A 55,758-nucleotide genomic window follows, 5' to 3' on the forward strand; every position below is an offset into this window, starting at 1 on the left:
CTTTGCCGCCCTGTGCGGGGGGGGTTTTTTGGTAAAATTTATTGTTAATTGATATGGGGGGCGCCACCCACGGTGCCGCCCCACAACTACGGTGCTTCAGGCGTCACTTGACGTTGACCGCGGCCCACGCCCGGTCGACCGCCTTGTACTCCGCCGAGTCGGCGCCGTACAGGTCGGACGCCGAGGTCGCGGAGCTGCGCAAGGTGCTCGCCATCGGTGAGCTGGTCGCCCTGAACGACGATGTCGCCGGTCTCCACGACCTCATACAGGGTCGGACAGTCCCGTGCTCGGACGTGGTACCGATGAACCTGAGCGTCATGGTGTCCTCCGTCTGCGCCGGTTAGAGGTCCAGCATGCGGCGCCGGCCTGCCGGGCGGGGAGCGATTGCCGGGGATCGGCAGCAGGGTGCCGTCGAGGATGACGAACGCTTTGGTCCGGATCGCCGCCATCGACTCGGCCAGGGACGGCGCGAGCGCGGCCAGCACCTCGATTGCCTCGCGTATGAAGCGGAACACGGTCGCGATCCCGATGCCGAACCCGGCGGCGAGTCGGGCGTAGGTATGGCCACACCCCAGGTGGGCCAGGGCCACCAGGGCCTGGCGGCCGGCAGACAGGCGCCGCCATGGCGTCCCGATCTCCCGCTGTCGGATGGCGAGTTGTCTACTGAGGTGCCTCAGGGTACGGCTGGACAGATCGATCGAGGACGGGCAGACAAGCACACGAAGCTCCTGGCGGACACAGGTGATCTTGGTCGAGAACCCGTCTACCAGGAGCTTCATCGAGTTCCTGGCCAACCGGCAAACTGGTCAGCCAAGTTGGCCGTCGCCATCATCGCTGCGGGCTCTGTATAGGCTGGTGCGCGTGGATGTGACGGGATGTCTTGGGTGTGACCTTCTGACCGGGCGTCGGGAGCTGCCCGGGGGTGTCCTACATGAAACCGCTGCTTGGGTGGTGAACCACGTCGTCGGGCCGATGAATCTCGGGACCTTGATCGTCGGTCCGCGGGAGCATGTCGTGGCCGTCGCCGAGCTCGACGACACGGCAGCGGCGGAACTCGGCCCCTTGCTGCGCGATACCGCTCGTGTCGTGGAGACGTTGTGCCAACCCGAGCAGACCTACGTCTGCATGTGGTCGCACGGCCGCGACGCGCGCAAGCACCTGCACATCGCGGTCCAGCCGGTGACCGCTGAGGTGCGGGCCCGCTACGGCGGGCTGCGCTCTGAGCAGCTCCAGGCCCGGATGCTGGCGGAAGGTGACGAGCCGGACATCACGAATGTCGAGCAGTTCTGCGAGCGGGCTCGCGAGCTGTTCCGAGCGATCACAGACAGCAGCCTCGAAGACCCCAGCTGATCACCGGTGCCGGGCCGACGCCACGGCGCAGCCGGGCGGGTATACGGGAGGAAGCGCCGCAGTCTTCTCCACCGCGCCCCCACAACGTGAGGTTGGAAAAGGCCCATTGCCTGCACCCTTATCTGCTATCGGCGTCTCGCCTGCTGATGTGGATGTGCAGCAGGTTCATCGCCGAATCGTGGCCATAGTGGCGGGCCAGTTCCATGGGGGTGTGACCATCTGGATCTGCGAGATTCGGATCAGCCCCGAAGGCCAACAGCACGGCCGTGGTGTGCACGGTCAACGGTTGCCCGCTCTGCAGGAAGCCGTCGCCCTCGACGTCGATGGCATGCGTCAGTAGCGTCACGTTGCCGAAGACCTCATCGGGATCGGAGCCGGCGGCCAACAATCGAGCCAGGGCCTCTGCGTCTTCCTGGTCGACTGCTTGATGCGCGGGTGTCCAGTAGTCGCTCACCACGGCATTCAACCGCCTGGAGAGCACCTCTGCCAGCGACTACCTGCGGCATCCGCCGCCAATTGAGATGACGTCTTACCCGAACGCAGCCAGGGAGACCGGCTGCCACTGACGCCAGGTGCTCAGACGCTCCTCGTAGAGACCAGCGACATCGGTGAAGGACTTGCCGAGGAAGATCCTCAGCGGGGGCTGGTCCGCATCGACGATCTGAAGAATCGCGTCGCGGGTCGCGCGCGGGTCGCCTACCTCGAAATCCGGTGCAGTAGCCGCGCGGACTTCGGTGTAGTCCGGGTGCAGCTCGCTGTGTCGTGCCCCGCGGGCCAGCCAGTCGGTGGCGTAGGGGCCGGGCTCGACGTTGGTGATGTGGATGCCGAAGGCTGCAACTTCTTGCGCCAGAGCCTCCGACAATCCCTCAAGGGCCCATTTGGAGGCGTGGTACGCACCAATGCCGGGGAATGCACGTACGCCGCCCTCGCTGGTCACTTGCAGGATCCTCCCCGATCGCTGCGACCGCATAAGAGGCAGCACGGCCTGTGTGACCCACACCGCACCGAAGAAATTGGTCTCCATCTGAGCCCGGAGGTCGTCCTCGTTCACCTCCTCGACCATGCCGAAATGCCCGTAGCCGGCGTTGTTGACCGCGATGTCCAGTGAACCGAAATGCGCCTGGGCGCGCTGCACTGCCTCATGCACCGCGGCGCGGTCGGTAACGTCGAGCCGGACCGGCAAAACCGCATCCCCGTGCCGCTCGACCAAAGGGGTCAGCTGGCTGACGTCCCGAGCCGTCGCCGCGACATGATCGCCGCGTTCGAGCGCCGCCTCCGCCCACTCGCGGCCGAACCCCCTCGAACTGCCCGTGATGAACCAGGACTTGGCCACGGCTGGTACTCCCTACAGATGGATGGATTGCTTGCTGTTGCCGTTCCATCGTGCTGTGGATCGAGACATTCCACCAGCGAAGGTCTTGCATAGGAGACATGCGGTTTCGGAATGTGTCAAGATGACGGCGTGGCCGACTTCACCCTCACCGGTCTCCGCGTCGTCCAGGCCGTAGTCGACACCGGCTCGTTCACCGCCGCGGCCGACGCACTCGGATACACCCAGTCAGCGGTGTCCCGTCAGATGGCGGCGATGGAAGCCGCCGCAGGCGTACCGCTGTTCGTCCGGGGCGCCCGCGGGGTAACCCCCTCTCCCGCGGGCATGATGCTCGCCCGCCGGGCCGCAACAGCCCTCAACGAGATCGACGCCGTCAGCAAAGACCTCGCCGGGTTGCAGGACCACGTCACCGGGCGCGTCGCCATCGCGGCGTTCCCCTCGGCTGCCGCCGTGCTCGTCCCCAGGGCGTTGGCCCGCCTGCGAAACGACCACCCGGGTTTGATCGCCGAGTTCGGCGAGGCGTCCTCGCCCACGCAGCTTCGCCAACTCCGCGCTCACCGCATCGACGTCGCAGTGATCGGTGTGGGAGCGGACCTGCCCGCCTACGATTTCGAGGGACTGCGCCGCGACCTGCTCCTCGACGGCCATCTCCTGCTCGCCGTCCCCGCGAACCACCGGCTCGCCGGCCGCGGAACCATTCCGGTGACCGAACTGGGGGACGAACCCTGGATCGTCGGCAAGGGCCTCCGCGACGACCCCCAGTTCGGCGCCTGGCCAACCCTCGACCACCCGCGGATCGCCTATGCCGCCCGCGAATGGCCCACTCGCCTCGGCCTTGTCGCCGCCGGTCTCGGGATCGCCGTACTCCCCGAAGTAGCGGCCGCCGCGGTCCCCACCGGCGTCCGCATCGTCCAAGTCGACGACCCCGCCTGGCTCGGCCGGGCCATCGTCGCCGTCACGGTCCGCGACCGCTGTCCCGAGGTGACGGCCACCGTGGGGGCGCTGCGCCAGGAGGCCGCACAGCTTCGCGCGGCGCCATAACGCCGCGCCCGGCAAGGAAGATCCACGCCGGGATTCCGCTCTGCTCGGCCACGGCCGGAGCTGTCTCTGCGCACCATCCGGCACTACGAGGAGACCGGCCTGGTCATCCCCTCCGCCCGTTCCCAGGGCGGGTTCCGCCTCTGCACCGAGACGGACGTAGCCCGGCTCATGGTGATCCACCGGATGAAGCCTCTCGGATTCACCCTGGAGCAGATGCGCGACCTGCGGGACGCCACCGACCGCTTGGACGGCGACGACGCGTTCGACGCCGGCGAGCGCGAGGGGCTGCTGGAGCGGGTGCGGACCTACCGGCAGGCAGCCGCCGAGCAGGTGGAGAACCTGCGCACCCAGCTGGCCCGCGCCGAGGACTTCGCCGCCACCCTGGGCGCCCGCCGGGAGCAGAACGCTCCGGCCGCCCGCGTCTGAAACCGGGGCGTCACGTCCCGGCTGGTGCGGCCTCGTCCTGCGGGGCGCGCGGGCCGGGCACGGCCGTGGCGGTCAGGTCCAGCTGAAGGCGGCTGTTCATGTCCAGCTCGAACCGGCCATAGGGGTTCACGTGCGGCCAGAACAGCGGTGACAGGGCCCGCCGGTCGGCATCGGTGAGCATGTCGGCCCACTTCTCGTCGGCGAGGACCTGCTGCATCAGCAGCGTGTTGACGTGCACGAGGGCGGACTGGAGCAGGTGCAGGGCAAGCATGGACACCTCCTGGGACTCTTTGTCCGCCCCGGCCAGGTCGCCATCCTTGCCGTAGAAGAGGTCCTTGTTCGCGCTGTTCCAATTCTCCACGACCTGCAATCCCTCGTGGATCTCCTGGCGCAGCTCGGCGTCGGCGAGGTAGTCGCAGACGAACGCCGTGCGCACCGCCCGCCCGAGTTCCTCGATCGCCTGGTAGATGGGCTGTTTCGGGCCGCCGCGGTTGAAGCGGCGCAGGACCTGCTCGGCCTCCGCGGTGCCCAGGCGCAGGGCGGTGGTGTACTTCACGATCTGGTCGTACTGCTGGCGGATCAGGTCCCAGTTGATCGTCTTGGTGGACAGCACCGGCGCGAGGTGGGGCCAGTTGCCGTCCTCGCCAGCCGCCGGACGGTACAGCCGGGCGGAGCCGATGTTCTTCAGCCTCGGCATGAGCTTGAAGTCGAGCATGTGGGCGAAGGCGCAGCACGACGATGGACGCGCCGTGGGTGTCGGTGACCGCGACGCGTTTGATGCCCATGTTGGTGCCCAGGCCGAACAGGACCACCAGCAGCCGACGGCGCAGCAGGTCCTTGGACAGGTTCTCTCTGCGATCAGCCACGTCGCCCCCCGGACCAGGAATTCCGGATCACGTACAAGGTGCGAGGCGATGTCGAAGACCAAGCTGCCCACCCACGCACCGATCGGGACGGTGACCAGAATCGGGTGGAAGGGGTGCCCGTACGGTTTGGCCAGCGCAGCGCTCACCGGCCGCTTGGCCTGCTCATGCACCGGATCCACCATTCCGACCCTCTAGTTTCACCAACAAATCTTGGTCTTATTCGCCGGAGGCCTCAAGCTACCTGGCCCTGCGACAAGCCGGACGAGGAATCGTTAGTTGCACCTATCGGTGTGCGCGTTACTGTGGAGGTGTGGCCTCTGACGTAACGCCGCACACTTCCGCAGGTGACGCGGCGATCGAGTCCGTCAGCGTCCTCGGCGAGGACTCCCGGCGGCAGATGTTCGCGTTCATCCGGCGTCAGCGCCGTCCCGTCACCCGGGACGAGGCCGCCGCCAGCGTGGGCATCTCGCGCAAGCTCGCCGCCTTCCACCTCGACAAGCTCGTGGACGCCGGCCTGCTGCGCGCTCGGTACGAATCACCGGCCGGACTCCGGAAGGTCGGTCGCCAGCCCAAGGTCTACGAACCCACCGACAGCCACATCCACGTCAGCATCCCCGACCGCCGCCACGAACTGTTGGCCGACCTCCTACTGGAGGCCGTCCTCACCGAAGTCGACGGCGAATCCGCAACCCACGTCGCCGTGCGCACAGCCGGCCGGCGCGGCCGGGACCTGGGCGAGCGGGAGCGGGAGCAGACGCGTCCGGGCCGACTCGGCGCAGAACGTGGACTGAGCGTCTGCGAGCGGATGCTCGACCAGCACGGCTTCGAGCCGGTCCGCGAAACCCCCACCCAACTCCGCCTGCAGAACTGCCCGTTCCACCCTCTGTCAGCCAAGGCTCCCGAGCTGGTGTGCAGCATGAACCGCGCCTTCATCGCCGGTTACCTGCAAGGCCTGGAGGTAACCGGCGTAGAGGCGATCCTCGCCCCGTGTCCCGGGCAATGCTGCGTCCAACTAGGCCCCACCAGGGGGTGATGTGCAGCTCTGTTCACCACAGCGACGTCGTCGGGCTGCCGACCGAGGACGTCACCGACGCCACCTGGCGCTACCACTGAGCGCGGCCGGCAGAACCAGGGCCGCGGCGCCGAGATGACGGTGGGCGACGACCACAGGGACCGGCCCGGCGTTCCTAGAACCGGAGCATTCCCATGGTTACCAAACGCATCATGTACCGCCCTCCGGCGACGACGGAATCGGCAGCGCACGGCACCGTCACAGCGAAATCGTCCGCCCAAGACTGGGGACTTCTGCTGATCAGGCTGACATTCGGGCTACTGATGGCTGGGCACGGCGCTCAGAAACTGTTCGGCATCTTCGGGGGCCAGGGCCTGACGGACACCGGGAAGGGGTTCGCTGCCCTCGGCTTCCGTCCCGGAAAACTCTTCGCCCTGATCGGCAGTCTGTCCGAATTCCTCGGCGGCCTCGGCCTGGCTCTCGGACTGCTCACACCGCTCGCGGCCGCCGCCATCATCGGCGTAATGATCAACGCCATGGCAACCGTCACCGGGACCCACGGCCTCTGGGAGACGGGCGGCGGAATCGAGTACAACGTCTGCATCGCCGTGGTTGCCCTGGCTGTCGCCGCGACCGGTCCCGGGCGCCTGGCCGTGGACCGGTTCTTCCGTTGGGGTACGGGCGGCTGGCCCGAGGCTGCCTTCGCCCTCGGCCTGGGCGGAATCGCCGCCGCGATCACCCTGAGCATCTGAACCTTCGCACCCGCACCCGCCGCGACACAGCCGACGCCCTTCGCGAGCGAGCCAGAAACCACCGGTCCACCCATCGGCGGGTGCAGCCGTGCTGCCCCGGGCCGCTCCGGCGAGCTGGACACAAAGGCACGCGGCTCCCCGGCCTCCGGAGGAAACCTTCCAAAGCGAGAAGGGGCTGGCCGGGCTGGATGAGCACCAGGTTGTCGGCGACCGTCTCGGGCGTGGGTTCGGCGCCGGTGAGCAGGGCTGGCGAGGCCGGCCAGGCGAAGATCACCCGAGGCACCCCGACGACATGCGCGAGTTCCTCGGATGGTTCGAATCCCTTGACCCGTCGCCCCAGCACCTCTCCGACCGCTGATCCGCCTCGGTGGACCAGGGAGCAACGCGAAGGGCCACTCCAGGGTCTCCTGCAGTCCCGCTCTCGACCCCGCCCAGGACATCAGCCGTTCTTGGCGGCGGCGCGGAGTTCACGCTTGAGGATCTTCCCGCTGGGGTTACGGGGTAGCTCGTCGACGAAGTGGACCCGGCGGGGCTCCTTGTACGAGGCGACCTCCTCCCGGGTGAAGTCGATCAGTTCCTGCTCGGTGGGCTGCTCGACGCCGGTACGTAGGACGACGACCGCGGTGACCTCCTCGCCCCACGTCTCGTGAGGGACAGGGACGGCGCGGGACGCTGCCGGTGGTGCGGCCGTGCTCGAAATCGATGAGGGTGGGCCGGGACAGGCCGCTGCGGGCGGCGAGTTCATCGAAGGTCCAGTCGCGCTCGCCCCGCAGGCGCGCGAGCGCGACGCGCAGCGCGGTGAGGTCGGGGTCGGGGTCGGGGTCGGGGTCGGGGTCGGGCGGCAAGATCGTCACCCCACCATCCGATGGTGCAGGACCCTGCCCTGCCGATGCAGACCTCTGCACTATCTGGCCTGGCGAAGGGTGACATCCACGGTGCAGAGATCTGCACTACAGTGCGGCCGCTCCGCGCTCTCGCCGATCGGGGCACGCGAGTTCGATCGACAGCGGACGCAACGCGGCCGTCGGCGCCGCGTCCGGGTTCGGCTCGGCGCTGGTCGGCTCGGTCGGTCCGATGGTCGCCCCGCGCTTCCGCGCCGCGGCCTGCTGCGCGGCGCCTACATCGGCACCGAGGCCGCCTCGGCCCTGGTACTGCACCTGACGAAGCTGATCGTCTTTGGCGCCGCCGCTGTTCTGACCAAAAATCGCCAACCGGCTGCCCGCCCACATCTTCGTCGACGCCGAGCGCAAGGACAGGCCGGACTGTTCCCCGTTCTCATGAGCCGCCTGGTCGCCGAGTGCGTCCCAAACCATCGAGAAACGCTGCCCGGTCTCCGCCTGCGCAACCAACGAGCCAAAGTCGATTACTGAACCTGCCGCACCCGCATGCGCGCACGGCCGCATATGCAGGCAAGTAAATTCAGTGAAGGAATAATGGCCAGCCTGTTCGCATTCACCATTCCTCCATGGACGGTAATGCGCGTATTCCACCGGTGAGGCCCATTCTCACAGTGCGACACGGTGCGGAAGTGAGGCAATGAAACGACGCATTAACTGACGCGTATCCACAGGGACTCCTTACGTCGGTCCACTCCTTGGCATTGCACCCCGTTCTTCGGCATTGCCAGCGCGTGCCGTCGTCAGGAGGAGTCATGCCCTTCTTCGCCAGGGCGTCCTGGCCAGGAGACCACCGCGACGAGATCGTCGCCAGCGCGCTCGTCGCGGCGGTGATCGTCGTACTCGGATACGCGTCGGGGATCGGCGCCCCCGCCGACCAGAACGTGAACACTGCCGCTCCTCCGGCCGCCGCAGCCCCCGCGTCGCCGTCCGACCGGAGCAGCTCCGGCCCCACAGGCACCGATCCCGGCGGTTCGGAGGGCGGGACATCGGACGGTTCCTGGACACTGCCCGTCGGTGAGGTGCCCGCGGGCAGCGGCACGAAGGACACCGGCGGCGGTCATGCCGGGCACGGCAGCAGGGACAATCTTCCAGGCCACTCCGGCGGCTCGTCGCCATCTCCCTCGCCCTCGTCGCCTCCTTCCTCATCCCCGTCCCCGACTCCGTCGCCGTCTCCTTCGCAGTCCTGCGCGGACGGCGAAGTGCATCTGGTGCGGCCGCTTCTCGATGGGGTGATCACTCCCGTGACCGGACTTCTGGACGGCCTCAGTGGTCTCACGGGCGGAAGCCCCCCGTCGCCCACCCCGTCCGCGTCCGCTGACTCAGCGGCCATGTCGGCTGATTCGACGGCGATCTGCGCCGGCGTAGCGTCGGACCCGGCCCTGGCTGCGGAGCTGACACGGTGAGAACTCGCGCTGTGGTGACAGCCGTTCTGGCTCTCGTGGCCCTACTGGTCGGCGCGCCCGCCGCGTCCGCCCACACCGAACTGGACTCCTCATCCCCGAAGGACGGTACCCGGCTCTCCCACGCCCCGGGCACGGTGACGCTCACCTTCAGCGAGGCCGTGGACCTGCCCGACCTGCACGTGGCGGCGGGCGGCAAGCCCTTGACCATCACGCGGCCGGCCACCGGGCAGCGGCGCGCGTCATCCGTCGTCGTGACCATCCCCAAGGCCACAGTCGAGGCCGGCCGACTGACTCTGGACTGGCATGTCATTGACGAAGAGGACGGGCATCCGACCTCCGGCAGCATGTCCTTCGTCATCGGCGCAGGTGCCTCCGACTCCGCGCCGACAGCCGGGGGCGACAAGGCCGCGGCAGCGGCCCCCGCGCCTTCCGATGCCGTGCGCAAGGTGTGGGTCGCCGTCCGCTGGGTGGACTATCTGGCGTTGGCCCTTTTCGTCGGCGGCCTCGGGTTTTTGGCGATGCTGTGGCCGCAGGGCTCCCAGGACCGCAGGACGCGCCGGATCCTGGCCGCGTCCTGGGCGGCCGGGCTCGTCGCCACCCTGGCGGGCGCCGGACTGCAGGGCGCGTATGGCGCGATGGGCCCGCTGGGCGACGCGCTGAAGGTGTCCACGTACACGGACCTGCTGCACGGCGAGGTCGGTGTCGTACTCGCGTGCCGGGCTCTGATGTGGGTGCTGGCGGCCGTGGTGCTGGCCGCGCTCATGCAGGGCGGCCAGCGGGCGGCCCGGTCGCCGGGCTGGCGGGTCGGCGCGGCCGTCGTCGGCCTCGGTCTGCTGCGTACTACGGGCATGGCGGGCCACAACTCCGAGGGCAGTCACCCGGGTTGGGGCGCTGTGGCCGATCTCGTCCATCTGCTCGGCGTCTCCCTGTGGCTGGGCGGTCTCGTCTTCCTACTGCTCGGCGTGCTGCCACGGCGTCGGCCGGCGGAACTGTCGACCGCCGTCTCCGGCTACTCCACGATGGCCGGCGTCTGCGTCGCGGCGATCGCGGTGGCCGGAGCGGTACTCGCCTGGCAGGTCGTCGGCTCGTTCAGCGCGCTCTTCGACACCGGCTATGGGCAGCTGCTGCTGATCAAACTCGCTGTGCTGGCCGCCGTGTTGCTGATCGCCCAGGGCAGCCGGAGCTGGGTGCGCACCCGGCTCGACATCGCCGTGCTGCTGCGCGGCGACCGCGCCACCGTCCGGCCCTTCGTCTACTCGGTCGCGGCGGAGACGGGACTCGTCCTCGTCGTCCTTGCCGCGACGAGTCTGCTGGTCACGTCCGCCCCCGGCCGCTGACCGGTGCCCAACCCCGTACCAGCCGTTCCTTTCGAAGGAGAACCTCCCCTATGAGCACTGACAACTCCGCCTCCGCCGATGGCGCTCGGCGAGAGCGAGGGCACGGATCACACGCCCGGCGCGGCAACCGGGTACTGCTGACGGCCGGCCTGGGCGCGGCCCTGGCTTCCGCGGGCTGCTTCGCGCTCCTCCAGACGGCCAGTGGAGCCCCGGCTCCCGCCACCGCGCAGCCGGCCGCGGAGGCTCACTCGATGGCACAGCCGGCGGCGCAGACCAAGGCGGCCGACTACACCATCAAGATCACGAACTACAAGTTCGCCCAGCCGAAGCTGACCGTCAAGGTCGGCCAGACCGTGAAGTGGATCAACGAGGACACCGCTCCGCACACGGTCACCACCACCAGCGGCCCGGCCAAGTTCGACTCCGGCACGCTGAACAAGGGCGACAGCTGGTCGTACACCTTCACCAAGGCCGGCACGTACAAGTACTACTGCGCCGTCCACCCGGACATGACCGCCTCCATCACCGTCGTCGCTGACAGCGGCGGGGGTACGGGCGGCTCGACCGGCGGTTCCGGTGGTTCGACCGGCGGCTCCACAGGTGGTTCGACCGGCGGCTCCACAGGCGGTTCGGCCGGCGGCTCCACAGGCGGTTCGACCGGCGGCACGACCGGGGGCTCCACCGGCGGCAGCACGGGCGGATCGAGCTCCGGCGGCTCGACCGGCGGCAGCAGCGGCTCGGGCGGTACGAGCGGCGGCAGCGGTGACGGCGGCACCGAGCAGTGCGTCAGCATCCAGCAGGTCCTGCTGCCGATCCTCCAGCACATCAACAAGGCCCACCTGGAGGAGTCCCCGGGCCAGCAGGTCAAGGACGCGCTTCAGCTCGACAGCTACATCAAGATGCACACCGTCTGGGTGGAGTCGATCCTCACCCCGGCCGTGAACGGTGCCGGCTCCGTCGGTGACGACACCCTGACCGTGCTCCTGCAGCACATCAACTCCGCGCACCTGGAGGAGTCCCTGGGCCAGCAGGTCGCGGACATCCTCAACCCGGACGCCTACGTGAAGATGCACACCGTCTGGGCCGAGCACATGCTCACCCCCACCGAGGACTACCTCACCAACTCCTGCTGAACCGGGCCCAGAAGAAGGTGGTGGGCCGGCCGAGTCGCAGTCGGCCGGCCCGCCACCCGGCCATTGTCCCCTCCCTCGCACACCGAGGTGCCTGCCATGAACACACAGACCCTTCCCACCCAGCCCCTTCCCCCGCCCGTCCTCGGCCCCTCCTGGCTGCCACACCCCGGCACCTACGGCGCCGCCGACGACCGCTGCATCGTCGAACTGACCACCCTCCTCGGTCCCCTGCCGACTTTGCGCCGCCGCGTCGCCGCGGACGAAGCGACCCTCACGGTCGCGCCGTCCCCCGACGACTGCGTCCTGAGCCTGAGACTGACCGGCACCGCACTCGGCGGCGAGGAGCTGACCTTCGTCAGCACCACAATCGAACCCGCCACCGACGACTCGCGGCTGCGCATCCCGGGCGAACTCGCCATCGGCGACACGACCCTCCCCGGCGTTCCCGCGACCCTGGCCCTGCGCGCCAGCCTCCTCGTCCTCGGCACCACCCGCGTTCCCTACGACCCGCTGCGCCGCACCACCGGCTTCGCCCTGTCCCGTACCCGCCCCGCAGACCGCTTGCGTCTGCTCATCGCCGCGGAGTTCACATGCCGCACCGCCTGACCCTCCGCAGCCCACGCGCCCTGCTCGCCGCACTGCTTCTCACGGCTGCCCTCACCTTCCTGCAGGCGCCCGCCGCGCAGGCCGCCGGCCACCAGATCGTCATGTCCGGCTACGCGTTCGGCCCCCGCTCGCTCACCATCACGGCCGGTGACACCGTCACCTGGGTCAACCGGGACACCGCACCCCACAACGTAAGGACCACCTCGGGCCCGGCCTCGTTCCACTCACCGATGCTCAACAAGGGCGGCACCTGGAGCTACACCTTCACCACCGTCGGAACGTACAGCTACGTCTGCACCGTCCACCCCGGCATGACCGCGCAGATCGTCGTTAAGGCCGCCGCCACCCGTGCTCCGGCACCGAGCCCGACCTCCCACCACGACATGCCGATGGCGCCCGGGCCGAGTTCGGCACACACCCAAAGCCCGGCATCCGCCGCACCCACACACCACAGCGGTACGGCCGCCGCACCCGCTGCGAGCGGCAGCCCCACCTCGTCCACCGCCCCGGCCGCCGCACCCGCCCCCGCCCAGCCGGAGGCGACGCCAGCAGCGCAGCCCGCCGACGCGACCCGCCCACTGGACCCGCTCCTGGTCCTGGCCGGCGTCATCGCCGGCGTCGCCGTCCTGTGCCTGCTCCTGGTCGGATCCCGCTCCGCCGCCACAGCAGCCGCGGCCTCCGACCAGTCGAAACAAAGCTGACACCACCGAGACGCGGCAGGCTACGCAAGTGCGCCACCGGCCATCGGCATCGTGATCCCCAACTGAGTGATCAACATGTCCACCGACAAGTCGGTCGTCTTCACCTCGACGCACACCAGCGCCTGGGCGACTGTGGCATCGTCGACCTCGCGTCCGGCCGGGTTGTACCCCACTGAGGTGATGTGCCCGGGCTCCAGCCAGGGGCGGCGGATCACGGGTTCGAGGGAGTGAGTGGTCGCGGCGGCGATGTCAGCGCCGTCGAGCGCCTCGGCGTAGGTGGACACCGCGCTGTCCCCGCCACTGCTGGCCCGCTAGGACGCTTCGGTGCTGGCGGTCCTGGGCACCGGCGTGCAGGCACGGTCCCACGCCCGCGCCATGTGCCGGGTCCGCCCGATTCGCCAGATCCGCGTAGCCGGCCGTGACCTCCAGTACGGACGACAGTTCGTCGGCCAAGGCGGCTGCCTTCGCCGGGCATCACCGTGGCCGACGATATGCGCAGGAGACTGCCCTAACCGAACTGCGGGCGCAGTCGGGAGAGCGACGGCGCGCTCGCGCGCGACTACGACCACAACCCTCCGGCCTTCTTGCCGTGGCGCGGGATCTGCAGGGTGATGCGGGTGCCTTCGTGGGGTGCGGAATCTACTGTGAGGCGTGTGTGCAGCGCTGGTCGCGGACGACCTGCTGGAGCGACGGCCGTACCAGGACAAGCCAGCCCGTTACGAATACGTTCTCACCGAGCGGGGCAGGTCCCTGCGACCGGTGATCGTGGCTTTCGCCGCCTGGGGAAACCGACACCTGGCACCGCAGGAGGATCGATGATCCTGGTCGACGCCGCCAGCGGCGAGGAGGTCGAGCCGGTCCTGGTCGACGCCTGTACAGGAAGACGCCTCGACAACAGCGAGACCTTCGTCTTCGCCGCCGTCCCGGCGGCCAGCACCGCCATGCGCTCGCGGTACACCGAACTTCACAGACAACGGAAGGGCTAGACAGCACCGATACGCAGTAGGCGTGCCATCCATTCGCCGTCGCCACGTGTTGCGCCCTGCCCTCATGTGGAGGAGCTCAGACGAATCGTTCTCACCGATAGTCGTTGTGCTGACACAAGGTCAGATGAGGACACTTGACGAGTTCAGCTAAAGCAACCGGATGTGGAGAAGCAGCTGGACGCTCACCTGTCGCCCGAGGCAGACAGGGCCTCAAACGCTCCGGGATGACGTGCACTTCTCGGCCTCCGCGATGGGTAGGATCACGCCGCACGTTGAGCGGGCGGTTTCGTGCCGCGCCGCGCACGGCACAGACCGAACATCGGGGGCGCACGGCATGAGTGGCAATGGTTACTGGGGTCCGGCGGGCGGACCCGGCCCTGGTGGACAGCCGGGACCCGGTCCCGGCAATCAGCCCTACCCCGGGGCCGGAGGTCCCGGCGTGGGGCCCTACCCGCCGCAGCCCGCGCCCGTGCCGCCGCAGGGGTACCCGGGGCATCCGCAGGGCTGGGGCCCATACCCGCCACAGCCGCCGCACGGCGGTGGCCCGCAGCCGCCGTTCCCGCGCCCGCCCCGGCCGCCGCTGACGCGCGGGCAGCGGATCCTCAAGTGCGTCTACAACCCGTTCTACGCCGCCCAGCGGGCCTTCCGCCCCTCGCGCCCGGACGCCGTCGAGGACCTGACGGTGCGCAAGATCCAGATGTGGCGAACCGGGCTCGGCATCGCCGCCTGGCTCGTGCTGGTCATGTCGTACCAGCCGGTCGACACCGCCAAGGGCGTCGAGACCGTCGCGGGCGACAAGTTCGACCAGAGCTGGACCAGCACACTCCTCCTGGTGTGTGCCTTCCCGTTCGTGATCGCCCTGTTCGCGTTCGCCGCGCAGGGTGCGCTGCGCAGGCTCTACCTGCGTCGGTCCCTGAAGTCCTTCGGAGCGGTGGCGGCTCTGATGGGGTCCATGGCCACGTTCCCCCTCGCCGTCGCGCCCGACCCGGCGACCGCCGGCTTCCGTGACGCCATCGGGATCCCCGGCATGGTCGTTCTCATCACCCTGTGCGCGTGGTCGGTGGGCTTCGCCCTGTACGGGATCGCGCTCTGCCTCATGCACGTGTTCCGCACCGCCGACATCCACGAGGTGCTGCCGCCGATCCTCGCCACCTTGCTGGTGTGGGTGATGGCCGCCCTCGACGTGATCAGCAACGCGAACGCCGAGGTTCCCGTCGTTGCCCGGATCGTGTTCCTGCTCGGCGCCCCGGTGTCGGTGACGGTGTTGTCGTTCTGGGAGCTGTACCGGCTGCGGAAGTACCACAACCTGACGGTGCGACAGGCCCTCGGCCGCTAGATCATCTCCGCGTCGCTTACGCCGTCCTGTCCAACGACCGGGGAGCGGACACGGAGGACGGCGTTCCCGGCCGTTCGAGACGGGTCCGGCGAAGGGCGGCAGCCTCGGTCGTCGCGCCCTGGCGGCGGCGCTGGACGCGGGCCGCCTCGACGCGGTCGGCGCGTCGTCTGGCACCGTCTCGGGTTCGGGGAACGCTCGACGGCTGAGCTCACGCATCGCGGTGGTCTGCCGCTCGACTGCCTCCGCGATGGCCTGGTCCACCCGGGACGGCGGCGCGGCGGGACGGCGGTCCAGGGAAACGGAACGGCAGTGATGCCGTTACCGCGCCCTGGGCCGACCGCACAGAGACAGGGTGGCGAAGTGGTGTGGGCGTGGGCGGTTCCCACCGAGATGCCGAAGCCGGCCGCGATCTCGGGGCGGTCGAAGCCATTGACGCCGGCTTCGACCGCTCCACGAGAGTTGCGGACACGCCCGGGCTGCCACAAGCGGCCCCGGCCGCCTGCGCTGTCTGCGGCTCGTCGGTGTGTGCCGAGGCTGCGCGGTTCTCGGCGCAGCCCGGCACACCGAGCCCGACGGCCGGGTGAGCTGGCCGGGCGCTGTGCGGTCTGTCAGCCCATGTCCGTCAGGAGGGCGGTCAGTTCGTTCTCCTGCTGCGCAGGCGGCATCGGCGGGTTCGAGTGATCGATGCCGAAGGTTCCCAGCACCTTGTCCATCTGGGCGTCGATGGAGGTCCAGCCGGTCTGGTCCAGCGGCTGCAGCGATGCCTGGTCGGCGTCCCACAGGTCACGCAGCGACTGCGCGGCCGCGTGCGCTCCCTTCGCGTTCCCCGAGCGGGCGTCCTTGAGGGAGGTGGAGGCGAGGGACTTCAGCGCGGCGACCTTGGCGGGCGGGAACTTCTTCACCGCCTGGCCGGGGGCCATCTGGACGGCGGAGGTGTTGTCCTCCTCCGCCGCCGGGCCGACGTGCGGCTGGCCGTGGGCCCAGACCAGCAGCCCCGCCGTGGCGACCGCCAGCAGGCCGAAGCCGGCCAGCGCGACGCGCTCCTTGCGCGGGTCGCCGGTGGCGTGTGCGGCGTGGGTCGCCTCGAAGGTCTCGGTCACGTCCGAGCGCGTCACCGTCAGGTAGACCACGGTCGCCAGGATCAGGCCGAGGAAGATCAGGCTCGTGGTGAAGGTGCCCAGGTCGAGGCCGGTCGGCTCGCCCGGCTGAGCGACCTTCGGGGAGGCGAGCCAGTCACCGATGTTCGCGCCCAGCGGGCGGGTCAGGATGTAAGCGAGCCAGAAGGACAGCACCGGGTTCGCGCCGAAGCGCCACATGGCCGTGATCGCCGCGATGAGGCCGAGCGGCAGCAGGACCGAGGCGCCCGGGCTCCAGCCGGTCAGCTCCAGCGTCCAGTCGCCGGACGCGGTGCCGAGCGCGAAGGTGACCAGGACGGCGAGCCAGTAGAACGACTCCCGCGGCAGCGTGGTGACCGAGTGGATCGACAGCGTGCGCTCACGCACCCACCAGACGCCGAAGACGACCGCGAGCAGCACGGAGAAGACCGCGGAACTGATCCACAGCGGCACATTCAGCTGGTCGGTGAGGATGTCGGTGTACAGGGTGCCCGTGACGCTGACAACGACTACGGTCAGCCAGTACGGAAACGGGACGTACCGCTTCAGCCGCAGCTGGACGGCCAGGACCACCACGAACACCCCGGTGAAGATCCAGGCCGTGTTCACCAGGCCGACGCCCAGCTTCATGTTGATCCAGTCGGCGAAGCTCTCCCCCACGGTGGTGCACAGGATCTTGATCACCCAGAACCAGAGGGTGACCTCGGGGACCTTGTTGAGCATGAGGCGCCCGCTGCGCGTGCGCGCTTCCGTTGTCGTTGTCATGCAGGGAGGTTTACGCGGGGAACCTGCAAGCAACCTGACTACGTCACCGCACGCGCGGCCGGAAGCGTCATCTCGACGTGACCGCGGCCGTCCGCGATCGCGCGGACCTCCACACCGGCCGAGGCGGCGATGCGCCGCACCACCGGCAGCCCCAGCCCGTATCCATCGCCGCCGGTCACACCCGCTTCGAAGACCCGGTCGATGTCTGCGGGATCGAACCCCGGGCCGTCGTCCAGGACATCGACCACGATCGCCTCGCCCTGGTTGCGCGCGGTGATCCAGACACGGGACTTCGCATGCCGCAGGCCGTTCTCCAGCAGGGGTGACAGCAGCGACACGGCGACGTCGGGCGCCATGGCAACCTCGGCCTTCACGGGAAAGGCGACCTCGACCGCGCGGCCAGCGATCGCCTGCAACGCGGCGGAGCGGAGATCGCACCGGGTACCAGCGTCTGTCCGTGCACGCGCGGCGCGCAGAATCGTCGTGATCGCCGCATTGAGGCGGTCCACCTCGCTCAGCACCGCCTCGGGCGCCACCGGCTCGCCGGACAGCTGCGCCAGCTGCGCCTCGGCCCGCAGGACCGTGAGCGGTGTCCGCAGTTCGTGGGCGATCTCGTCGGTGAGCCGGCGCTCGTCCGCCAGCGCGTTGTCGACGCGCTCCAGGAGGTTGTCCAGGGTCCGCCCCAGTTCCCCGAACTCGTCGCGGGGGACTCCGAGGTTGAAGCGGCGCCCGGGTTCGTGATGGCCCCAGTCGTCGGCGAGGGCGGCCATCTCCTGCACGACCCGCAGCGCGCGGCGCACTGCGAGGTGTGCGACACCACCGGCCAGGAGGATTGCGAGGCCGCCCAGGATCAGCGACAAGGTCAGACTGTGCTGCTCGGATGTCTCATAGGGCGTGAGGTCCACCCGGACGATCACCATGACGTGGTGGCCGTCGATCGGGACCTGCCGCGCGTACAGGAGGTAGTTGTCGACGGCGGCGGTTTGCGATCGCCGTGAGCCTGCGAGCGCCTCGACGCGCCCGACCATGCTTGCCGGTACGTTCCCGTCGATCAGGCGGCCGTCGGCATACACCCAGGCGACCTCGTCCAGCGCCTCGCTGCTGTTCTCCGTCAGTACGACACGGCCGCCCACAGTGGTGACGTTCGCCGCGACCGCCTCGGCGCGGGTACGCGCCAGATCGTGCGCGTCGGCGTCCGTGACCCCGCTCAGCAGCACGTGCGAGAGCACGACCAGTATCGCGACCACGGCGGTGGCGATCAGCACAGTGAGCGCGACGGCCCTCCTGCGGAATCCCGTCACTGCCATCGGTAGCCCACGCCGCGGACGGTCGCCAGACGCTCGGCCACACCCAGCGGACCGAGCTTGGTCCGCAGCCGGCGCACGAAGGAGTCGAGGGTGTTGTCGCTGACCTGCGCTCCGTGTGGCCAGCCGGCAGCGATGAGGGCGTGGCGGCGTACCGCGTCGCCCTGGGAGGCGATCAGGCGGCCCAGTAGCCGGAACTCGGTCGGGGTCAGGCTCTGGCTCACCGAGTCGTGGGTCACCACGTGCTTCGCCGGATCGAGGACGACCTCGCGCGGTGAGGGTGACACGGTGGCCCGGCGCAGCAGCGCTCGGACGCGGACCAGCAGTTCCGGGATGTCGAAGGGTTTGGTCATGTAGTCGTCGGCGCCGGCCTCGAAGCCGCCCACCTTGTGATGCAGGCCGTCCAAGGCGGTGAGCATCAACACCGGTGCGTCGACGCCGCGAGCCCGCAGGGCCAGGCAGACGTCGCGGCCGTCGGCGTCCGGGAGTCCGAGATCCAGGACGACCAGATGGGGCGCCGGTGCGAGCTGCCGCAGCAGGCTGTCGGCCGTGGCGGCGACGGAGATGGTGTGTCCGTCGTGCTCCAGGGCGCGCTTGAGGACGCCGCGGACCGCCGCGTCGTCTTCGCACACCATGATGAAAGCCACGTGCTGACCCTAGATACTTCCGTCCCGGTTCTCCATCTGCCCTGATCAGCCGCCTGACGGTCGGGACCGGGCCAGTCCCTTTGGCTGGTTTCGCGGCGGCCAGCCTGCTCTGCGGCGACCGGCGCCTTCCCCCTCTCCTCCCCCATGCCCGCGGTGGTCCTGGGCCGCGTCCTGCAGGGCGATTTCGGCGCGCTCGTGACGGCGGCGCTCGCCATGGTGGCCACCGGTTTCACCGGACCGAGGGAACGCGTCAGGACTTTCGGGGTCTACGCCGCGGTCAGCGTCGGCGGTCCGGTGCTGGGGCTGCTCACGGGCGTGTCCCTGCCCGCGTGCCCGATTCTGGGCTTCAACCTGATCTTCGCTCTGGTCGCCCTGATGGCGTCCACGTACCGCCGTACGACGCCCCGGTGGACCGCACCGACACCAACGCCAACGCCGGTACCCCCTTCGACCGGCCTGCCCGGCTCCCTCGGGCCAGCCGCCCTCACCCACCCGGGCCCAGTGGTGGACCGACGGGGCGACCAGCGGGTGGTCGGCGCGCTCGCTATCGGCCTCGTCCTGCTCGCGGCCTTCCTGTGCTGGCAGAGCCCGACATCGAGCCCGCTACTGTCGCCGTACGTCCTTATGGACCGCAGCCTCCTCGGTAACTTCCTGACCATGGCCCTCACTGGCGTCGGCATCCTCTGCAAGCCCGAGTCCTCCCTGGCTGACGGGTTTGGTGATGGCCACGTGCCTGATCGCGGTCGGGTGTCGAAACATGGGGATTCCAGCTGCTTTGTGCGGAACCACCGCATGGCGGTTCGTCAGCGCGCGCAGAGCGGCGGGACCGGACCGACGGAGCGTCGGGGCCCCCGGCGTACGACTCGGTTCGCCGCCGTCTTTTGCAGCAGCCCGTAGGCGAGGACCGGCAGGAGCAGGTGCGGTCTGTCGGGCAGCGTGGCGGTGATCAGGACGGCGCTCGCACTGCTGTTGTTCATGCCGCAGGCGAGCGTGAGTGACGACGCCGCGGGGGTGTCCAGCTTCAGCAGGCGCGCGGCGCCGCCGCCGACCGCGAACGACAGCACGCAGACCAGCGTCGCCACGGCCAACGCGGCGACGAGCAGCAGCGGACGCGGGTGGGACAAGAACGAGCCCAGGGCGCCACTGGCGTTGATGTAGGTCAGGACAAGCGAGCCGGCCAGGGCGACCGGTGCGACGACGCCGAGTACGCGGCCCAACCACGGCGCGGGCAGTGCCAGGCGGCACAGAATGCCGGCCGCACACGGCAGGACCACGCCGACCAGAGCGAATCCGCCGTGGGTGGTGTGCGCGGCCTGGGCGAGCGTGCCCGCGTAACCTCCGCTGAGCAGCGGCAGCAGGGCGCTGATGATCAGCGGGATGGTGAGCGGGCTGAGGAGGGTGGAGGCGAGGACGAGTCCCACCATGGTCGGCTGGTCGCCATCGCCCTTGCCGGTCCATACGGTGGCTCCGGCGGCGACGGGCATGGCCACGATGAGGATCATCGCGGTGACCAGGCCGCTGCCGCCGTCAGTATCGGGGGTTTGGCGCAGCAGGAACGCGACGGCGGGGATGGTCAGCAAAGGGATCGCCAGGTGTAGGACAAGCCCGGCCAACAGGGCGATCGGGCGTCGCAGCAGGGTGCCCAGGGCGCGTATGGGCACCTGCAGTCCGGCCGAGAAGAGCACCAGGGAGAGCAGGAGCGGTGCGGTGGCCACGGGCAGGTTGCCTGCCTCGCCGAGCCGCAGCGAGTGGGCCTGGCGCAGCCACAGCCCGGGCCCGGGCAGGAGCAGGGCGGCGGCGTAGGTCAGGACGACCGCGCGGCCGAGCCTGCCTCGCAGCCAGCTCATCGCCCGCTCAGTCGACGGTTGGGCGGCAGTTCGGGTGCTCAAGGCAGTCTTCCTCCGTCACAAGGGGCAGGGCGGGAAGGAACCCCGGTATGCGGAGGAGCAGGGAGTTGTTGTTCATGGACTCATGCTGCGGGTGCGCGACGAGCGGTGCACCCTGTGCCGCGCGGCACTCAGGATGCATTCAGGTGTCCGGTGGCACAGTCGCTATTCATGACCTATGAAACGTCTGAGACCTCCGCGCCCCCCGAGGCGGGCGGGGCTGCCGCTGTGGCGCGGCACCGGCTGCGCTGGAACAAGGTGCCCGAGATCACTGTCTACTTCTGGGTCATCAAGGTGCTGTGCACGACGGTCGGGGAAACCGCGGCCGATCTGCTGAACGAGAGGGCGGGCCTCGGCCTGACCGGTGTGTCGGTGCTGATGAGCGCGCTACTGGCCGTGGTGCTGGTCGTGCAGTTCCGCACCAGCGCGTACCGGCCGGGCGTGTACTGGCTCGCCGTGGCCCTGATCAGCGTCCTCGGCACCCTGATCAGCGACAACCTCACCGACAACATGGGCGTGCCTCTGGAGACGAGTACGACGGTGTTCGCGATCGTTCTCGCAGTCGTCTTCGTGGTCTGGTACCGCCGGGAGCGGACACTGTCCATCCACCACATCGACACCACGAGCCGTGAGTCGTACTACTGGCTCGCGGTGCTGTTGACCTTCGCCCTCGGCACCGCCGCTGGTGACCTTGTCTCCGAGCGCATGGACCTCGGCTACTGGCTGTCCGCCGTCCTGTTCGCGGCGACCATCGCCGCGGTGGCCAACGCCCACTTCGCGCTGGGCCTGGACGCGGTGTGGAGCTTCTGGATTGCCTACATCCTCACCCGCCCGCTCGGCGCCTCGATCGGCGACTACCTCTCCCAGTCGACCGGAGACGGCGGCCTGGGCCTGGGCGCCGTGATCACCAGCGCTCTGTTCCTGGCGGTCATCCTCGGCCTGATCGTGTACCTGGGCGTGACGCGCAAGGACGTCGCCGATCCGGAGAGTGCCGCCCGACACGCGGCCTGACCCGCCTAACGGTCCGCATTCAGGAGGTTTTCAGGCTCTTCGTGGAAAGGAGAATCGGAGTTGGAGAAACCGGAGGTCCTCACCGACCTCGGCGTGGCAAGCACCTCGAATACGCCCAAGTCGGTGATGAAGAAGCTGCCCGCGGTCACGCCGGCGTACTGGATCATGAAGATCGCCGCGACGACCCTGGGTGAGACGGGGGCGACCTCTTCGCGCAGACCCTGAGGCTGGGCTACTTCCTCACCACGATCGCACTGTTCCTGATCTTCGTGGTGCCACTGGTTGTCCAGCTGCACTCCTCCTCCCGCTACAACCCGTTCTCTACTGGACCGTGATCCTCGCGACCAGCATGACCGGCACCACGATGTCCGACTTCATGAACCGCGACGCCAGCGCCAAGTCCCACGCGGGCGGCGCGAGCAAACTGGACTGGGTGCGTCAGCGGGTGGTCACCTTCGTAGCCCCCCGGGTGTCCTTGCGCATGTCGATGAGCGAGGTCACTTTGACACCGGGGCCGTAGGTCAACTGCGGGGTGTCGATGGGGCGTTGGACGCTGACGATCTGAACGCTGTGGCGGCGGGCGAGTGCGCCGGCGAGGTTGGCGGTGGCCCGGATGGTGCCGCCAATGCCATAGGCGTTGTTGATCAGGAAGGCAATCTTCATGGCCCCTCAAGGGAGTATGTGGTGGTCGATCCCGCCCCGGAGCGGTGCGGCTCTTCGTTGCGCGCAGGCGGTGGGTGGGCAGAGCGATGCCTGCTGCGTGAGGGCAGGAGGCATCGCCATCACGCGTGGCCTGCCCGGGGGGATGAGTGCGGTGTAGGTGAGGTGCGGTGGAGGGTCAGAACCTGGTGGGCGGGGCGGTCTTCCGTTCGAGTGGGGCGAGGGCTGCGATGAGGAAGGTCAGGCAGGCGGTGGCCAGGAGCCACCCGGTGAGGACGTCGCTCATCCAGTGCACGCCCAGGTAGATACGGGTGAGGGCGACGCAGACGGCCCAGGCCACGGCAACGGTGCGCAGGCAGCGGATCAAGGTGCGGTGCACGCTGTGGGCCAGGGCCCAGCACACCAGTCCGGCGGTGATGGCGGAGGTGGTGGTGTGCCCGGAGGGCATGGAGAAGCCTGAGGCGTGGGTGGCCCAGTCGGACTGCGGGGGCCGGGGGCGGGCGATGAGGGTCATCAGGGCCACCCGAATCCCCTGGCCGGCCAGCAGGATGCCCAGGCCGGCCCCGCCGCGAATCAGCCGGGTGCGCCAGGTGGCGCCGGTCAGCGCTCCGGCTAGGAAGGTGATCAGGTATGGCCACAGGGAGGTGCCGGTGTCCGTGACGGCACGGGCAATCGATTGTGCGGCGGGCGGCCGGTGTTCGAGGGACCAGGTGTGCAGGGCTGCGTCGCCGGCGACGAGTCCGCCATTGGAGATCAGCACTGCCGAGATCAGGAACGCGAGCAGCAGGGTGGCGATGCCGCCCGTCCACAGCAGTACCGGGCGTTGCCGCATCCGGCGTCCGGCGGCGTCGGGGGTCGCGCTGGGGAGCGGGTTCACTTGACCCACACTCGGCGCAATGTCGGGCCGCTGCTGCGTAGCCAGGCGGCGGACCTGGGCATGCGCATGACGGGGGCGCGGGCCGTGATGACACGGGATGTGGTGCTCGCAGTCCGCCTCCGCCGTGGGAGGCGGAGGGCCGCGGGGTCACGGCTTCGGTTCCTGCGGCTGCGCAGGATTTCCAGGACGAGCGGGCTGAGTGAGATGGCGGCGATCAGGGCAACCAGGGGCACCAGGTAGCGGTCCATGCTGGGGGCGGAGGAACCGAGTGCGTAACCGGCCAGCACCAGGCCGACGGTCCACACGACCCCGCCGACGAACTGCCAGGGCACGAAAGTGCGCGCCGGGACGTCCAGGGCACCGGACAGCGGGTTGAGGACGGTGCGCACGACCGGGACGACGCGGGCAAGCACCATTGCCTTGGCGTGTCCGTAGCGGGCAAGGAGTTCTTCGGCGCGTTGTGCGCCTTCCTGCAGGCGCCGTGATCGGCTGCGCGCGAGCCGGGCGCGGCCGCCCCGTCGGCCGATCCAGTAGCTGGCCTGGGCGCCGAGCAGTGCACCGACGACGGAAGCGACCAGGACCTGTGGAACCGAGAGATGGACGCCGCTGCTGCTCGAGATGCACAGGAGTCCCGCGGTGAGCAGCAGGGAGTCTCCGGGCAGGAAGAACCCGATCAAGAGACCGGTCTCCGCGAAGAGGACGAAGGCGACCCCCAGTGCGCCAAAGGCGGCCAGCAGAGAGCCGGCGTCCAGGATGTTCACTGCGAGCGGCTGTGATGTGGCGAGAGTGCACACATCCGGGCACAGAAACACGATGGGTCCTTCCATAGGGGATGCGCACCGAGGCGGTGTAGGAGCGCATCGTCAGTGCACTGCACGCACATGCCTGCGATATGCGCGCTCGGCCACGACGCTGTCCTCGCAGGCAACGCGTCAGGACGTACGGATCACGGTTCGCGACGACGGTCCTGGGGTGCTCAGGTCGTTCGTGCCGCACTCAGTGCTGGTCATGCGGCTGACCTGGTCGGTGGGCGGCCGGAGGCGTGGCACGTCGCCGTCTTCGACGACGGGGGCGGTATCCGTCGTCGAAGTGCCTGGCTGACCCCTGGGGACCGCCCGGACCGTCGTGCTCGATGGTTCAGGCTGGTGTCCTGGCCGGAGAGGTGTCCTGGCCGGAGAGATGTCTTGCGGGTGAGCGAAAGGCAGACAACCAGGCCGAGGATGACCGCGAGGAAGAGCACGCTGGTGACTACGGTGCCCAGACCCAGGCCGCCGACACCGGTGGGCTGGGAGAGGTAATCGCCCATCGACGCGCCCAGCGGACGGGTGAGGACATAGGCGGTCCAAAAGCTCCACACCGCGTTGAGGCCGAGCGCGAAGTAGGCGACAGCCACGGCAGCGATGACCGCGGCGAAGACCACGATCGAGGTCAAGTAGCCCAGGGCCATGCGTTCGGCGACGAGGTCGCCGGCCGCCGTGCCCAAAGCGAAGGTGAACAAGACCGCGAGCCAGTAGGAGGCTTCACGGGTGGTGGTGTCGATGCTGTGGATGGACAGCGTCGTCTCGCGTCCGTACCAGATGAGGAAGACGGCCACGAGGAGCACGGCGAACACAACCGTGCTCAACTCCAGGGGAACACCCATGGTGGCGGTGAGGTTGTCGCTTATCAAGGTGCCGACGATGCTGATGAGCGCGACCGCGAGCCAGTAGACGGCCGGGCGGTAGGCGCGGGTGCGGAACTGGACGACCAGCACCAGCGCCAGCAGGCCGCTCATCAGCACGGAGACGCCGGTCAGCCCCAGCCCGGCCTTTTCTGCCAGCATGTCTGCCGCGGTCTCCCCCACAGTCGTGCAGAGGATCTTGATGCCCCAGAAGCAGACGGTGATCTCGGGGACCTTGTTCCAACGGGCCCTGGAGTCGCCGCCAGAGGCGTGCCGGGGTACGGCGAAAGACGCCGTTTGCGAGGAGCCCTGTGTCATACCGTGAGCGTGCCAGCGACAACCTGAACACATCCTGACTGCCGGGCCTGTCGCCCTGTAGGCGCCTGGCCGCTTGTCCAGGATGAGGCGATGGACCTGTCTTCTGGCGTGCGTCAAGTGGTCGCGCGTAGCGCCCACGGCGCACGCAATGCACATCAACTCCGCGTCCGATTTGCCCATGAAGCGTCACCTACCTACGGGTTCGTTGAGAAACCTCCGTGATATGCGTCGCCGGGAAGCCGCAAGGGTACCTATCTCTGCGCATCTGGGACGAAGTGGGCGGCTTGGTGCCGTGGGCACGGCAGGACGGGAGCGGCCCCGGGATGCGGAGAGCACGAAGGGGACAGGAATGGCTCGTTGGCGACCGCTGCCCGCGGAACTGAACGATGACACGCGCCTGTTGGTGGAACGCCTGCGCGGGCTCAAGGACCGGACCGGCCTGACCTTGGTCGAGTTGGCCGAGCGCACTGCTTACAGCAAGTCCGCCTGGCACAGGTATCTCAACGGGGCCAAGTTCCCGCCGCGACAGGCGGTGGAGGCGCTGGGGCGGGAGGCGGGAGCGGATGCCGCGCGGCTGCTTGTCCTGTGGGGCGCGGCACACGCTCGTCATGACCGGTCCGTGCAGGAGGCGGCGTCGCCGGCCGCGGTTGCGCCGGCCGTGACCGTGACCCCGCCCGCGGCGCCCCGCCGCCGGCGGCGCGCGACCGTGACGCTACTTGCCGCCGCGTGCGTGCTGCTCGGGGGCGCCGCCTTCGCCGCCTGCTCCCTCGTCTCCCTCCGGCTCGCCGTCGGCGGGGCTTCGAACTCGGGGGCCGGCCGGGGCGATCTCTGTCGGGGCGAGTCCTGCCAGGGCCGCCCCCCGCATCCCTCGCGATGTGCTCAGGACGCCCGGACCGAGAGCAGTGTGGCGAGTGGCGGGTATGTGGTTCGGTTGCGATACAGCCCGGCGTGCTCGACGGTCTGGGCCGAGGTGCAGGCTCCCCGGGGCCGCCCGGCCCGCGAGGTGTCCATCGAGGCCGGGCCCTACGAGCGCCTCACGTCGCATCCGGACCCGGAAGCGGATCCTGCCCCGGCAGCGGACGGAGAGTTCAGTCCGATGCTGGCCGCGTCGACCCGCTGGCCCGGAGAGGCGTGCGCGGTGGCCGAGGCGAAGCTGGTGTGCACCAGCGAGGACGGATCCGAGGTGACGTCCGCATCGGCTCCGTGAGGGTGCGCGTCCCCGGCCCGTTCCCCGGATCCGGGGCTGGGGGCCGCGTCAGCTCCAGCGTTGTGCGGGGGAATTCCCAATGCGTCCCGGGCCCCTGGGAACGGGAGTCACGGCGGGAGACGCCGGACATCACTGAAGACGCCGACACCGATCCGACGGGGCCGGCAGCCGGGCACAGTACCGCATTCAGGAACTGCGGACCGTGTGTGGCGCACCGCTCAACACCCGTCCTCAAGGAGAACCCATGAACCTGCGCCCGGTGCGGTACGGCATCGTCGCCGCGCTCGCCTCCCTCGCCCTCACGCCGACCCTCGCGCTGGCCGGCGCCGTCCCGGCTCCGCGGTCACAGCAGGCGCCCGCGTGGATCACCAGCTGCGCCCGGCACGCGGCGCCGCCGAGTACGACGCACAACGCCCACAAGACGCACAAGACTCACAAGCCGAACAAGTTCCGTCACAGCAGCCTGGGTCGTGTCACGACGCGCACCGGGCACCTCAACGTCCGCTCCGGCGCCGGCACCGGCTACCGCGTGATCGGTTCGCTGCACCGCGGCGCCTCAGTGTGGCTTGCCTACAAGACGCACGGCACCCAGGTCCACGGCAACCGACTCTGGTACGAGCTCGCCGACCACAAGGGCTACGTCTCGGCCCGTTACGTCCGCAACCTCGGCATCGTTCCGGCGAGGTAGGGCAGCGGGCGCGGACCCACGCCGACTTCCATGGCAAGGGGTGCGGCCTGGCCTCGCCCCTGCTCCCTGCGCGCTCCGTCACCGGCGGAGCGCGCTCCCAAGTACCCCACTCCGGCAGCCAGTGGGCCGACCGGACCGTCCTACGCGAACAAACCGAGAGGTGGCCGACATGGCCAGGTTCACCCCCCAACCGCCCACCCGCAGGGACGCGCTCGGGCTCGCAGCCCTCGCGGCCCTGGGCGGCAAGTTCCCGGCCGCGGCGGCGCAGGTCGAGACGACGGGAACCCGGCAGGACACACCCGATCTCGCCGCACCGGGAACCTCATGGCTCACCGGTCTCCGGCTTCGCCACTGCACCGTGCTGCAGTCCTTCGCCTTCGACGAGGCGCACGGTTGCCTGTATGCGTTGCAGGTCATGCAGGGCGGCATCAGGCTGCCCGGCGAGAGCCGCCCGCATACCCATGCCGAACGGGCACGCCGCGGAGACCTCTGCCTCAACCGGCTCAGCCTGCGCGGTGCCCTGACCGGCTACATGTTCCTCAAGGGCTTCGGCCACGGCGGGGCGATGGGCGTCGAGGAGCACCCGCGGGGCAGCAGGCTGTGGGCGGAGTGGGACGCCCATCCCGATTCCGGTTACGGCCGCGGCATCTGCCGGTTCCGGTTCGCCAATGGACACATCCTCACCCGCGCCGGCGCCGGCCTCGCCGCCTACCGCCCCGTGCCGGGCTCCACCAGCAACTGCGCCGCCCTCGATCAGGGCAGTCGCAGAATCCTGCTGCGCTACAAGGTCGAAGGTGCCCCACGCTTCGCGGTGTACGACCTCGCCCGCTTCGCTGCCTGGGACTTCCGCCCGCTCGCCGACCTCGCCCAGCCCGACGCCCACCTCGGCCTGCCGTTCCAGGGCATGGCGCTGGACGGCGATACTGTCTACCAACTCATGGGCAGCGGCTACGGTCCCGGCAATCCCGTGACGTCCGACGGCAACACCCGCCTCGCCAGGGTCAACTGGCGCACCGGGACGCCGTACCAGGACTTCCCTGACCGTACAGCGCCGCACCTCGCCCCGCGTGAGCCGGAAGGACTTGCCGTACGCCGCAGCGACCGGCGGCTCTACCTCGGATTCGCCGAGGGGGCACCGGGCGTCAGGCGATTCTCCCTCTATTCAAAGAGGTTGGACTGAATACCTTTTGTCGTTCCGGTCGTATCCACGTGGCGCCACACGTGACCCCCATTGCCCGGAATCCTATTTGGGGACGGCCGCAACCAAGCCCTGCAACCTGTCGCGGGAGTCGGCCCGTGCAGGTACGAGCACGCGATCCGCAGCATGCAGGAGAGCAGCGGTGGCGGCTGCGGAAGCGCTGGGGGTGGTCCCAGTTCAGGGGTGACGCCCTCTGGTCACAGTGGTCGGGCCGCGCGGCAGTCTGTCTGCGCCGGTCTTCGACGTATTGAACCAGGTGTTCCGTAGTCGGGCTCGGCGCGAACACCCCGCTTTCCAGCCAGCTGGCCGAAAGAGGTGCGGACAGGGCGTGGTAACGACACCTACAACCGCCTAGCGGCGGTGACGATTGAGTGTTCCCCAGGAGGTGATCTCAGGTGACCGTGACATGGACGATGGGGGACATGGTCTTGCCGTGTGCCACACGCAGCTGCTCGGCGCCCTTGGTGCTGAGCTTGACGTGCACGCTGTAGGCCCCCGAGCTTCTTGACCGTGGTGCCGGCGCGGAGAGGGGTCCACTTGCCGCTGCTGTTGAGGTGGCGGCGGACTTGATGGTGGTCACCTTGCCGGTGATAGTGACGCTCGAACCGGCCTTGACCGAGGTGTGGTTGGCGTGAGCGGTGATGGACGTGGCCGGTGCCGTGGCAGCGACCGTTGCAGCGTGTACGGCTGGTGTGGAGACCGGGCCGGCAATCGCGACGCCGACCCCGCCTGCGAGCATGGCCGCGCATACGGCGCCGATGGCGGCTGTCTGCATCCGCGGACCTTTCCCGCTCTTCTTCGTGAGTGTCACGTTCATGAGTGTTCACCTCGCACTGGGTGCCTTGCTGATGCCCCCATCGTGCGAAACCGTTGGTGAGGCGACCGTGTACGCCGGATGTGAGCATTGACATGTTCGGCCGGCCCGTCCGGCTCTTCGGGCTTCACTGGTGCCACGCGCTATGAGGGGAAGGTCAGATTGGCGCGATGACCTCACCTGGCAGTCTGCCTCCGGCGCCCGACGAGCGGTATACAGCACCGGCACCGCCGCGCCCGGTCGTCAGGCTCCACCGTGGCGGAGGCGCCAGCCCGCCCACGCCGAGGCGATCATCTCGTCGACATCGTGCCGCGCGGACCACCCCAGTTCCTTGACGATCAGGTCCGCGGAGGCGACGACCCGCGCGGGGTCGCCGGGGCGGCGGGGCTCGGTCTTCGGGAGAAGTCCGGCGCGGCCGGTGTGGGCGCGGATGCGGTCGACCATCTCGGCGACGGAGACCCCTTCACCGCGGCCGATGTTCACGGTCAGGTCCCCCGCAGAACCGCTCGCGCAGTCCGTGGCGAGACGGCGCGCGGCGGCGAGGTGGGCGGAGGCGATGTCCTGGACGTGGATGAAGTCGCGTACGCACGTGCCGTCGGGGGTGGCGTAGTCGTCACCGAAGATCCTCGGTGACTCGCCCGCGTCCAACTTTTCGAAGACCATCGGAACCAGGTTGAAGACGCCGACGTCGGCGAGTTCGGGGGCGGCCGCCCCGGCCACGTTGAAGTAGCGCAGGCAGACCGTGTTGATGCCGTACGCCGCACCGGCCGCGCGGACCAGCCACTCACCGGCGAGCTTGGTCTCGCCGTACGGATTGATCGGCACGCAGGGAGTGTCCTCCGTGACGAGGTCCACATCCGGCATGCCGTACACCGCCGCGGATGAGGAGAAGACGAAGTGCCGGACGCCCGCCGCCGCGCAGGCGCCCAGCAGGACCTCCAAGCCCTGCACGTTCTCCCGGTAGTAGAAGAGTGGCTGCGCGACTGACTCGGGCACCTGCTTCTTCGCGGCGAGGTGGACCACACCGGTCACGCCGTGCTCCGTGATGGCCGCATCAAGCGCCGCGCGGTCCAGCGTGGAGCCCTTCACCAGCGGTATCCCCCGCGGAAGCCGCGCGGGTATGCCGGTGGAGAGGTCGTCGAAGACGACCACCCGCTCTCCGGCTTCCGCCATGGCACGCGCGACGTGCGCTCCGATGTAGCCGGCTCCGCCTGTGATCAACCACGTCGTCATGAGCGCCACCCTAACGGCGGGGAGCGACACGGTCCGAAGCCCCGTGACGTCGCTCGTCGATCTCCTGCCTTTCGCTTCCCCTTTTCTTTCCTCTCTCTCACCTGGTCTTTGTGGGGTGTTGCGTAGCGTGTTCAGGACGGTGTGCGCCGCGCGGCACACCGGTGTGTCCATCGGCATGAGCGGCCGCAGAACTTCAGCACTTGAACATTCGAGATCTCATTGCCTCTCGCAACATCACCCGTACTGGTCCCGTCTTCATCAGGAAAAGTCACTTCATGACCTTGTTCAGCATCGTCGTCACCGTCCTCAATGCGCAGGGCTACCTCCGGGAGTGTCTCGAGAGCGCTCTGAACGGGGCATCTGCTGAGACCGAGGTCGAGGTCGTCGTCGTCGACAACGCCTCGACAGACGCCAGCAGAGCCATCATCGACGAGTACGCCGAACGGGACGAGCGGGTGCGGGCCGTGCGCCTGCCGCGTCGACTGCCGGCCGGTGCCGCGCGGGCGGCCGGAGCCCAGCAGGTCGGCGGCGACTACGTGTTGTTCCTGGAGGGGCACGACTCCCTCATGCCTGATGCGCTGGTGGCGTTGGCCCGCCGCGCCGAAGACACCGGACGGCCCGACGTGATCGTCTTCGACCACGTCCGTTCGACCTGGTCCGACTCTTCGATCGGCAGCGGCGACGGGCGGTTGCTCATCGCCCCCGGCAGCGAGGTCTTCACTATCGAGGCGCAGCAGAAGATGCTGAACCTGACGCCGACGATCGCCAATCGCGTGCTGCGCACCGACTTCTACGCCGCGCACCAGGAGTTGTTCGGCCAGGACGAGTACACCGAGGTGCTCCCGGCGATCGGCTCATTGCTCGCCGCCGAACGGATCGCGGCCACCGAGGCGGTGCTGGTGCGCCGCAATGCGCGCGAGGTACCGCTGGGCGAGGAAGGACATTCCAACCTCTTCCCGCAGTACGAGGCGCTGTGGAAGCTGCTCGACTCAGGGCCCGTGATGACCCAGGCCACTCGGATCGTCTTCAGCGGCATGGTCCGCCGCTACCTGAAGGTGCTCACCCTGCCGGGGATGTCCGACCGGGACCAGGCGGAGTTCTTCCACTGCGCCTCCGCGCACTTCCTGCGCTACAAGCCCGCCGACTACCAGCGGCCCGCCAACCTCAACGGCGTGCGCCACGCCATGCTGGAGCGCGACTCCTACTCCGGCTACCGTGCATTGCAGCTCGCCAACCGCAAGCGCCGTAGCGTGCGCACCCTCGCAGCCAAGGCGAAGAAGAAGGCCGCCGAGGTGGCGAAGGAGGGGGCATACCGCGAGCAGTTGCGCCACCCGATCGAGGAGGACCTCGCCGTCTTCTCCGCTTACTGGGACCGCGGCGTCACCTGCAACCCGGGCGCGATCTCCGCCAAGCTCGGCGAACTCGCCCCGCAGATGCGCCAGGTGTGGGTGGTCCGGCGCGACGACGTGCCGCTGGTTCCGGCCGGGATCGACTACGTGGTGCCCGGCTCGCGCAGGTACTGGAGCGTGCTGGCGCGCGCCAAGTACCTGGTCAACAACGTCAACTTCCCTGACTCGGTGATCAAGCGACCGGGTCAGATCCATGTGCAGACCCACCACGGCACGCCACTGAAACGGATGGGCACCGACCAGATCCCTTACCGGGCCACCTCCCGTGGCGTGGACTACGAGGCGTTGCTGGAGCGGTGCGCCCGCTGGGACTACAGCGTCTCCGCCAACCGGCATTCCACCGAGACCTGGTCGCGTGCGTACCCAGTACCGTTCACCTCGCTCGACTACGGCTACCCGCGCAACGACCCCTACTACACCGCGACCGCCAAGGACGTGCTGCGCATCCGCGAGCGGCTCGGCATCGCGCCCGGCAAGAAGGCACTGCTGTACGCGCCGACGCACCGGGACTACGAGGCCGCCTGGACTCCGCGGCTCGACCTGGAGCGGTTGGCTAAGGCCCTCAGTGACGATTTCGTCCTGCTCGTCCGCGGCCACTACTTCTACGACCGCGGCCTCTCCCCGCTGCAGGAGCTGCACCGGCGCGAACTGATCATTGACGTCTCCAGGTACGACTCCGTCGAGGAGTTGTGCCTGGCGTCCGACGCGCTGATCACCGACTACTCCTCGGTGATGTTCGACTACGCCAACCTGGACCGCCCGATCGTGGTCTTCGCCGACGACTGGGAGACCTATTCCGCCACCCGTGGCGTCTACTTCGACCTCACCGAGCAAGCCCCCGGCGCGGTCGCCCTGAGCCAGGACGGAATCGAGCAGTTGTTCCTGAACGGCGGCTGGCGGGACGAGGCCACCGCGGCCAAGCGGGCCGAATTCCGGCGCAGGTTCTGCGAGTTCGACGACGGGCATGCCGCCGAGCGGGTCGCGCGCCACGTCTTCCTCGGGCAGGAATCTGTCCCGCCGGTCATTCCGCTCGACCAGCGCATGCCTGCCCCGACCCCCGAATCGGCCGCCGTCTCCGTACCGTCCGCATAGGTGACGCCCGTGACCAGCTTCGCCCCCGACTTCACTCACCGAGCAGTTCCCACCGGAGGATCCATGGCCAAGGCGGCCCCCGACGTCACCGTCACAGTGATCGTGTACAACGACGCCGAGCGGCTGCCGCGCGCGGTGGAGTCATTGCGCCGCCAGAGCCTGCGTAACATCGAGATCATCATCAGTGACGACCATTCCACTGACAACACCCCTGAAGTGGCACGGGCGTTGGCGGCTCAGGACGACCGCATCATCTACCACCGTCTGCCGCAGAACAGCGGTGGGTGCAGCGCCCCGCGCAACGCGGCGATGGAGATCGCCAGGGCGCCGTACCTGATGTTCCTCGACAGCGACGACACACTCCCCGAGCAGGCCTGCGAGATCCTGCTGGAGGCGCTGCGCGCCGACAGTGAAGTCGACTTCGCGATGGGTGCCGTCGAGCGGGTCCGCACCGACACCGGGACGCTTTCCTACTGGCACCCGCACCTGTTCGAACGCACACGCACGGTGCGTGGCATCCGGCACGAGCCCAGTGTGCTGTTTGAGCACCTGTCGACCAACAAGATGTACCGCCGGGAGTTCATCGACCGGCACACGCTGCGCTTCCCGCTCGGCATCCATTACGAGGACCAGCTGTTCTCAGCGCAGGCGTACTGCCTCGCCCGCGCCTTCACCATCGTCCCGGACCCGGTCTACAGCTGGTACATATCACCGTTCGAGACCGCTGACGCGCTGTCCATCTCCAACCAGCGCCACCGCATCGAGAATGTCCGCGACCGGGTCGATGTCGCGAAGCTCATCGACGACTTCCTGGTCGACAGCGGTCACCAGGAAATCAAGCCCGACAAGGACTTCAAGTTCCTCAGGCACGACCTGCGGATGTACACCGGCGACCTGCCGTACCGCACGCACGACTGGATCAAGCAGTTCAGCGACGAAGTCTCGCCGTACCTCGACAGCCTCGCCCCCGAGGCGTTCCAACGCCTGCCGCGAGACCAGCGGGTCGTCATCCAGCTGGTGCGCGAAGGGCGGTACGAGGAGGCGCAGCTAGCGGCGCGCGGCATGGACCGCGCGGCCGGACCGCGTGAGGTCACGGAGGACGCCGCAGGGCGCGTCTACTGGGGTTCAGTGATCCCTGCCGACCCGGATTCCGCCCGCGAGCTGGAGATCACCGACCTGGCCCCGCGTAGCCGGCCGTTCCGCAACGCCCTGCTGCGACACGAGATCACCCGGGTCACGCCGGCCTCCGGCTCCCGCATCACCCTGGACGTGCGCACCTACGACCCGGGAAACCAGTTGCCGATGGGCCCGGTCGTGGCAACGATCCACCTCGCGCCCGCAAGAAAACGACTCAGCGCCTCCTTCCGGCTCGACCCGGTCCACCCGGGGCTCTTCGAGGGCACCGTCACCATCGACCTCGGTGCAGTCCCGTTTCCGCTGCAAGGCTTCTCCGGGGTGCGCCATCCGGTGCTCACCATCTCCCAGCACCGCCAGCACAACACCGGCGTGCTGCTCGCCCCCCTGAACTTTCCCCGGCTGAGCAAGAAGGTCACCCATCGCCGCGGCATGGCCGAACACCACGTCACCGTCGAGCCCGAGGGCCACGGCGGCGGCCGCCTCAAGATCACATGGGAGCGCGCGGGACTGCTGGCGAAAGCGGAACCACACCTGCCAACGCTGCGCAAAGTCGCGGGTCCCGGCCTGCGCCAAGCGCGCGGTGTGATCCGCGGTCTGGTGAAATAGGAAGCCGGTCTCTTTCCGAGTGTGATCACCAGCATCAGACCCAGGCACGCTGATGACGTGCTGCTTCCCACCGTCGAACCCGTGTGAGGCGGTCGGCGCCGCTGGGACAGGGGCCTCCCGTGCTCCCGCGGCGACGCCCCCGAGCTCCGCTCCATGCGAGAGGCTGGGAGCGCGTCGTACGACGTCTCAGAAGTCGCTGCCCCGGAGCAGGACCTCGCAACCAGGGCTGGTTGCGGCCTGCCGGACCGGGGGTCCTTGAGGGAGAGTCCGCTGCCCGTGGGGTACTGGATCACCCAGCGAACGTGGTACTGCGCAGCAGCGCCAGAGAGTCAGGCGAAGGTTCGGCGCAGATGCGCCGTCAGGTGTTCCGGTACGGCCGGGTGGAAGCGTCCGGAGAGGTAGCCGTCCGGGCGGATCAGGATGGCCTCGCCGTCACGCGGCGCATAGGCGTCGCGGAACTCGCCCGCCGCGTCGCGCACCCGTGGGGGCGCAGGCCGACCGGGCGGGCGTCCTCCGGTACCTCTGCGGCGGTGACCAGATAGGCGTCGAGGAGGCCGTGGGCCGCGCGATGCGCCTCGGCGGCGCAGGCCTCGAGCCGGGCGGCGCCGTCGCCCGAGGCGTGCTCCGAGCCCGCGAACAGCAGCAGCACGTGCCGCGGGGTGCGCAGCAGGTCGAACAGCCGCCGCGGGTAGGTGGCGAGATCGCTCAACAGGCCGCGGCAGTCCGGTGCCCGGTCGCCGGGGGCAGGACAGGCCGCGGATGTGCCGTCCGCCGCCTGCGGCTGGATCAACGGGGTTGTCCGGGTAGGCGACCAGCAGCCAGGCATCAGCTCCTCTGCCATCTTCGGCAGGTTCTCGGCCTGTACGTCGACAGCACCACGATGAGGGGGATGCCGCTCCACAGCGTGGGGAGCGGGCGAGGACGACGCAAGGCTGCGGCCGCATCGTCGGAGTCTGGTCTCGCCAACACTCTCATCGGGCGTCTTCTCTTCTCTCGGTCGGTTGGCCACCGCACTGAGGAAGCACGCTCTGCCGCAGCGGGAACTTGTGCCTCCGTGTCCATGCGCCGGCGACGCGTACCGCGTGGGCTACCGGAACCGCCGGATCAGCCTGCGGGCTCGCCCCCCGGTGATGCGGCCAAGCCCACGGGCACTGTCCGCCACACGTAGCCTGAGGGCCGATCCCGGCGTCACGTGTACCTGCACGAACAGTGGGCGTCCCAGACGTAACACGGCCCGGCGGCATGCCTGCTCGGCCCCCGCGGCGCGCACCTCGGCCTGCACGGCCTCGCCCCCGGCACACCGCACTTCGGCCGTGATGCCCCAGGCCATCAGGTCCGCCGGACCGGTCAGTTCGCTGGTCCGCAGCCGCGCCTCCGCGACCCAGCCCTCTTCGACCGGGACCAACGGAACCTCGGTGACGCGATCGGCACGTGTCCCGGACTGTTCCCGAAAGACGACGCGTACGGTCTGCGGGGCGAGAGCGGCAAGCTGGCCGTACAGGTCATACACCCGCAGGGTGAGCCGGGTGACCCGACCTGTCGTCACCCGCCCGTCGATCGCTATCGGTAGTTCGCGGGGGGCCAGTTCGTCGAGTCCTTCCAGGGGAACGGACGCCGGGCCCGGCCCAAACACGGGCGTGGCGCCGTCGCTGCTGTACGGCGGCACCAGGCGCGGCGGCCGGGCCGCCAGCTCCACCAGGCGGCCGGTCTCCGCGGGCTCGGGCAGTGCCTCCACAACACGGCCGAGCCACTGGGAAGGCACGCGTGCGGCGGCGTAGCCGGCGGCGCCGAAGGTCCTGAGGTATCCACCGGTCACCTTCCACCAGTTCTCCTGATACTCCCTGGTGCGCAGTGGCAGATCTCTTGTGTACATGGCCACGTCGTAGTCGAGGAACTTGCCTTGCGCGGCGGCCACCAGATCGGAGTGTCCGGCTGTCCGCAAAACCTCCACGGCCTGCCGGTGGGCAGCCACCCGGTGCTCCCAGTTGGAGATCACCGCGCGGCGCAGGGAGATGGACAGACTCGGCGCCTGCCTGCGGACGTTCCAGACGTAGACCGGGGTGTCCACGATCGCGAGCCGCGGCTGCGCGGCGTAGAGCCGGGCGGTGAAGACGAAGTCCTCGTAGTGGAAGGCACCACTTGGAAACCTGACGTTGTGCTCGGTGAGAAAATCCCGGCGGTAGAGCTTGTTTACCGACAGGGTGTCCCACAGGAGCCCAGGCTGCTGTCCGATCCCTTCGAGTACCTGACCCGGCAGTTCAGCGCCGGCAGACCGGTCGAAGAGTTGGGGCTGCCACCCCGTGGTCCGGCCGTCGGGCAGTTCACGGCGCAGGCACTGACCCGCCACGACATCGGCGTCATGAGCGTCCGCGGCCGCCAGCAGCGCGTCGACGGCACCGGGCGGGAATGTGTCGTCGCTGTCGAGGAACATCACGTACTCGGAACGTGCGGTAGCCATGCCGTCGTTGCGCGGGGTTCCACAGCCGCCGCTGTTGCGCTCCCTTGACAGCACCCGCACCCGGTCGTCGTCGGCGAAGGCGAGCAAAGCGTCCCGGGTCCCGTCGACCGACGCGTCGTCGACGACGATGACCTCGGCCACCGTCTCTCCCTGAGCGAGCACCGAACGCACCGCGTCGGGTATGTGCTCCGCGTCGTTGTAAACGATCACCACGACACTGACGTGCCCGGTGGTCGTGCATGCTCGGCCGGACCGGTTCCGTACGGGGACCTCAGTGCCACGCGCCGTGCTGTCGCGCATCACGATGAAACCGCCGGGAGAGCTGCGAGGCTGATGTCGGTGCTGATCGCGCCGTTGGCGCCGAGGGCGTGGCGCGGCTGGAAATCGAGCTTCATGCGGACCCCGGGGTCGAGTGAATGCGAGACCTCGTGGCCGGAGAGGGCGACGTCATACGCCACCGGTCCGCGGGTACTCGCCAGGACTCCCCCAAGCCTTGCGTCGCGATGTAAGAGGAGGGCGCGAAAAAAACTAGAGCGCGGTGGGAACGCGACCGCGTGGCGTGCAGGCGTCGGAACCGGCCCGCGCAACGAGCTGCCGGCGTGGCTGTCCGTGGCGCGGGCCCAGTTGAATGCCGCCCGTCCCCGGCTCAGTTGCGGGCGCGAGCGGTCAGCGGCGGCGGGCGGTCTCCAGGAAGCGGCGCAGCCGCCTGCCCACCGGCTTCTCCACCCATCGCGCCACCGCGTGGGACAGCGCCAGCAACACCACCAGTAGCGCGATCAGCAGCGGCCACCGCGGAACGTCGTGGCGAAACGCCCGGATCGCGGTGTACCCGATCTCGTCGTGGAGCACGTACAGCGGGTACGTCATGGCGCCCGCCGTGCTGAGCCAGCGCACGTCGAGGCGGGCGAGCGGGCCGATGACACAGAGCACGAGCAGCGCCAGCAGCACGGTGAAGACCGCGACCGAGCCGAACCATGAGACGTGCCAGCCCAGGGCGTTGGAGGTCCACGTGGAGCGGCGGGCCAGCTCGTGGACCTCGACCAGCCAGGAGAAGCCGAAGACTGCCCATGTCTCGGCACGCGAACCGAAGCGATGGATGAGATACAGGCAGACGCCCATGATGAACGGCTGGCTGTACGACGGCTCGAAGACCGCGTCCCACGACGCGGAGCCAGAGAGCTCTGCCGGGATCGACACCAGCGTCCACGCCAGGCAGAACAACAGCACCCGCCGGTACGTCGCGCCGAAGAGGAGCACCACTGCGAACAGCAGGTAGAACCGTATTTCCGACCACAGCGTCCAGTACACGCCGCTGACCTCGGAAACTCCCAGAGGTCTTTCGAGCATGGTGAGGTTGACCAGAACGGCCTGGTGGGGCTTCGGCTTGTTGACGGTGGGAGACAGGGTGAGCACGGCCGTGGTGACCAGCACGCCCAGCCAGTACGCCGGATAAAGGCGCGATATGCGAGAGGCAGCAAACTGGCGCAGAGAACGCCCCCACCCCGACCAGCAGATCGCGAACCCGCTGACGGCGAAGAAGATCTCGACGCCGAGGTACCCGTACTGCGCGAGGTGGTGCGCTGTCGGGAACACCTTGGCGGTGGGCATTCCCCAGGCGCCCCGTGTGCTCCCGGCGCCGGAGGCGACGAAGTGGTAGGCGACCACCAGCAAAGCGGCGACCAGGCGAAGCCCGTCCACCGCGAACAGGCGGCGGCCGACCGAAGAAGCACACTCCGGTGGGTCGAGATAGCGGTGTAGGCGCCGGGTAATGCGGGCGGACGGTGCATGGCGGTAGTCCGCTGTACTCATACGCGAGCTGTGCTCTTCTCCTCGACTGCATCGTGCTCGTTACCACCGCGTACTTCGCCATGCCTACTCGAAGTAGGCCCGCAGCGTCTCGAAGAGAGACGTCTCAGCGTCGTCGTCCGGATCCTCATTCTCTGGCAGTGAATCTGTCAGGTCGCTCAGTGCGTCGTCGGACTCGTCACAGTCACGTGCGATGGACGTCAGCCTGATCATGACTCCCTTCGGGGCAGCTTCTATGGCATGCGGCTCACCCCGACGTACTGCTCGGGGCACGCCGATGCGGCGGCCTGTCCCTGCGGGCTGCAGACAGAACAACCGCGCCGCGAGCCGGAAGCGGCGAGACGGCAGCCGTCACTACGTTGGCGAACGGAGGTAAGCCGACGCCGTGATGACAGTGAGAGCCGAGTGAGAAGCGTCGGCCCCGTTGACGGCAACGCTGCACGACCGTGCTCACGGTCCTGCCGGCCACGACCCCGGTCAGCTGCCGGCTGGCAAGACGGATCACCGGCGGCTCGGACTGGCCGTGCCAGTCTGCGGCCCGGACGAGGTGAGGGGGCGGCACGTGCGCGCTTGCAACCGACAGCCACGCCCGCGCGGCATGAGAGCACGCCGACCGACTCGACGTAAAGGACGCCCACCTGCCGCGCCCGTGGCAGAGCGCCTCCGTCTCACCGCCGACCGCTTCCGCGCGCTCGCCGTCGCCCCGGCTCCGCTGCACAGAACGCCAACGAGCCACACGAGGACGAGCGCTCCCGCATCCACGCAGGCACGGATTGCCTCCCGGCCGGCCGGCCCACACACTCAAACGACAGCCTCATCATCGTCGCCTCGCCGCTGAAGCTGGTGTCCACCGCATGGCGTTGCAAAAGCGCCCGCCGACCTCACGGAGCGGTTCTACGCCGCCCGGGACTCCCTGAGGACCTCCATGGACCCATTGTCTGGACGGCGCTACAGCGGCGCCCGGCCCACCGTGAGGAGTGGCAGGCGGACAACGCACAACACGGTCACCAAAGGAACAAAGCCAGCCGGAGCCCGGCCTCAACTGCCCATCTCACTCATGTTCTTACTGAGGTTTTCGGGTTGTCGTCGGGTGGTGACGGTTGATGATCCCTGCGGTATGTCGGTTGTATGCGTTATCCGAAGGGTGGGGGTCTGACCGCCGAGCGTCGGGCGTTTCGGGAGGAGATCCGGCTCCAGGCCGGCGAGCGGTTCGCGGCAGGTGAGAAGACTGCGGTGATCGCGAAGGATCTGCGGGTGAGTGTGAGGTCGGTGGAACGCTGGCGCCGGGCATGGCGCGAGGGCGGGATGGAGGCCCTGCGCTCGGCAGGGCCAGCGAACTCCCCGTCCGTAACCGATGCCCAATTCGCCGTACTCGAGGAGGAGTTGGCGAAGGGGCCGGCTGCACATGGCTTCGAGGATCAGCGGTGGACCCTGGCCCGGGTGCAGAACGTGATCCGCCGTCGTCTGCGGCTCAGTTTGTCGGTGGGGACGGTGTGGCGGCTGCTGAAACGGCACGGCTGGTCCTGGCAGGCACCCGCCCGCAGAGCCCTCGAGCGCGACGAGCACGCCGTCGAGCTGTGGAAGAAGGAGGTGTGACCGCGGGTAAAAGCCTCGCGGCGGCCCGTGGGGCCTGGATCGTCGTCGAGGACGAGGCCGGGTTCTCCATGACGCCGCCCCGCGCCCGCACCTGGCGCCGGCGCGGACACACCCCCATCATCCGCGTCCGCGGCAGATCCCGCCGACGCACCTCGGTCGCCGCCCTGTGCTGCTACAAACCCGGGCAACACAGCCGCCTGATCGACCGGCCCCGCAACCACTTGTTACTGAAGGGCGCCCGGAAGAGCTTCTCCGTAAGTTGTTAGTCGGCCCGGGAGGGCCGGGTGTGGCTCAAGAGCTTCAGCCTTCAGTGGCTAGCCAGGAGTGGCCGCCCGGCTCTTCGGGGCGCCCTGGCTGCTGATTGAGATGTGCGCGCTACGTGCGGTCGCTGATTACGGAGATGACAGCGGGGTGTTCCTCGGGCCGACGGCATGCCAGATGGCGCGAGGAGGGGCACGTGAGTCAGCGGAAGGCCCAGGTCTGGGCCGGCGTCGATGCGGGAAAGGGCCATCATTGGGCGGCGGTGGTCGACGAGACCGGCGCGACGCTGTGGTCGAAGAAGATCGAGAACGATGAGTCGGCGATCCTGGCCGCGCTCGGCGAAATCCTGGAGGTGGCGAACCGGGTCCACTGGGCGGTGGACATCTCCGGCACGTCCTCCGCGCTTCTGCTGGCCCTGCTCGCAGCGCACGGCCAGCAGGCCGTCTACGTGCCCGGCCGCACAGTCAACCGCATGTCGGGCGCCTACCGGGGCGAGGCGAAGACCGACGCCCGCGACGCCTACGTCATCGCCGAGACCGCACGCCACCGCAATGACTTCGCCAGGATCGACGTGCCCGCCCAGCTGGCCGCCGACCTCGCGCTTCTCACGGCCCACCGCACCGACCTCGTGGCCGACCGGGTGCGGATGATCAACCGCCTGCGCGACGTGCTCACCGGCGTCTTCCCTGCGCTGGAACGGGCCTTCGACTACGCGGCCCAAAAAAGCGCGCTGGTCCTGCTGACGGGCTACCAAACCCCGGCTGCAATCCGGCGCCGCGGCTATGCGAGGCTGACGGCCTGGCTGGCCAACCGCAGCGTGCGCGGCGCCGACGCGGTCGCCGCGACCGCTCTGGAAGCGGCCCAGGCCCAGCAGACCGCACTTCCCGGCGAGGACGTCGCCGCTCAGATCGTGGCCGAACTGGCTGAGCAAATCCTGGCCCTGGAGGACCGGCTGAAGCGGATCGACAAGCAGATCCGCGAGACATTCCGCAGCCACCCGCAGGCAGAAATCATCGAGTCCATGCCAGGCATCGGGCCCATACTCGGCGCCGAGTTCGTCGCCGCGGCCGGCGACCTGTCGGCCTACGCCGACGCCGGCCATCTGACATCGGCGGCCGGGCTGGTACCCGTCCCACGCGACTCCGGGCGACGGACCGGGAATCTCCACCGTCCCAAGCGCTACAGCCGCCGTCTGCGACGGGTGTTCTACATGTCCGCGCAGACCAGCACGACGCGCGAAGGACCGAACCGGGACTTCTACCTCAAGAAGCGTGGCGAGGGCTGCAAGCACGTCCAGGCAGTCATTGCATTGGCCCGCCGCCGCGTCAGCGTTCTGTGGGCACTGCTGCGTGACGGACGAGTCTTCACCCCCGCCCCACCCGTCACGCAAGCGGCTTGACTTCATCATTGAGACTCCTGGAAGGACTACCGGGACCTACTCCTTCGGGCCCACATCCAGATCGGCGGGCCGATCGTGGTGGTCTGGGAGGACCGACGGGTACGGATGGGAGACCGAGCGCACGGCACAACACAAGCGCCCGATCTACGACCCGAGCGGTCGACTCACGGCTGGTGCTGCCGCGAACATCGTCATCCGTAGCGGCCGGGCAGCCGGCATCGAGTTCAACTGTGACTGGACCAGAGACAGTCTGCGCCTGCACTTCTCCACCCTCACTGGTCCGTGACGTTCTGCCGCCATGCCCGATGGGAGCCCCGGCTACGCGACACGTCGGTGACATCTACGCTCGACATCAACGAGGGAGAAAACATCAACGAGGGAGAAAATCGGCGCATAAGGGTGGCTTCAAGCGCAACGGACAGGCCAAATAGCCGGCCCGGAACGGGCCTGCGACGGTGAGCGGACTGAACTCCTAATGCGGTGCTCACCACGGGTCTTCCCCCAAAGCAGGAGCGCCCTCCCCGGCCGTCTGTTGGGGCCGAGGAGGGCGCTCCATTCTGAGCAACGTCGACAACTGCCGACAGCTCAGCAGCGGGAGGCTACCGATCAGAAGGAGACGAAGACGCCGGCCTGGTGGTACTGGCTGCCGGCGGCCAGGGCCTCGCTCTTGACTGCGTCGACCTGAGCCAGAATGTCCGAGTCGCTGACGGCCGTGGGTCCGGCGATGACGCCGGCGTGCGGGCTCAGGCCGCCGGAGACGTTGTCGAGCTCAGCATCGGAGATCTCAATGGTCTGAACCTGGGGAGCGGAGTTCATGGTGGGACTTCCCTTCGTATGTATGTTCTGCAAGGGGGGAGCGGCCCATGTGGGGACGAACGGCGAGCCGCAGCCGCAGGCGCGCGACGTCTAGTTCCGGGAACCTTCGTACGGCCCTGGCGGCACAAAGGATCAAATCACGGAGCACGCCGAGCATCCAGCCAAACGGCATCCTCACCAGGGCAGTTAAACGCGTGGGCTACGCATTCGTGCAGACCTCGACACGAATTGGGGGCAGCTTCTCTACAAGCTGCGTGGGTCGCAGGATGGCTGGCATCCCCGCGGCGTTTCCGACTTGACACTCCGCACCAACCGAACGTCATCCGGCATGCTTTTGTGCAGATCTCACGCCCCCCGTGTAGGGGTTGCGCATTCGATGTTCAGATTCAGGGCGTGGGCGTTCGGGATGCGCTGCATGTCCTGTCGCGTCGGCGAAGTGCAGAGGCCGCCAGGTCGCCAAGGGCCAATGACCACCCAGACCATGAGGTGATCGAGTGCAGCGGCCGGAGAGACAGCGGCCTTCTTCACCACCCTCGGCATCACCAGGATCGAACGAGTCGCGACAATGTGGGGCAGGACGAGCCGTGTTGTAGCGCTCCTTCCTCGGAGCGCATAGAGGCCGAGCTCTTGCCGGCTGGACGAGCTCGGGTGATGTGAAGGACAGACGTATGGCCAGCGGCACCGTGAAGTGGTTCAACAGCGAAAAGGGCTTCGGCTTCATCGAGCAGGACGGCGCAGGCCCCGACATCTTCGCCCACTACTCCAACATCAGCGGCAACGGCTACCGCGAACTCGTCGAAGGCGAGAAGGTCACCTTCGACATCACCCAGGGGCCAGAAGGGCCACCAGGCGGAGAACATCGTCCGCAGCTGACCACGCGCCCGGTCAGGAAGGTATGGGGGTGCTCGCCAGCAACGACGGACACCCCCACACGCGTTGGACTGATCACGAGCAGGACGTGTGCGCGTACACCACCCCGCAGGCGCGAGGGCGAAGCAGAGGCGGAGATAGCCGGCGGGGAAGTACGGACCATCCCCGGCGGGCGCGGGGGCAACGACTCGCGCGGCGCCAACGCCCGTACAGACGCAGGACCATCCCTGCGAGCGCACGGCCAACGCCTCAATCGGCACAGCGGTTGCGGGACAACCTTTAGATGCCAGGGACCCGAGGGAACCCGCCGGGGGCGAGCGGCGAAGGAGAGATGAAAGCCCAAGCCTTCGAAGCATGTTCCCTTGGACGAGAGGAGCCCCGATGACCGTCGAGCCAGGCGTCCGCACGGGGGCGGAGAGTGATGCCTCGGTGATTGCGCGGTCCCGGGATGAGCCCGAGGCATTCGCCGTGCTCTTCGACCGATACGCGGATGCGGTACATCGTTATCTGGCCCGCAGGCTCGGCGGCGAGCCGGCCGATGACCTCATGGCGGAAACCTTCACCAGTGCCTTTCAGCAGCGACATCGGTACGACCCGTCGCGGGCCACGGGTGACGGCGCCCGGCCCTGGCTGTTCGGCATAGCGACCAACCTGGTCGGCCGACACCGGCGGGCCGAGGCCCGGCGCTTCAAAGCCATGGCCCGTATCCCGGCTCCTGCCGATCACGAGGAGCCGCTGGCCGACCGGGCCGCGGCCCGGGTGGGGGCACAGGCCGTACGCCAGGAGTTGGCGGGGGCACTGGCTGCACTGCCCGCGCGGCACCGGGACGTGCTGCTGCTGGTGGCATGGGGCGGTCTCGGCTACGAGGAGGTCGCCCAGGCCCTCGGTGTCCCCATCGGCACGGTCAGATCACGGCTGCACCGGGCTCGCAGCAGCTACGCGAAACGTTGGGCGGATCCGATCCGACGATACTGCGAGAGGTACCCGGCCATGACTGACGAACTCGAACTCCTGCGGGACTGGGACGCGGACACGGCCCCGCTGACCGAACCGGCCCGAGCAAAGGCCCGCCACCGACTGCTCAGCGCGATGGCGCACGCGGAGAGGCACCCCGCCGCCGCCCCCAGCCGCCGCCACGCGCTCCGCCTCGCGACAGCCGCAGTGGTCGCTGTGGCGGTTACGGGAACGGCGGTGCTGATGTCCAAGGACGGTGCCGACGAGGGCGATCACCCCGACCGTGCCGGCCGTGTATCGGGCACGGCGGCCCCGCGGATGGACAACGTCGGCGCTGCGACAGTGCTGAACGGGGCGGCAGCGCGGGCGGGAAAGCAGGAGAAGCCGGTGGCGCCGCGCGACGACCAGTTCATCTACTCGAAGCGGGTCATCACGGAGACGGAGCGGAAGACCGGCGCGGTCAGGACCCACGAGGACGTGAACTGGGACTCGGTGGACGGCTCCAAGCGCTCCTTGACCATGGAGCTCGGCCGGGTGATCTGGGAAGAGCCCTTGAAGAAGGGCGAAGGCGTGCGGCCCCCTCGGGAGTGGAGCAAGCTGAAGAAGCTGCCCACCGACCCGGAGAAGCTCATCCCGGGCATCATCGGCGTCGGAACGTCCAGCAAGCCGATGAGTGACTTCACCGCAGACGACTGGTTCGACGCCTACTTCATGCTCGGTGAGATCCTGAAGTGGCCGGTGCTGCCCCAGGGGCTGCGTCCCGCCGCGTACGAGGCGCTGGCCCTGGTGCCTGGGGTCAAGGCGATTCCGGGGGTGAAGGACTCCGCCGGGCGCACGGGGGTGGGGATGTCCTACCCCAGGAGTCCGTTCGGGCAGGGCAAGTACCTCATCTTCGACCCGCGGTCCTACGAGTTCCTGGGCTTCCGCGACGAGCGGACTTCAGCGTCCGGCGACAAGACGTACATCCAGCTGTCGCACGTGGTGGACTGGGCGATCGTCGACCGGTTGAAGCAGCCTCCCTAACGAGCTGTCCGTAACCGTTGGTCGGCGTGGGCGGGTAATGCCGGCCAACGGTTAGCCGAACAGCAGGTCGACGTCCCTCTCGATGCAGTGCTGCAGGATGACCACCAACTGGCGGACGTCCTGGATGTGGCGTTGCCAGACCGGCTTGAGTCGCTGATCCTGCGGCTGCCCAGAACCTCTGAAGCTTTCCCCGTGATCGTGGACAACTCCGGACACCCAGCCTCCCCGCCCGTCGAGCCGGGCTCGAGCCGGAGCATTGCGACGACCCCGCAGAGATCCCTCGCTACCGAGCCAGGGCCCGGATCAACTTGGTCCATAGAGCTCGTAACAGGATCATGAGTGGGACTTCTTGAGTCGTCGCCAGCAGATCAGACCGCATTCCAATGAGAGGAAGGCGTCGTGGAGTTCGAGGCGCCGTTCCCATCGGACGGCGAGGCGTTGAACTGGTGGAGGAGGGCGAAGGTCTGCTCCACGACGTAGCGGAGCTTGCCCAGACCCTTGATGTTCGGGGCGCCCTTGCGGGAGATCACCGGCATGATCCGGCGTTTGCGCAGTTCACGACGGACGGCCCGGGAGTCGTACGCCTTGTCGCCGAGCACGGCCTCGGGGCGCCGGCGGGGATGGCCCGGACGCCCGGCCACCGGCGGGATCCCGTCGACGAGGGCGAGGGTCTGGGTAATGCGAAGGCGCCGGCGAGCACTGCCACGAAGGTGCGATTTCCCTGTTCCACCAGCGCATCTTCGACTGGCTCGACACCCTGCTCGCCAGCTGACCTCGCAGTCCGGCCGGCAGGTCGTGTCGAGGGCCTGCTGGAGGGGCTTCGGCAGCGGAGGGCCGCCTCCCGAAGTGCCGTAATCAGGCGCGGGGCGTGGCGGGGCGTTGTATGGCGATCACGGCGGCGTCGTCGTTCAGGTGTCCGCCGACGTGGTGCAGCAGGTCGCGGCGGAGACGGTCGAGGAAGGCGTCGGGGTTGTTCTCGGTCCAGCCTGTGATGCGCTCGGCGAGCGGGTAGAAGGTGCCGGTGGAGTCGCGGGCCTCGGTGACGCCGTCCGTGTACAGCAGCAGAAGGTCTTTCGGCTCGAACGGGAAGCTGTCGACGCGGTAGCGCGGATGCGAGAGCTCGCCGAGGCCCAAGGGGGGTGCGGGACGGCGGGCGTCGATGGTCGTGGGCCGTCCGTCGCGGAGGACGATCGGAGGCGGGTGACCGCAGGAGATCATCTGGACCCGCCCGCCGTGGTCGGGCAGGTCCAGGATGGTGGCGGTGATGAAGGTTTCTCCGTAGCGGCTCGTTTCGCCCGGCTCCATCAGGTCCCAGCACACGCTTCGGTCGAGGTAGGCCACCAGCTCGCCCAGGCTCGCCTGGCGGTGGGCCGCGACGCGGAACGCTCCGAGCAGCAAAGCGGCGTCATTGACCGCGGTCAGCCCCTTGCCCCGCACGTCGCCGATCATTAGCCGGGTGCCGGAGGTGGTACGTGCCGCTGCGTACAGATCCCCGCCTATCCGGGCCTCGGCCTCCGCGGCGAGATAGAGGGAGGCGGCGCGCAGCGGTCCGAGCTTCTTGGGCAGTGGCGGCAGGACCACACGCTGGGCAGTCTCGGACACGTACCGCACCTGCGCCAGCTCTTTTGCGCGACGCTCCCGCAGTACAGCGAAGATCACGAGGCTCGCGCCCACCAGGATCAGGGCAAGGATCTGTGCCTGGTGATTGGCCGAGAGCATCCCGTCACGATCGCGCAGCGCCCCGAGGATCGCCTGCGCGATCACCGCCAGTCCAGCGACCAGGCCTACCGTCCAGGGACCGCCGAACAACGGCGTGATCGCCGGTGCCGCGACGAGCAGCGGACCCAGATGAATGTAGGGCGGAGAAAGAACGTCGATCACGGACACCGCAACAATCCACGCGATCGGGATAGCGATCAACGCCCGACCCGCTCGCACCGGCCGTCGAAGACCTTCGAGGCGCTGCGGCATGACTCCTGTCTACACCGCCCTAGCTCGGCTCGCACCGGCGGAGACGGGAAGTGCGGTCGCCTGCCGCCCGGCCCTTACGACCAGGAACTCTTGCCACTCAAACTTCATACGACCCGCAGGCTCACTGCCGAGTCCACCCCGAGCTGGCGCGGCACCTGAACCGCCCTCAACCCGGCAACCCGGCAACCCGGGATGAAACAACTGGAGAAGGGGCCCTCTCAGGGACGGGGCGTGGTGGTTCAGAACCGGGGGTCGCCACGGCGACCGGTGCCCGCACTGCGGGCGGTAATCGCCCGTTCCAAAATTTTGGAATGGGCGGGTGAGGCGGGCCGCTCACTTTCCCTCCCCCAACATCTACTCCGACCATGGCCTCGCGAGGCGATCCCACTCGGTATCCGGCCGGCCGGGGAGCATACGGCCGACGGCTTCCCAGCTGCGGACAAGGTGGTCAAAGATCGATTCTGTGCCCGCACCAGCGTGACGAGGCGTTTCGTCACCGCCCTGCGCAACGAGACCGGGCATAGACCCCACCGTCATCGTGGTCATACCAGGACTAACGCAGACAGACACGAGCAGTCACCTTGGCTGTCCGCGGGCATCCCAGTCCGTGGCCCTGGCGGTCAGGCCGTATCAGCGGGCGCGGGACCGCACACAGCCGCAATTCGGCGTCGGCGGCCAGCAGCGCGGACAGCCCACAGGAGTCGCAGAAGGTGACCGCTCCGAAGTCCAGGTCCAATCGCTCGTGACGGCACAGGAGATCGCGGAGGGCCTCGCGCAGGGCGGGGCGGCGCACAGCTCGAGGTCCCCGGCCACGGTCACCCGGCAGCTGCCCGGACCGGTGGCTTAGACCTGGATCGTTTCGTAGAACACCGGCGCCCATTCCCACGACGATGCCACGTCCGCGGGGTGGGCCATGGTTCCAGAAGAACCCCTATCCAGTGGCCCTGCCCACCCTCAGCCGCGCCCGGGATGCGATACGCCCCCTCGATCACGGCGGGTCAGAGCGGCAGGCGGGCGCCGGGCCCGCGCAGGTCCTCGTTCAGACAGCTGTGCAGCGGGAAGAGCGCAGCCGGGTCCACGACCGTCGAGAGCCGATCGAGCAGGGCCGTGATACGGGCGTCGTCGCCGTCGCGGACGGCCGTGACGATGCCGGAGATCACCTCGCGCACCGATGCCGGAGACTGCCGATGGAGTTGTCCATCCGCCGCGCCTACCCGCCCTGGCCCCGTGGCGGGCTCACTCGATCGGGTGAGGCTGCCGGGCCGGAGGGGCCATGAAGTAGGGCCGCAGAGCCCCCGCCCGCGTACGGCAGGCCGGACACGGGCGGCCAAAGGCTGCACGCCTGTGGGACACGCCGCGCCGGGAGCGCCCATGCCGTGGCCGGGGCAGGCACATTGGCACGGTCACTCCAAGCGGCTCCCATTGGAGTGACTGCCGAAGACACGGCGAGCGGAGGCCATCATGCTGATCAGTCACAGCGTCGACGGCGACACCCTGCGCGTGACCCTGCACCACAGCGTCAACGTCAACACCCGGACCGCAGCCGCCGTAGAGATCGAGACCCTCGTCCACACCCACAGGCCCCGCCACGTCACCGTCCAGGTCCCCGCCGGGGAACCGACTCCCGCCATGCTCAGCGTCGTCGTCCGCGCCCACCGCATGTGCAAGAGCCTCGACATCCCCCTCAGGCTGACCGGAGCCACCACCGCGGCCCAACGACTGTTCACCACGAACACCGCCTAGAAGCCTCCTGTCAGCGTGCTGCGCAGATCCGGGCCCATCTGGCGTTGGTAACCCGCACGCTCCAGAAACCGTTGAACCAACGTGACCACAACGACAGTGCGACTCGCCCGCACTATCGGCACAGCGGCGCAGAAACGGTTCCCCACACTAGAGCCGATCTATACCCAACTCGCCCGGCAGTGGGAGACGGACAGCCGCCCCATCCCCGGCCTATCGGATGAGCAATGGACGAGACTCACCCGCCGACACCCCTGGCCGCGGGCCGCCGAACCGGGAGGGGCTCAACCCTGACCGGCCGGTCCAGCAGCCTCGTGACCGGGCGGGCGTCGAGGCTGCCGGCCGGTCCAGCAGCCTCGTGACCGGGCGGGCGTCGAGGCTACCGGCCGGTACAGCGGGTGCGGGGATGAGGGTGGAGAGCACCGCACCACGCTGGCCTATCGGGTGGGCCACGGGCAGCTGCCTGCCAGCCTGACCCACTCCCGGTCCACCTGCCCGGGCACGACACGCCCCTGCTCATTCCAGCGGGCAGCCAACGCCGCAAAGATCGGCTCACCGGGCGAAGGTAGAACCGTTTCCTCGCGGGGTGTGACTGGAGCGGGCCGGGTCGTCGTGGTCACACAGTTCTAACGCGCGAATCCGGCTGAGGTCACCCGGGACGACCTCATGATCAGGCTACTGACCGGTCCGGAACGCGGCAGGACCACATTCGCCGGCGGCGATCGCCGCCGGACAGACCCATTGCCTCCGGGGTGGCCAGTGTGCGATCTTTGAGTCATCCACGCTATGGAAACGTTTCCATGGGATTGGCATCCACAAGGAGGTGGAGCGACGGATGGCCACGATCAAGGACGTCGCTGCGCGGGCAGGGGTCGCGCTGGGGACCGCGTCGCGGGTGCTCAGCGGCAGCAGCCAAACCTCGGCCGACTCACGGGCGCGCGTGCTCGCGGCCGCCGCCGAGCTGGGCTACGTCGCCAACGGGCCCGCACGCGCCCTGCGCCGCGCCCGGACCGACGTGCTGGGGCTGCTCGTCTCGGACATCCGCAACCCGTTCTTCTCCGAACTGGCGCACGCCGCCGAGCAGGAGGCCCGCCGGCACGGCTACACCGTCCTGCTGGCCAACGCCAACGAGGACGCCGATCAGGCCGACGCCTACCTGCAGACCTTCGCCTCCCAGCGCATCGACGGCCTGCTGTTCGCGCCGCAGAGCACCGTCTCGCCGCAGCTCGCCGCCACCGTCGCCTCCGGCCTCCCGCTCGTCTTCCTCAACCGCACCATCGAGGGCATCGACGCGCCGATGTACGGGACGGACAACGCCCAGGGCGTCGCGCAGGTGCTCGACTGGCTGCAGCGCCGGGGCCACCGCGACGTCGCCTTCATCGGCGGCCCGGACACCATCTCCACCGGCGCCGAACGCCGCGCCGCCTACCTCGCCGGGCGCGAACAGCACGGCATCAGTACCGACGAACGGCTCCTGGAGGCAGGCGACTTCCTCGCCGAAGGGGCGGCCAAGGCCATGAACCGCGTCCTCGACCGCGACGTCCCGTTCACCGCCGTCTTCGGCGCAAACGGTACGACCACGCTGGGCGCCGTGCGCGCGCTGCGCGAGCGGCTCGGCGCCGAGCGCGCGGCCCGCATCGAGGTCGTGTCCATCGACGACCTCGACTGGTTCGAGTTCGCCTCGCCGCCCATCAGCGCGGTCCGCCAGGACGCGGCGGAGATCGGCCGGCTCGGCGTACACGGAGTCGTCGACCTCATCGCCGGGCGTGCGGCGTCAGGACGGCGCATCCCCACGTCCTTCGTCGACCGGGCACCCAAGCACCAACGCTGAGCGCTGCAGCGGAATTCGAGCACGTACACGCGAAAGGAACTGCAGATGAAGGTCGCCCTCGGCGCGGACCACGCCGGTTTCGCACTCAAGGACACGGTCCGGCAGGCCATCGAGGCGCTCGGGCACGACGTCGTGGACTGCGGCACGCACGGCAGCGAACCCGTCGACTTCCCCGACATCACCCGCGCCACCTGCGAGCCGGTGCGCACCGGCGCCGCCGAGCGTGCCGTGCTCGTGTGCGGCACCGGACAGGGCGCCGTCATGGCAGCCAACAAGCTGCCCGGCATCCGCTGCGGCCTCGCCCACGAGCCGTACTCCGCCCACCAGTCCGTCGAGCACGACGACGCCAATGCCATCGCCATGGGCGCCTGGCTCGTCCCGCACGCCCTCGTGCCCGACATCGTCCGCGAGTTCCTCGCCGCCACCTTCGACGACGACGTGGACACCCGCCGCCGCGTCGCGAAACTCAACGCCCTCGACACCCTGACGCCCACGACCGCCTGACACGTCCCCACTCCCGCAGCACAGGCGCCGCACCACCCCTGCCCCTCCCGCACCGACGCCCCACCCAACGCCCGCACACACCGCGCCGGGCGTCCCCTCGGCGTACCCGCACGTGCCCCGAACCCGCAGGAGACCTCCATGTCCACCCGCACCCCCACCGGACAGCCGAGCGTGCTCGGCTCCAAGGACCGCGTCAAAACCGCGATCGCCGCCGCCTTCGGCACCAGCGTCGAGAACTACGACTTCATCGCCTACGGCACCGCGTCCGCCCTCTACTTCGGCGCCGTCTTCTTCCCCGACAGCGACCGCTTCGTCGGCACACTGCTCTCCTTCGCCACGCTCGCGGTCGGCTTCGTGATGCGACCGATCGGTGGCGCCGTCGGCGGCTACTTCGCCGACAAGTTCGGCCGCAAGCCCGTCCTCGTGGCGGCGATGGTCGTCATGGGCGCGGCCACCTTCCTCATCGGCGCGCTCCCCACGTACGACCAGGTCGGCGTGCTCGCCCCGGTCCTGCTGGTCGTCATCCGCATGATCCAGGGCCTCGCGTTCGGCGCCGAATGGGGCGGGGCGATCACCATGGCGTACGAGCACGCGCCCTGGCACCGGCGCGGCATGTTCGCCGCGATACCCCAGTCCGGCAACCCGCTGGGCATCGCGCTGGCCAGTGGTGTGTTCGCCTGGAGCGCCACGCTGGAGGGCAGTTGGCAGTGGCGGACCCCGTTCCTGGTCAGCGCCGTCCTGGTGATCGCGGCGCTGATCGTGCGCTCGCGGCTCTCCGAATCCCCCGAGTTCCAGGAGGCCCGAGCCGACGGCCGTACGGAGAAGAACCCGTTCCTGGCGACGCTGGCGGGGGACTGGCGCGGCATCCTGCGCGTCATCGCGCTGCGCGTCGTCGAGTCCTTCGCCTACTACTCCACCGCGACCTACCTGCTCAGCTACATCACCGACCACCACCCCGACCTGCGGCCCGTCGCCCTGGGCGCGATCACCGTCGCCAGCGTCCTGGCCATCGGCGTCACCTTCCTGGCAGGCGCGCTCACGGACCGCATCGGACGCCGGCCCCTCTACATCGCCGGGTGCACGGCGGCCGTCCTCTTCGCGTTCCCCATGTACCTGCTCACCAAATCCGCCCAACCCGCCCTGGTTGTCACGGTGTTCATCATCGGCATCGGCCTCATCCACGCCTCGCTCACCGGCACCCAGGGATCCCTGCTCACCGAGCAGTTCCGCACCGCGACCCGTACGTCGGGCGCCTCGCTCGGCTACCAGCTCGCCGCGGCCATCGGCGGCTTCGCCCCACTGCTCGCCGCCGCCCTCGTGGGCGCCTTCGGCTGGCCGGGCGCCGCGCTGCTGTACCTCGGCGCGGCGGTGATCGGCCTCATCGGCATCCTGGTCACGAAGGAGACCTGGGGCCGTGCGGAGCGCGAGCGCGTAGGCGCCTTGGTCGCCGCGGAACGCCGCGCCGCGACGGCCATCGAAGATCCGGCTACAGGTGGCAGGATCTGACCGTCGGTCGGGTCCGGCGAGCCCCGCAACCGCTCGCCGCCTCCTCTGTAGGACGCGCACGCAAGTCGACCTTGCAGATCTCCCCGATCAACCTTTGGGCGCTGCTCGGTGAGGACGCGTTCGCGCACGGTGCGGATGTAGGTCTCACTGCCGTATCCGCGGGAGACGAGGACGGGGATGCCGAGGTCGTTCACCCACTGCTCGAACAACACGCGCAGCGAGTCCTTCTCCGAACACAGGTAGAGGCCCGCGGCCTGGCCACCAGTGCGGTCGAGGCGGAACATGCGGACGGCATCGGCGGGAGCAGCGAGGATCGGCGAGGCACGGTCTGGCTCAACGGGCGGTGGGCGGAGGCCACTCCTCCACCCACCGTTCCCTGAGGCAGCTTTAAGCCAACACCATTCCTGTGCGTAAGAGGTCTGCGACGAGTGATCCGGATACCCGCGGACACCGGGAATCCCGGCAGGACAACGCTGGGCACCCCCTTACGGGTGCCTGCGCATGCGGAGACACTGCTGGCGGCGCAGAACGACCTGGGGTTTGCGTTTTGAGCGATTCGTACCGGTCGAAAAGCCGGACGCCATGAACGCATTTCCCTCCGAAAGTGGCCGGAATCGATTCAACAGTTCTGTCGCCGGCATACACTTTCGCGCCACCCAGCGGTAGCACCGCCAAGTGGTATAGCGGCGATCGCAATGAAGGCGCAGGTCGCAGGCTGGACTCAGTGCCTCACGGCCGCTGCGAGCCCGACAGTCGTCAGGCGCTGGTGCCGTCGGCGTGCATTGGCGATGGTGGCGCGATTCGCCAAAGCCTGCCGGTGGGGCTGCGGGTCGATTGCTACGGGACCACCGCCACCGAGTTGACGGAGAAACAGGTGGCAGGACTGCCTGGTCGGCTGGTTGTGTGCGCGACCTGCAACTTTGCCATGATCGCGGCTACGCCACTCCGCGGGACACGACCGTGAAAGCGATCACAACTCCTCGGCGGGGCAAGCAAATTCGTGGTTGGAAAACCCAGACCGAATTTGCGAATCGCCCATCTCTTGTCATCCTTCGTCTAGGTCCACGAAGAAGCCCGTCGGCGCGAGCAGCCTGGACAGCTTCGACTCGCCCCGACGGGCATAGAAGATCACCACAAGAGAGGTGATGCATCATGTCCTCTGACGGTACCTCGCGGCAGAGGGAGCAGCGCAACTTGAGGTTTCGGTGGAGTGTAGTTCTGGCCGCAGTCTCGGCTACCGCCAACGTCTTCCGACTAATGCGCGAACTCCTGATCCACCACTAGCCTCGATCGTTCATGAGCCCTCGTCGTTGTGCTGACGGGGGCTCTGGGCTTTTGATGATGCGGCCTTTTGGGGTGTGGCCAGGTTGGCAGCCCGGTTGTCGCGTCGGGTGGGCGCCGGGTTCCACTGTGCCGGTGTGGTGATGCGGATCGTTGGGGGCGGTGGGTGTGGTTGGTCAGCCGGGGCTGGGCAAGGTGGCTTTGTACACGAGTAGCGACAGCGGATGTACACGACTTTGAACAACGCCTCAGTGCGGGGATGTTCGATGTTCACGAGAAATGACAGCACCTGGGTGGGTTATTGACCTCCGCTGTCGGACAAGTCCCGGATGCGCGGGCATCCCCCGGTCCTCAGCTGTCTGCGGGCCGGGCTTGGGTGGTCAGTCCTGGAACAACGAGGGTGAGCCAGCGGTCGACGGATGGCTGGTCGGTGGGGGCGGTGGAGAACAGCAGGTAGATGTCGTTGACGGTGACGTCAGGGTGGATGTCGCCGTCTGCCTGGCCTGCGTGGATGAGGGCGGCGACGGCGGCCCCCGCGCGATCCTCGGCGGCTCGGTCGCCCGGCTCCGCACCGAGGGCCTGGGCGGCGGCCTTGACGGCGCGGTCGGTCACGGACGCCTCGATGACGCGGCCGAGGAACGCGGTCAGCTCGTCCAAGGCGCGGGTTCCGGTGCTGACGCGGGCGAGTGCGGCCTCGGCGTCGTCCGCGACGCGGGCGACGAACTCGGCGACGACGGCCGCGACCAGGTCGGTCTTGGTGGGGAAGTGCCGGTACAAGGTGCCAACGGCCACGCCGGCGGCGGCGGCTATCTTGTCCATCCCGACGTCCGGGCCGTGGGCGGTGATCTGTTCACCGGCCGCGGTGAGGATCTTCTTGCGGTTGCGGACCGCGTCGGCGCGCGGCGCCCTGGCCTGGGTCATGAGGCTCGTCAGCCCT

Annotated in this window: 48 protein-coding genes and 13 pseudogenes; 31 read left to right on the forward strand and 30 right to left on the reverse strand. The window is 68.8% G+C overall.

The features are described from left to right. Positions 1 to 392: 392 nt before the first annotated feature. Positions 393 to 719, reverse strand: a pseudogene (locus ACWIGU_RS38230) (transposase family protein); the annotation flags it as partial. 232 nt (positions 720 to 951) lie between these two features. Here ACWIGU_RS38230 and ACWIGU_RS38235 point away from each other — a divergent pair. Then, a complete protein-coding gene (locus ACWIGU_RS38235) occupies positions 952 to 1,350 on the forward strand; it encodes a hypothetical protein (protein WP_454406323.1) in 399 nt (132 codons plus the stop codon). A gap of 118 nt (positions 1,351 to 1,468) precedes the next feature. Here the strand turns inward: ACWIGU_RS38235 and ACWIGU_RS38240 are convergent, their stop codons facing one another. Further along, complete coding sequence (locus ACWIGU_RS38240; protein ID WP_454406324.1) at positions 1,469 to 1,804, reverse strand: ankyrin repeat domain-containing protein; 336 nt, start codon at positions 1,802 to 1,804, stop codon at positions 1,469 to 1,471. A gap of 75 nt (positions 1,805 to 1,879) precedes the next feature. Next, positions 1,880 to 2,683 carry an SDR family NAD(P)-dependent oxidoreductase gene (locus ACWIGU_RS38245; RefSeq protein WP_454406325.1) on the reverse strand — a complete coding sequence of 268 codons (804 nt, stop codon included), beginning with the start codon at positions 2,681 to 2,683 and terminating at the stop codon, positions 1,880 to 1,882. Positions 2,684 to 2,812: 129 nt separating this feature from the next. Here ACWIGU_RS38245 and ACWIGU_RS38250 point away from each other — a divergent pair, with 129 nt between their 5' ends. Together ACWIGU_RS38250 and ACWIGU_RS38255 are read left to right on the forward strand one after the other, a co-directional pair. Beyond that, complete coding sequence (locus ACWIGU_RS38250) at positions 2,813 to 3,721, forward strand: LysR family transcriptional regulator (RefSeq protein ID WP_454406326.1); 909 nt, start codon at positions 2,813 to 2,815, stop codon at positions 3,719 to 3,721. A 60-nt stretch (positions 3,722 to 3,781) separates the two neighbouring features. After that, a complete protein-coding gene (locus ACWIGU_RS38255) occupies positions 3,782 to 4,147 on the forward strand; it encodes a MerR family transcriptional regulator (protein WP_454406537.1) in 366 nt (121 codons plus the stop codon). A 10-nt stretch (positions 4,148 to 4,157) separates the two neighbouring features. Here the strand turns inward: ACWIGU_RS38255 and ACWIGU_RS38260 are convergent, their stop codons facing one another. Together ACWIGU_RS38260 and ACWIGU_RS38265 are read right to left on the reverse strand one after the other, a co-directional pair. Then, positions 4,158 to 4,862, reverse strand: coding sequence for a Tn3 family transposase (locus tag ACWIGU_RS38260; protein WP_454406538.1), 705 nt, complete (start codon positions 4,860 to 4,862; stop codon positions 4,158 to 4,160). Between the two features lie 150 nt (positions 4,863 to 5,012). Beyond that, a pseudogene (locus tag ACWIGU_RS38265) lies at positions 5,013 to 5,195 on the reverse strand (DUF2231 domain-containing protein); the annotation flags it as partial. Between the two features lie 128 nt (positions 5,196 to 5,323). On the opposite strand from ACWIGU_RS38265, the gene ACWIGU_RS38270 reads away from it, so the two are divergent. Together ACWIGU_RS38270 and ACWIGU_RS38275 are read left to right on the forward strand one after the other, a co-directional pair. Beyond that, on the forward strand, positions 5,324 to 6,046 hold the full coding sequence (locus tag ACWIGU_RS38270) for a helix-turn-helix transcriptional regulator (protein WP_454406327.1): 723 nt from the start codon (positions 5,324 to 5,326) through the stop codon (positions 6,044 to 6,046). A gap of 191 nt (positions 6,047 to 6,237) precedes the next feature. Further along, the gene (locus tag ACWIGU_RS38275; protein WP_454406328.1) at positions 6,238 to 6,777 is read left to right on the forward strand and encodes a DoxX family protein; all 540 of its coding nucleotides are present in this window, start codon (positions 6,238 to 6,240) and stop codon (positions 6,775 to 6,777) included. 439 nt (positions 6,778 to 7,216) lie between these two features. On the opposite strand, the pseudogene ACWIGU_RS38280 reads toward ACWIGU_RS38275, so the two are convergent. The 3 genes and pseudogenes from ACWIGU_RS38280 to ACWIGU_RS38290 all read right to left on the reverse strand — a co-directional run. Next, positions 7,217 to 7,453: pseudogene (locus ACWIGU_RS38280) on the reverse strand (AMP-binding enzyme); the annotation flags it as partial. Next, positions 7,446 to 7,631, reverse strand: a pseudogene (locus tag ACWIGU_RS38285) (helix-turn-helix domain-containing protein); the annotation flags it as partial. The pseudogenes ACWIGU_RS38280 and ACWIGU_RS38285, both read right to left, overlap by 8 nt. 96 nt (positions 7,632 to 7,727) lie before the next feature. Then, entirely contained in the window at positions 7,728 to 8,267 is a 540-nt protein-coding gene (locus ACWIGU_RS38290; RefSeq protein ID WP_454406329.1) for a hypothetical protein, read from the reverse strand. Positions 8,268 to 8,428: 161 nt separating this feature from the next. Between ACWIGU_RS38290 and ACWIGU_RS38295 the strand changes: the two genes are divergently transcribed. The 5 genes from ACWIGU_RS38295 to ACWIGU_RS38315 all read left to right on the forward strand — a co-directional run bounded on the left by ACWIGU_RS38295 (position 8,429) and on the right by ACWIGU_RS38315 (position 12,856). After that, positions 8,429 to 9,079 (forward strand): hypothetical protein, encoded by a 651-nt coding sequence (locus tag ACWIGU_RS38295; RefSeq protein ID WP_454406331.1) that lies wholly within the window; start codon positions 8,429 to 8,431, stop codon positions 9,077 to 9,079. Next, complete coding sequence (locus tag ACWIGU_RS38300; protein WP_454406332.1) at positions 9,076 to 10,416, forward strand: copper resistance CopC/CopD family protein; 1,341 nt, start codon at positions 9,076 to 9,078, stop codon at positions 10,414 to 10,416. Before ACWIGU_RS38295 ends, ACWIGU_RS38300 begins: the two co-directional genes overlap by 4 nt. A 50-nt stretch (positions 10,417 to 10,466) precedes the next feature. Beyond that, positions 10,467 to 11,549: a cupredoxin domain-containing protein gene (locus ACWIGU_RS38305; protein ID WP_454406333.1), complete on the forward strand. Its 1,083-nt coding sequence runs from the start codon at positions 10,467 to 10,469 to the stop codon at positions 11,547 to 11,549. A gap of 96 nt (positions 11,550 to 11,645) precedes the next feature. Then, positions 11,646 to 12,155, forward strand: a complete 510-nt coding sequence (locus ACWIGU_RS38310; RefSeq protein WP_454406334.1) for a hypothetical protein — start codon at positions 11,646 to 11,648, stop codon at positions 12,153 to 12,155. Continuing rightward, a complete protein-coding gene (locus ACWIGU_RS38315) occupies positions 12,140 to 12,856 on the forward strand; it encodes a plastocyanin/azurin family copper-binding protein (RefSeq protein WP_454406335.1) in 717 nt (238 codons plus the stop codon). The genes ACWIGU_RS38310 and ACWIGU_RS38315 overlap by 16 nt, the downstream gene beginning before the upstream one ends. 20 nt (positions 12,857 to 12,876) lie before the next feature. On the opposite strand, the gene ACWIGU_RS38320 is transcribed toward ACWIGU_RS38315, so the two are convergent. Next, positions 12,877 to 13,140, reverse strand: coding sequence for a hypothetical protein (locus ACWIGU_RS38320; RefSeq protein ID WP_454406336.1), 264 nt, complete (start codon positions 13,138 to 13,140; stop codon positions 12,877 to 12,879). Between the two features lie 40 nt (positions 13,141 to 13,180). Between ACWIGU_RS38320 and ACWIGU_RS38325 the strand changes: the two genes are divergently transcribed. The 4 genes and pseudogenes from ACWIGU_RS38325 to ACWIGU_RS38340 all read left to right on the forward strand — a co-directional run bounded on the left by ACWIGU_RS38325 (position 13,181) and on the right by ACWIGU_RS38340 (position 15,178). Then, positions 13,181 to 13,468 carry a hypothetical protein gene (locus ACWIGU_RS38325; RefSeq protein ID WP_454406337.1) on the forward strand — a complete coding sequence of 96 codons (288 nt, stop codon included), beginning with the start codon at positions 13,181 to 13,183 and terminating at the stop codon, positions 13,466 to 13,468. 51 nt (positions 13,469 to 13,519) lie between these two features. Then, positions 13,520 to 13,842 (forward strand): annotated as a pseudogene (locus ACWIGU_RS38330) (winged helix-turn-helix transcriptional regulator); the annotation flags it as partial. A gap of 140 nt (positions 13,843 to 13,982) precedes the next feature. After that, positions 13,983 to 14,072, forward strand: a pseudogene (locus ACWIGU_RS38335) (IS5/IS1182 family transposase); the annotation flags it as partial. Between the two features lie 209 nt (positions 14,073 to 14,281). After that, entirely contained in the window at positions 14,282 to 15,178 is an 897-nt protein-coding gene (locus ACWIGU_RS38340) for a hypothetical protein (RefSeq protein ID WP_454406338.1), read from the forward strand. Positions 15,179 to 15,786: 608 nt separating this feature from the next. Here the strand turns inward: ACWIGU_RS38340 and ACWIGU_RS38345 are convergent. The 3 genes from ACWIGU_RS38345 to ACWIGU_RS38355 are packed head-to-tail and all read right to left on the reverse strand — an operon-like array spanning position 15,787 to position 19,009. Then, positions 15,787 to 17,058, reverse strand: coding sequence for a COG4705 family protein (locus tag ACWIGU_RS38345; protein ID WP_454406339.1), 1,272 nt, complete (start codon positions 17,056 to 17,058; stop codon positions 15,787 to 15,789). Between the two features lie 38 nt (positions 17,059 to 17,096). After that, positions 17,097 to 18,365, reverse strand: coding sequence for a sensor histidine kinase (locus ACWIGU_RS38350; protein WP_454406340.1), 1,269 nt, complete (start codon positions 18,363 to 18,365; stop codon positions 17,097 to 17,099). Continuing rightward, positions 18,356 to 19,009: a response regulator transcription factor gene (locus ACWIGU_RS38355; RefSeq protein ID WP_266567746.1), complete on the reverse strand. Its 654-nt coding sequence runs from the start codon at positions 19,007 to 19,009 to the stop codon at positions 18,356 to 18,358. Before ACWIGU_RS38355 ends, ACWIGU_RS38350 begins: the two co-directional genes overlap by 10 nt. 144 nt (positions 19,010 to 19,153) lie before the next feature. Between ACWIGU_RS38355 and ACWIGU_RS38360 the strand changes: the two genes are divergently transcribed. Continuing rightward, on the forward strand, positions 19,154 to 19,906 hold the full coding sequence (locus ACWIGU_RS38360) for a hypothetical protein (RefSeq protein ID WP_454406341.1): 753 nt from the start codon (positions 19,154 to 19,156) through the stop codon (positions 19,904 to 19,906). Here the strand turns inward: ACWIGU_RS38360 and ACWIGU_RS38365 are convergent. Further along, positions 19,813 to 20,856: a sodium-dependent transporter gene (locus ACWIGU_RS38365; protein ID WP_454406539.1), complete on the reverse strand. Its 1,044-nt coding sequence runs from the start codon at positions 20,854 to 20,856 to the stop codon at positions 19,813 to 19,815. The genes ACWIGU_RS38360 and ACWIGU_RS38365 overlap by 94 nt on opposite strands. Before the next feature lie 210 nt (positions 20,857 to 21,066). Here ACWIGU_RS38365 and ACWIGU_RS38370 point away from each other — a divergent pair, with 210 nt between their 5' ends. Then, positions 21,067 to 21,906, forward strand: a complete 840-nt coding sequence (locus ACWIGU_RS38370; RefSeq protein ID WP_454406342.1) for a COG4705 family protein — start codon at positions 21,067 to 21,069, stop codon at positions 21,904 to 21,906. Positions 21,907 to 21,911: 5 nt separating this feature from the next. Here ACWIGU_RS38370 and ACWIGU_RS38375 read toward each other — a convergent pair whose 3' ends face one another. From ACWIGU_RS38375 to ACWIGU_RS38395, 5 genes and pseudogenes are all read right to left on the reverse strand, one after another. After that, a complete protein-coding gene (locus ACWIGU_RS38375; protein WP_454406343.1) occupies positions 21,912 to 22,202 on the reverse strand; it encodes a hypothetical protein in 291 nt (96 codons plus the stop codon). A gap of 142 nt (positions 22,203 to 22,344) precedes the next feature. Continuing rightward, positions 22,345 to 22,569, reverse strand: a complete 225-nt coding sequence (locus tag ACWIGU_RS38380) for a hypothetical protein (protein WP_454406344.1) — start codon at positions 22,567 to 22,569, stop codon at positions 22,345 to 22,347. 175 nt (positions 22,570 to 22,744) lie between these two features. Next, positions 22,745 to 23,443: a phosphatase PAP2 family protein gene (locus ACWIGU_RS38385; RefSeq protein ID WP_454406345.1), complete on the reverse strand. Its 699-nt coding sequence runs from the start codon at positions 23,441 to 23,443 to the stop codon at positions 22,745 to 22,747. Positions 23,444 to 23,604: 161 nt separating this feature from the next. Then, positions 23,605 to 24,270 (reverse strand): annotated as a pseudogene (locus ACWIGU_RS38390) (DedA family protein); the annotation flags it as partial. Between the two features lie 341 nt (positions 24,271 to 24,611). Beyond that, positions 24,612 to 25,421, reverse strand: a pseudogene (locus ACWIGU_RS38395) (COG4705 family protein); the annotation flags it as partial. 349 nt (positions 25,422 to 25,770) lie between these two features. Between ACWIGU_RS38395 and ACWIGU_RS38400 the strand changes: the two are divergent. From ACWIGU_RS38400 to ACWIGU_RS38410, 3 genes are all read left to right on the forward strand, one after another. Continuing rightward, the gene (locus ACWIGU_RS38400) at positions 25,771 to 26,628 is read left to right on the forward strand and encodes a DUF2690 domain-containing protein (RefSeq protein WP_454406346.1); all 858 of its coding nucleotides are present in this window, start codon (positions 25,771 to 25,773) and stop codon (positions 26,626 to 26,628) included. Between the two features lie 244 nt (positions 26,629 to 26,872). After that, on the forward strand, positions 26,873 to 27,316 hold the full coding sequence (locus ACWIGU_RS38405) for an SH3 domain-containing protein (protein WP_454406347.1): 444 nt from the start codon (positions 26,873 to 26,875) through the stop codon (positions 27,314 to 27,316). Positions 27,317 to 27,485: 169 nt separating this feature from the next. After that, positions 27,486 to 28,496, forward strand: a complete 1,011-nt coding sequence (locus ACWIGU_RS38410) for a phage baseplate protein (RefSeq protein ID WP_454406349.1) — start codon at positions 27,486 to 27,488, stop codon at positions 28,494 to 28,496. A 409-nt stretch (positions 28,497 to 28,905) separates the two neighbouring features. On the opposite strand, the gene ACWIGU_RS38415 is transcribed toward ACWIGU_RS38410, so the two are convergent. Beyond that, on the reverse strand, positions 28,906 to 29,331 hold the full coding sequence (locus ACWIGU_RS38415; protein ID WP_454406350.1) for a hypothetical protein: 426 nt from the start codon (positions 29,329 to 29,331) through the stop codon (positions 28,906 to 28,908). 240 nt (positions 29,332 to 29,571) lie between these two features. After that, on the reverse strand, positions 29,572 to 30,561 hold the full coding sequence (galE, locus tag ACWIGU_RS38420; protein WP_454406351.1) for a UDP-glucose 4-epimerase GalE: 990 nt from the start codon (positions 30,559 to 30,561) through the stop codon (positions 29,572 to 29,574). 275 nt (positions 30,562 to 30,836) lie between these two features. Between galE and ACWIGU_RS38425 the strand changes: the two genes are divergently transcribed. Continuing rightward, positions 30,837 to 33,062 (forward strand): bifunctional glycosyltransferase/CDP-glycerol:glycerophosphate glycerophosphotransferase, encoded by a 2,226-nt coding sequence (locus ACWIGU_RS38425; RefSeq protein WP_454406352.1) that lies wholly within the window; start codon positions 30,837 to 30,839, stop codon positions 33,060 to 33,062. Positions 33,063 to 33,125: 63 nt separating this feature from the next. After that, a complete protein-coding gene (locus tag ACWIGU_RS38430) occupies positions 33,126 to 34,805 on the forward strand; it encodes a glycosyltransferase family 2 protein (RefSeq protein ID WP_454406540.1) in 1,680 nt (559 codons plus the stop codon). A gap of 415 nt (positions 34,806 to 35,220) precedes the next feature. Here the strand turns inward: ACWIGU_RS38430 and ACWIGU_RS38435 are convergent, their stop codons facing one another. The 5 genes from ACWIGU_RS38435 to ACWIGU_RS38455 all read right to left on the reverse strand — a co-directional run bounded on the left by ACWIGU_RS38435 (position 35,221) and on the right by ACWIGU_RS38455 (position 39,282). Then, complete coding sequence (locus ACWIGU_RS38435; RefSeq protein ID WP_454406354.1) at positions 35,221 to 35,646, reverse strand: hypothetical protein; 426 nt, start codon at positions 35,644 to 35,646, stop codon at positions 35,221 to 35,223. Between the two features lie 246 nt (positions 35,647 to 35,892). Beyond that, the gene (locus ACWIGU_RS38440; RefSeq protein WP_454406356.1) at positions 35,893 to 37,473 is read right to left on the reverse strand and encodes a glycosyltransferase family 2 protein; all 1,581 of its coding nucleotides are present in this window, start codon (positions 37,471 to 37,473) and stop codon (positions 35,893 to 35,895) included. 89 nt (positions 37,474 to 37,562) lie between these two features. Beyond that, positions 37,563 to 37,721 carry a hypothetical protein gene (locus ACWIGU_RS38445; protein WP_385879685.1) on the reverse strand — a complete coding sequence of 53 codons (159 nt, stop codon included), beginning with the start codon at positions 37,719 to 37,721 and terminating at the stop codon, positions 37,563 to 37,565. Positions 37,722 to 37,929: 208 nt separating this feature from the next. Continuing rightward, positions 37,930 to 39,072, reverse strand: a complete 1,143-nt coding sequence (locus ACWIGU_RS38450) for an acyltransferase family protein (RefSeq protein ID WP_454406358.1) — start codon at positions 39,070 to 39,072, stop codon at positions 37,930 to 37,932. A 63-nt stretch (positions 39,073 to 39,135) separates the two neighbouring features. Next, entirely contained in the window at positions 39,136 to 39,282 is a 147-nt protein-coding gene (locus ACWIGU_RS38455; protein ID WP_454406360.1) for a hypothetical protein, read from the reverse strand. Positions 39,283 to 40,197: 915 nt separating this feature from the next. Between ACWIGU_RS38455 and ACWIGU_RS38460 the strand changes: the two are divergent. From ACWIGU_RS38460 to ACWIGU_RS38470, 3 genes and pseudogenes are all read left to right on the forward strand, one after another. Beyond that, positions 40,198 to 40,919 (forward strand): annotated as a pseudogene (locus ACWIGU_RS38460) (IS630 family transposase); the annotation flags it as partial. 203 nt (positions 40,920 to 41,122) lie between these two features. After that, entirely contained in the window at positions 41,123 to 42,325 is a 1,203-nt protein-coding gene (locus tag ACWIGU_RS38465; protein ID WP_454406362.1) for an IS110 family transposase, read from the forward strand. A gap of 15 nt (positions 42,326 to 42,340) precedes the next feature. Further along, positions 42,341 to 42,416, forward strand: a pseudogene (locus tag ACWIGU_RS38470) (transposase); the annotation flags it as partial. Positions 42,417 to 42,931: 515 nt separating this feature from the next. Here ACWIGU_RS38470 and ACWIGU_RS38475 read toward each other — a convergent pair. Beyond that, on the reverse strand, positions 42,932 to 43,141 hold the full coding sequence (locus ACWIGU_RS38475) for a hypothetical protein (protein WP_454406364.1): 210 nt from the start codon (positions 43,139 to 43,141) through the stop codon (positions 42,932 to 42,934). A 668-nt stretch (positions 43,142 to 43,809) separates the two neighbouring features. Between ACWIGU_RS38475 and ACWIGU_RS38480 the strand changes: the two are divergent. The 3 pseudogenes from ACWIGU_RS38480 to ACWIGU_RS38490 all read left to right on the forward strand — a co-directional run. After that, a pseudogene (locus ACWIGU_RS38480) lies at positions 43,810 to 44,014 on the forward strand (cold-shock protein). 378 nt (positions 44,015 to 44,392) lie between these two features. Beyond that, positions 44,393 to 45,009: pseudogene (locus ACWIGU_RS38485) on the forward strand (RNA polymerase sigma factor). Between the two features lie 67 nt (positions 45,010 to 45,076). Next, positions 45,077 to 45,988 (forward strand): annotated as a pseudogene (locus tag ACWIGU_RS38490) (CU044_5270 family protein); the annotation flags it as partial. Positions 45,989 to 46,356: 368 nt separating this feature from the next. On the opposite strand, the gene ACWIGU_RS38495 reads toward ACWIGU_RS38490, so the two are convergent. The 3 genes from ACWIGU_RS38495 to ACWIGU_RS38505 form a co-directional block, all read right to left on the reverse strand. Continuing rightward, positions 46,357 to 46,629 carry a hypothetical protein gene (locus ACWIGU_RS38495; RefSeq protein ID WP_454406366.1) on the reverse strand — a complete coding sequence of 91 codons (273 nt, stop codon included), beginning with the start codon at positions 46,627 to 46,629 and terminating at the stop codon, positions 46,357 to 46,359. A 214-nt stretch (positions 46,630 to 46,843) separates the two neighbouring features. Next, complete coding sequence (locus ACWIGU_RS38500; RefSeq protein WP_454406368.1) at positions 46,844 to 47,959, reverse strand: PP2C family protein-serine/threonine phosphatase; 1,116 nt, start codon at positions 47,957 to 47,959, stop codon at positions 46,844 to 46,846. A gap of 998 nt (positions 47,960 to 48,957) precedes the next feature. Next, the gene (locus ACWIGU_RS38505) at positions 48,958 to 49,128 is read right to left on the reverse strand and encodes a hypothetical protein (RefSeq protein WP_454406370.1); all 171 of its coding nucleotides are present in this window, start codon (positions 49,126 to 49,128) and stop codon (positions 48,958 to 48,960) included. A 292-nt stretch (positions 49,129 to 49,420) separates the two neighbouring features. Here ACWIGU_RS38505 and ACWIGU_RS38510 point away from each other — a divergent pair, with 292 nt between their 5' ends. The 4 genes from ACWIGU_RS38510 (at position 49,421) to ACWIGU_RS38525 (ending at position 53,540) form a co-directional block, all read left to right on the forward strand. Beyond that, positions 49,421 to 49,702, forward strand: coding sequence for a hypothetical protein (locus ACWIGU_RS38510; RefSeq protein ID WP_454406372.1), 282 nt, complete (start codon positions 49,421 to 49,423; stop codon positions 49,700 to 49,702). Positions 49,703 to 50,534: 832 nt separating this feature from the next. Beyond that, entirely contained in the window at positions 50,535 to 51,530 is a 996-nt protein-coding gene (locus ACWIGU_RS38515) for a LacI family DNA-binding transcriptional regulator (RefSeq protein WP_454406374.1), read from the forward strand. A 45-nt stretch (positions 51,531 to 51,575) separates the two neighbouring features. After that, positions 51,576 to 52,034 carry an RpiB/LacA/LacB family sugar-phosphate isomerase gene (locus ACWIGU_RS38520; RefSeq protein WP_454406376.1) on the forward strand — a complete coding sequence of 153 codons (459 nt, stop codon included), beginning with the start codon at positions 51,576 to 51,578 and terminating at the stop codon, positions 52,032 to 52,034. Between the two features lie 138 nt (positions 52,035 to 52,172). Next, positions 52,173 to 53,540: an MFS transporter gene (locus ACWIGU_RS38525; RefSeq protein ID WP_454406378.1), complete on the forward strand. Its 1,368-nt coding sequence runs from the start codon at positions 52,173 to 52,175 to the stop codon at positions 53,538 to 53,540. Between the two features lie 1,632 nt (positions 53,541 to 55,172). Here ACWIGU_RS38525 and ACWIGU_RS38530 read toward each other — a convergent pair. Beyond that, positions 55,173 to 55,742: a TetR/AcrR family transcriptional regulator gene (locus ACWIGU_RS38530; protein ID WP_454406380.1), complete on the reverse strand. Its 570-nt coding sequence runs from the start codon at positions 55,740 to 55,742 to the stop codon at positions 55,173 to 55,175. Between the last annotated feature and the right edge of the window lie 16 nt (positions 55,743 to 55,758).

This window comes from Streptomyces sp. NPDC055400 (genome assembly GCF_053644375.1).

Excerpts from the sequence above, each read along its gene's own strand:
- ACWIGU_RS38260 (WP_454406538.1), bottom strand. The coding sequence starts at position 4,862 with ATGCTCGACTTCAAGCTCATGCCGAGGCTGAAGAACATCGGCTCCGCC.
- ACWIGU_RS38275 (WP_454406328.1), top strand. The coding sequence starts at position 6,238 with ATGTACCGCCCTCCGGCGACGACGGAATCGGCAGCGCACGGCACCGTC.
- ACWIGU_RS38295 (WP_454406331.1), top strand. The coding sequence starts at position 8,429 with ATGCCCTTCTTCGCCAGGGCGTCCTGGCCAGGAGACCACCGCGACGAG.
- ACWIGU_RS38305 (WP_454406333.1), top strand. The coding sequence starts at position 10,467 with ATGAGCACTGACAACTCCGCCTCCGCCGATGGCGCTCGGCGAGAGCGA.
- ACWIGU_RS38310 (WP_454406334.1), top strand. The coding sequence starts at position 11,646 with ATGAACACACAGACCCTTCCCACCCAGCCCCTTCCCCCGCCCGTCCTC.
- ACWIGU_RS38315 (WP_454406335.1), top strand. The coding sequence starts at position 12,140 with ATGCCGCACCGCCTGACCCTCCGCAGCCCACGCGCCCTGCTCGCCGCA.
- ACWIGU_RS38345 (WP_454406339.1), bottom strand. The coding sequence starts at position 17,058 with ATGACAACGACAACGGAAGCGCGCACGCGCAGCGGGCGCCTCATGCTC.
- ACWIGU_RS38350 (WP_454406340.1), bottom strand. The coding sequence starts at position 18,365 with ATGGCAGTGACGGGATTCCGCAGGAGGGCCGTCGCGCTCACTGTGCTG.
- ACWIGU_RS38360 (WP_454406341.1), top strand. The coding sequence starts at position 19,154 with ATGCCCGCGGTGGTCCTGGGCCGCGTCCTGCAGGGCGATTTCGGCGCG.
- ACWIGU_RS38365 (WP_454406539.1), bottom strand. The coding sequence starts at position 20,856 with ATGAGCTGGCTGCGAGGCAGGCTCGGCCGCGCGGTCGTCCTGACCTAC.
- ACWIGU_RS38370 (WP_454406342.1), top strand. The coding sequence starts at position 21,067 with ATGACCTATGAAACGTCTGAGACCTCCGCGCCCCCCGAGGCGGGCGGG.
- ACWIGU_RS38380 (WP_454406344.1), bottom strand. The coding sequence starts at position 22,569 with ATGAAGATTGCCTTCCTGATCAACAACGCCTATGGCATTGGCGGCACC.
- ACWIGU_RS38400 (WP_454406346.1), top strand. The coding sequence starts at position 25,771 with ATGGCTCGTTGGCGACCGCTGCCCGCGGAACTGAACGATGACACGCGC.
- ACWIGU_RS38405 (WP_454406347.1), top strand. The coding sequence starts at position 26,873 with ATGAACCTGCGCCCGGTGCGGTACGGCATCGTCGCCGCGCTCGCCTCC.
- ACWIGU_RS38410 (WP_454406349.1), top strand. The coding sequence starts at position 27,486 with ATGGCCAGGTTCACCCCCCAACCGCCCACCCGCAGGGACGCGCTCGGG.
- ACWIGU_RS38415 (WP_454406350.1), bottom strand. The coding sequence starts at position 29,331 with ATGAACGTGACACTCACGAAGAAGAGCGGGAAAGGTCCGCGGATGCAG.
- galE (WP_454406351.1), bottom strand. The coding sequence starts at position 30,561 with ATGACGACGTGGTTGATCACAGGCGGAGCCGGCTACATCGGAGCGCAC.
- ACWIGU_RS38425 (WP_454406352.1), top strand. The coding sequence starts at position 30,837 with ATGACCTTGTTCAGCATCGTCGTCACCGTCCTCAATGCGCAGGGCTAC.
- ACWIGU_RS38430 (WP_454406540.1), top strand. The coding sequence starts at position 33,126 with ATGGCCAAGGCGGCCCCCGACGTCACCGTCACAGTGATCGTGTACAAC.
- ACWIGU_RS38435 (WP_454406354.1), bottom strand. The coding sequence starts at position 35,646 with ATGGCAGAGGAGCTGATGCCTGGCTGCTGGTCGCCTACCCGGACAACC.
- ACWIGU_RS38450 (WP_454406358.1), bottom strand. The coding sequence starts at position 39,072 with ATGAGTACAGCGGACTACCGCCATGCACCGTCCGCCCGCATTACCCGG.
- ACWIGU_RS38455 (WP_454406360.1), bottom strand. The coding sequence starts at position 39,282 with ATGATCAGGCTGACGTCCATCGCACGTGACTGTGACGAGTCCGACGAC.
- ACWIGU_RS38475 (WP_454406364.1), bottom strand. The coding sequence starts at position 43,141 with ATGAACTCCGCTCCCCAGGTTCAGACCATTGAGATCTCCGATGCTGAG.
- ACWIGU_RS38500 (WP_454406368.1), bottom strand. The coding sequence starts at position 47,959 with ATGCCGCAGCGCCTCGAAGGTCTTCGACGGCCGGTGCGAGCGGGTCGG.
- ACWIGU_RS38510 (WP_454406372.1), top strand. The coding sequence starts at position 49,421 with ATGCTGATCAGTCACAGCGTCGACGGCGACACCCTGCGCGTGACCCTG.
- ACWIGU_RS38515 (WP_454406374.1), top strand. The coding sequence starts at position 50,535 with ATGGCCACGATCAAGGACGTCGCTGCGCGGGCAGGGGTCGCGCTGGGG.
- ACWIGU_RS38520 (WP_454406376.1), top strand. The coding sequence starts at position 51,576 with ATGAAGGTCGCCCTCGGCGCGGACCACGCCGGTTTCGCACTCAAGGAC.
- ACWIGU_RS38525 (WP_454406378.1), top strand. The coding sequence starts at position 52,173 with ATGTCCACCCGCACCCCCACCGGACAGCCGAGCGTGCTCGGCTCCAAG.
- ACWIGU_RS38530 (WP_454406380.1), bottom strand. The coding sequence starts at position 55,742 with ATGACCCAGGCCAGGGCGCCGCGCGCCGACGCGGTCCGCAACCGCAAG.